The sequence below is a fragment of the Pseudomonas sp. NFACC05-1 genome (genome assembly GCF_900100135.1).
Taxonomy (GTDB): Bacteria; Pseudomonadota; Gammaproteobacteria; order Pseudomonadales; family Pseudomonadaceae; genus Aquipseudomonas; species Aquipseudomonas fluorescens_Q.
Map to the genome: position 1 here is coordinate 1 of NZ_FMTR01000005.1, position 57,671 is coordinate 57,671.

The 57,671-nt window shown below is 57.4% G+C and carries 52 protein-coding genes (1 of these 52 running past the window's edge); 39 read left to right on the plus strand and 13 right to left on the minus strand.

The features are described from left to right. The coding region (locus BLO97_RS09965; protein ID WP_305882549.1) for a group II intron maturase-specific domain-containing protein at positions 1-273 on the plus strand (273 nt) is incomplete at its 5' end. 91 nt (positions 274-364) lie between these two features. Here the strand turns inward: BLO97_RS09965 and BLO97_RS09970 are convergent. After that, positions 365-517 carry a DUF3309 family protein gene (locus BLO97_RS09970; RefSeq protein WP_018606531.1) on the minus strand — a complete coding sequence of 51 codons (153 nt, stop codon included), beginning with the start codon at positions 515-517 and terminating at the stop codon, positions 365-367. Between the two features lie 232 nt (positions 518-749). On the opposite strand from BLO97_RS09970, the gene BLO97_RS09975 reads away from it, so the two are divergent. The 3 genes from BLO97_RS09975 to csrA all read left to right on the plus strand — a co-directional run bounded on the left by BLO97_RS09975 (position 750) and on the right by csrA (position 2,307). Next, on the plus strand, positions 750-1,565 hold the full coding sequence (locus BLO97_RS09975) for an SDR family oxidoreductase (protein ID WP_003199173.1): 816 nt from the start codon (positions 750-752) through the stop codon (positions 1,563-1,565). 57 nt (positions 1,566-1,622) lie between these two features. Further along, positions 1,623-1,955, plus strand: coding sequence for a YnfA family protein (locus BLO97_RS09980; RefSeq protein ID WP_063325143.1), 333 nt, complete (start codon positions 1,623-1,625; stop codon positions 1,953-1,955). Between the two features lie 151 nt (positions 1,956-2,106). Further along, positions 2,107-2,307 carry a carbon storage regulator CsrA gene (gene csrA, locus BLO97_RS09985; RefSeq protein WP_092144941.1) on the plus strand — a complete coding sequence of 67 codons (201 nt, stop codon included), beginning with the start codon at positions 2,107-2,109 and terminating at the stop codon, positions 2,305-2,307. Here csrA and BLO97_RS09990 read toward each other — a convergent pair. The 5 genes from BLO97_RS09990 to mnmC all read right to left on the minus strand — a co-directional run bounded on the left by BLO97_RS09990 (position 2,296) and on the right by mnmC (position 9,851). Continuing rightward, entirely contained in the window at positions 2,296-2,523 is a 228-nt protein-coding gene (locus BLO97_RS09990; RefSeq protein ID WP_003199186.1) for a YheU family protein, read from the minus strand. The genes csrA and BLO97_RS09990 overlap by 12 nt on opposite strands. A 177-nt stretch (positions 2,524-2,700) precedes the next feature. Next, positions 2,701-3,891, minus strand: coding sequence for an osmoprotectant NAGGN system M42 family peptidase (locus BLO97_RS09995; RefSeq protein ID WP_063322377.1), 1,191 nt, complete (start codon positions 3,889-3,891; stop codon positions 2,701-2,703). Between the two features lie 178 nt (positions 3,892-4,069). Next, entirely contained in the window at positions 4,070-5,815 is a 1,746-nt protein-coding gene (gene ngg, locus BLO97_RS10000) for an N-acetylglutaminylglutamine synthetase (protein WP_092345733.1), read from the minus strand. Positions 5,816-5,818: 3 nt separating this feature from the next. Further along, positions 5,819-7,591 (minus strand): N-acetylglutaminylglutamine amidotransferase, encoded by a 1,773-nt coding sequence (locus tag BLO97_RS10005; protein ID WP_092345735.1) that lies wholly within the window; start codon positions 7,589-7,591, stop codon positions 5,819-5,821. Between the two features lie 277 nt (positions 7,592-7,868). Then, positions 7,869-9,851 carry a bifunctional tRNA (5-methylaminomethyl-2-thiouridine)(34)-methyltransferase MnmC2/FAD-dependent 5-carboxymethylaminomethyl-2-thiouridine(34) oxidoreductase MnmC1 gene (gene mnmC, locus BLO97_RS10010; protein ID WP_092345737.1) on the minus strand — a complete coding sequence of 661 codons (1,983 nt, stop codon included), beginning with the start codon at positions 9,849-9,851 and terminating at the stop codon, positions 7,869-7,871. A 151-nt stretch (positions 9,852-10,002) separates the two neighbouring features. Here mnmC and pap point away from each other — a divergent pair, with 151 nt between their 5' ends. Further along, positions 10,003-11,520, plus strand: a complete 1,518-nt coding sequence (gene pap, locus BLO97_RS10015) for a polyphosphate:AMP phosphotransferase (RefSeq protein WP_063322373.1) — start codon at positions 10,003-10,005, stop codon at positions 11,518-11,520. Between the two features lie 103 nt (positions 11,521-11,623). After that, positions 11,624-12,808: a thiolase family protein gene (locus tag BLO97_RS10020; protein WP_092222882.1), complete on the plus strand. Its 1,185-nt coding sequence runs from the start codon at positions 11,624-11,626 to the stop codon at positions 12,806-12,808. Positions 12,809-12,958: 150 nt separating this feature from the next. On the opposite strand, the gene BLO97_RS10025 is transcribed toward BLO97_RS10020, so the two are convergent. After that, positions 12,959-13,156, minus strand: coding sequence for a DUF6316 family protein (locus BLO97_RS10025; RefSeq protein ID WP_063322371.1), 198 nt, complete (start codon positions 13,154-13,156; stop codon positions 12,959-12,961). 190 nt (positions 13,157-13,346) lie between these two features. Between BLO97_RS10025 and BLO97_RS10030 the strand changes: the two genes are divergently transcribed. After that, complete coding sequence (locus BLO97_RS10030) at positions 13,347-14,309, plus strand: DMT family transporter (protein ID WP_092345739.1); 963 nt, start codon at positions 13,347-13,349, stop codon at positions 14,307-14,309. 133 nt (positions 14,310-14,442) lie between these two features. On the opposite strand, the gene BLO97_RS10035 is transcribed toward BLO97_RS10030, so the two are convergent. After that, entirely contained in the window at positions 14,443-15,837 is a 1,395-nt protein-coding gene (locus BLO97_RS10035) for a class II fumarate hydratase (protein ID WP_092345741.1), read from the minus strand. 202 nt (positions 15,838-16,039) lie between these two features. Between BLO97_RS10035 and BLO97_RS10040 the strand changes: the two genes are divergently transcribed. From BLO97_RS10040 to BLO97_RS10070, 7 genes are all read left to right on the plus strand, one after another. Further along, positions 16,040-16,558, plus strand: coding sequence for a DUF2059 domain-containing protein (locus BLO97_RS10040; protein ID WP_018602923.1), 519 nt, complete (start codon positions 16,040-16,042; stop codon positions 16,556-16,558). A 12-nt stretch (positions 16,559-16,570) separates the two neighbouring features. Next, the gene (locus BLO97_RS10045; RefSeq protein ID WP_014337210.1) at positions 16,571-16,870 is read left to right on the plus strand and encodes a BolA family protein; all 300 of its coding nucleotides are present in this window, start codon (positions 16,571-16,573) and stop codon (positions 16,868-16,870) included. 280 nt (positions 16,871-17,150) lie between these two features. Further along, a complete protein-coding gene (locus BLO97_RS10050; RefSeq protein ID WP_063322368.1) occupies positions 17,151-18,092 on the plus strand; it encodes an oxygen-dependent tRNA uridine(34) hydroxylase TrhO in 942 nt (313 codons plus the stop codon). Positions 18,093-18,128: 36 nt separating this feature from the next. Further along, positions 18,129-18,731, plus strand: a complete 603-nt coding sequence (locus BLO97_RS10055) for a DsbA family protein (protein WP_170845901.1) — start codon at positions 18,129-18,131, stop codon at positions 18,729-18,731. Beyond that, entirely contained in the window at positions 18,724-20,550 is a 1,827-nt protein-coding gene (locus BLO97_RS10060) for an ABC transporter ATP-binding protein (protein ID WP_092144926.1), read from the plus strand. The genes BLO97_RS10055 and BLO97_RS10060 overlap by 8 nt, the downstream gene beginning before the upstream one ends. 190 nt (positions 20,551-20,740) lie before the next feature. Next, positions 20,741-23,200, plus strand: a complete 2,460-nt coding sequence (locus BLO97_RS10065) for an EAL domain-containing protein (RefSeq protein ID WP_092345743.1) — start codon at positions 20,741-20,743, stop codon at positions 23,198-23,200. A gap of 77 nt (positions 23,201-23,277) precedes the next feature. After that, the gene (locus tag BLO97_RS10070) at positions 23,278-24,048 is read left to right on the plus strand and encodes an iron-containing redox enzyme family protein (RefSeq protein WP_219737843.1); all 771 of its coding nucleotides are present in this window, start codon (positions 23,278-23,280) and stop codon (positions 24,046-24,048) included. Positions 24,049-24,188: 140 nt separating this feature from the next. Here BLO97_RS10070 and BLO97_RS10075 read toward each other — a convergent pair whose 3' ends face one another. The 5 genes from BLO97_RS10075 to BLO97_RS10095 all read right to left on the minus strand — a co-directional run bounded on the left by BLO97_RS10075 (position 24,189) and on the right by BLO97_RS10095 (position 29,144). Next, the gene (locus BLO97_RS10075; protein ID WP_063322363.1) at positions 24,189-25,115 is read right to left on the minus strand and encodes a GGDEF domain-containing protein; all 927 of its coding nucleotides are present in this window, start codon (positions 25,113-25,115) and stop codon (positions 24,189-24,191) included. A 353-nt stretch (positions 25,116-25,468) separates the two neighbouring features. After that, complete coding sequence (locus tag BLO97_RS10080) at positions 25,469-26,209, minus strand: YciK family oxidoreductase (RefSeq protein WP_018602937.1); 741 nt, start codon at positions 26,207-26,209, stop codon at positions 25,469-25,471. A gap of 167 nt (positions 26,210-26,376) precedes the next feature. Next, entirely contained in the window at positions 26,377-27,048 is a 672-nt protein-coding gene (gene mupP / locus BLO97_RS10085; RefSeq protein WP_063322362.1) for an N-acetylmuramic acid 6-phosphate phosphatase MupP, read from the minus strand. Positions 27,049-27,052: 4 nt separating this feature from the next. Then, the gene (ubiG, locus tag BLO97_RS10090) at positions 27,053-27,751 is read right to left on the minus strand and encodes a bifunctional 2-polyprenyl-6-hydroxyphenol methylase/3-demethylubiquinol 3-O-methyltransferase UbiG (RefSeq protein WP_063322361.1); all 699 of its coding nucleotides are present in this window, start codon (positions 27,749-27,751) and stop codon (positions 27,053-27,055) included. A 61-nt stretch (positions 27,752-27,812) separates the two neighbouring features. After that, positions 27,813-29,144, minus strand: coding sequence for a TRZ/ATZ family hydrolase (locus BLO97_RS10095; protein ID WP_092345745.1), 1,332 nt, complete (start codon positions 29,142-29,144; stop codon positions 27,813-27,815). Positions 29,145-29,250: 106 nt separating this feature from the next. On the opposite strand from BLO97_RS10095, the gene mtnA reads away from it, so the two are divergent. The 25 genes from mtnA to BLO97_RS10225 form a co-directional block, all read left to right on the plus strand. Further along, the gene (mtnA, locus tag BLO97_RS10100; protein ID WP_092345747.1) at positions 29,251-30,327 is read left to right on the plus strand and encodes an S-methyl-5-thioribose-1-phosphate isomerase; all 1,077 of its coding nucleotides are present in this window, start codon (positions 29,251-29,253) and stop codon (positions 30,325-30,327) included. A 442-nt stretch (positions 30,328-30,769) separates the two neighbouring features. Further along, positions 30,770-33,433 carry a DNA gyrase subunit A gene (gene gyrA / locus BLO97_RS10105; RefSeq protein WP_063322358.1) on the plus strand — a complete coding sequence of 888 codons (2,664 nt, stop codon included), beginning with the start codon at positions 30,770-30,772 and terminating at the stop codon, positions 33,431-33,433. Between the two features lie 304 nt (positions 33,434-33,737). After that, positions 33,738-34,823 (plus strand): 3-phosphoserine/phosphohydroxythreonine transaminase, encoded by a 1,086-nt coding sequence (gene serC / locus BLO97_RS10110; protein WP_003199231.1) that lies wholly within the window; start codon positions 33,738-33,740, stop codon positions 34,821-34,823. Continuing rightward, positions 34,823-35,917 carry a prephenate dehydratase gene (pheA, locus tag BLO97_RS10115; RefSeq protein WP_003199233.1) on the plus strand — a complete coding sequence of 365 codons (1,095 nt, stop codon included), beginning with the start codon at positions 34,823-34,825 and terminating at the stop codon, positions 35,915-35,917. Before serC ends, pheA begins: the two co-directional genes overlap by 1 nt. A 13-nt stretch (positions 35,918-35,930) precedes the next feature. Next, a complete protein-coding gene (hisC, locus tag BLO97_RS10120; protein WP_092345749.1) occupies positions 35,931-37,043 on the plus strand; it encodes a histidinol-phosphate transaminase in 1,113 nt (370 codons plus the stop codon). A 28-nt stretch (positions 37,044-37,071) separates the two neighbouring features. Then, the gene (locus BLO97_RS10125; RefSeq protein ID WP_256571811.1) at positions 37,072-39,279 is read left to right on the plus strand and encodes a bifunctional prephenate dehydrogenase/3-phosphoshikimate 1-carboxyvinyltransferase; all 2,208 of its coding nucleotides are present in this window, start codon (positions 37,072-37,074) and stop codon (positions 39,277-39,279) included. Further along, a complete protein-coding gene (gene cmk / locus BLO97_RS10130; RefSeq protein WP_092345753.1) occupies positions 39,276-39,965 on the plus strand; it encodes a (d)CMP kinase in 690 nt (229 codons plus the stop codon). Before BLO97_RS10125 ends, cmk begins: the two co-directional genes overlap by 4 nt. A 119-nt stretch (positions 39,966-40,084) precedes the next feature. Further along, positions 40,085-41,779, plus strand: a complete 1,695-nt coding sequence (gene rpsA / locus BLO97_RS10135) for a 30S ribosomal protein S1 (protein ID WP_014337228.1) — start codon at positions 40,085-40,087, stop codon at positions 41,777-41,779. 227 nt (positions 41,780-42,006) lie between these two features. Beyond that, positions 42,007-42,285 carry a hypothetical protein gene (locus BLO97_RS10140; RefSeq protein ID WP_013692555.1) on the plus strand — a complete coding sequence of 93 codons (279 nt, stop codon included), beginning with the start codon at positions 42,007-42,009 and terminating at the stop codon, positions 42,283-42,285. Between the two features lie 136 nt (positions 42,286-42,421). Then, positions 42,422-42,718 (plus strand): integration host factor subunit beta, encoded by a 297-nt coding sequence (gene ihfB, locus BLO97_RS10145; protein ID WP_003199243.1) that lies wholly within the window; start codon positions 42,422-42,424, stop codon positions 42,716-42,718. Between the two features lie 26 nt (positions 42,719-42,744). Next, on the plus strand, positions 42,745-42,969 hold the full coding sequence (locus tag BLO97_RS10150; RefSeq protein WP_092222894.1) for a lipopolysaccharide assembly protein LapA domain-containing protein: 225 nt from the start codon (positions 42,745-42,747) through the stop codon (positions 42,967-42,969). Positions 42,970-43,148: 179 nt separating this feature from the next. Then, on the plus strand, positions 43,149-44,192 hold the full coding sequence (locus BLO97_RS10155) for an LPS O-antigen chain length determinant protein WzzB (protein WP_092345755.1): 1,044 nt from the start codon (positions 43,149-43,151) through the stop codon (positions 44,190-44,192). Positions 44,193-45,092: 900 nt separating this feature from the next. Beyond that, positions 45,093-46,349, plus strand: coding sequence for a lipopolysaccharide biosynthesis protein (locus BLO97_RS10165; RefSeq protein WP_092345759.1), 1,257 nt, complete (start codon positions 45,093-45,095; stop codon positions 46,347-46,349). 32 nt (positions 46,350-46,381) lie between these two features. After that, positions 46,382-47,380 (plus strand): UDP-N-acetylglucosamine 4,6-dehydratase (inverting), encoded by a 999-nt coding sequence (gene pseB, locus BLO97_RS10170; RefSeq protein WP_092345761.1) that lies wholly within the window; start codon positions 46,382-46,384, stop codon positions 47,378-47,380. Between the two features lie 3 nt (positions 47,381-47,383). After that, positions 47,384-48,544, plus strand: coding sequence for a UDP-4-amino-4,6-dideoxy-N-acetyl-beta-L-altrosamine transaminase (gene pseC, locus BLO97_RS10175; RefSeq protein ID WP_092345763.1), 1,161 nt, complete (start codon positions 47,384-47,386; stop codon positions 48,542-48,544). Beyond that, positions 48,541-49,242, plus strand: a complete 702-nt coding sequence (pseF, locus tag BLO97_RS10180) for a pseudaminic acid cytidylyltransferase (protein ID WP_092345765.1) — start codon at positions 48,541-48,543, stop codon at positions 49,240-49,242. The genes pseC and pseF overlap by 4 nt, the downstream gene beginning before the upstream one ends. Positions 49,243-49,247: 5 nt before the next feature. Then, the gene (gene pseG, locus BLO97_RS10185; RefSeq protein ID WP_092345767.1) at positions 49,248-50,357 is read left to right on the plus strand and encodes a UDP-2,4-diacetamido-2,4,6-trideoxy-beta-L-altropyranose hydrolase; all 1,110 of its coding nucleotides are present in this window, start codon (positions 49,248-49,250) and stop codon (positions 50,355-50,357) included. Between the two features lie 8 nt (positions 50,358-50,365). Then, positions 50,366-50,920 (plus strand): UDP-4-amino-4,6-dideoxy-N-acetyl-beta-L-altrosamine N-acetyltransferase, encoded by a 555-nt coding sequence (gene pseH / locus BLO97_RS10190; protein WP_170862068.1) that lies wholly within the window; start codon positions 50,366-50,368, stop codon positions 50,918-50,920. A 3-nt stretch (positions 50,921-50,923) separates the two neighbouring features. Then, complete coding sequence (gene pseI / locus BLO97_RS10195) at positions 50,924-51,976, plus strand: pseudaminic acid synthase (RefSeq protein WP_092345769.1); 1,053 nt, start codon at positions 50,924-50,926, stop codon at positions 51,974-51,976. 124 nt (positions 51,977-52,100) lie between these two features. Further along, positions 52,101-53,015 (plus strand): polysialyltransferase family glycosyltransferase, encoded by a 915-nt coding sequence (locus BLO97_RS30810; protein ID WP_139197670.1) that lies wholly within the window; start codon positions 52,101-52,103, stop codon positions 53,013-53,015. Further along, the gene (locus tag BLO97_RS30815) at positions 53,005-54,198 is read left to right on the plus strand and encodes a hypothetical protein (RefSeq protein WP_139197671.1); all 1,194 of its coding nucleotides are present in this window, start codon (positions 53,005-53,007) and stop codon (positions 54,196-54,198) included. Before BLO97_RS30810 ends, BLO97_RS30815 begins: the two co-directional genes overlap by 11 nt. Then, a complete protein-coding gene (gene galE, locus BLO97_RS10210) occupies positions 54,195-55,211 on the plus strand; it encodes a UDP-glucose 4-epimerase GalE (RefSeq protein ID WP_092345775.1) in 1,017 nt (338 codons plus the stop codon). Before BLO97_RS30815 ends, galE begins: the two co-directional genes overlap by 4 nt. 7 nt (positions 55,212-55,218) lie before the next feature. Continuing rightward, the gene (locus BLO97_RS10215; RefSeq protein ID WP_092345777.1) at positions 55,219-56,316 is read left to right on the plus strand and encodes a glycosyltransferase family 4 protein; all 1,098 of its coding nucleotides are present in this window, start codon (positions 55,219-55,221) and stop codon (positions 56,314-56,316) included. Next, positions 56,313-57,275, plus strand: a complete 963-nt coding sequence (locus tag BLO97_RS10220; RefSeq protein ID WP_092345779.1) for an NAD-dependent epimerase/dehydratase family protein — start codon at positions 56,313-56,315, stop codon at positions 57,273-57,275. The genes BLO97_RS10215 and BLO97_RS10220 overlap by 4 nt, the downstream gene beginning before the upstream one ends. A 27-nt stretch (positions 57,276-57,302) precedes the next feature. Next, a protein-coding gene (locus BLO97_RS10225; protein WP_092345781.1) for an MraY family glycosyltransferase crosses the window boundary here: on the plus strand, positions 57,303-57,671 show its 5' portion. It continues 648 nt past the right edge of the window; the window shows 369 of its 1,017 coding nt (coding positions 1-369); it begins with the start codon at positions 57,303-57,305; its stop codon lies beyond the right edge, outside the window.

Consider the following 57,671-nt stretch of genomic DNA (forward strand, 5'->3'; position numbering starts at 1 on the left):
CAGAGCAAGAAGCCACTTGAGGAGTTGGACGGATGGGTACGACGTAAGCTTCGGTGTGCCATCTGGCGCCAATGGAAGCAGCCCTCGACGAGGGCGCGCAACTTAATGCGCTTGGGGCTTGGCGAAGCTCGTGCCTGCAAGTCAACGTCGAATGGCCGCGGCCCATGGTGGAACTCGGGGGCGTCGCATATGAATCAGGCGCTGCCGAAGAAACTGTGGAACCAACTCGGACTGGTCTCGATACTGGACACGATCAACGGCTTATCTGCATAACCTGAACCGCCGTATACGGAACCGTACGTACGGTGGTGTGAGAGGACGGCGGATGCAAATCCGCCTCCTACTCGATCGCTTACTGAGTGGTTTATATCTTGCCCAGTAGTAGCAGGATCAACAGCACTACCAACACCACACCGATGATACCGGACGGGCCATAACCCCAACTTCTTGAGTGCGGGAAGACGGGGAGGCCACCGATCAGCAGGAGGATCAGGATAATGATAAGTATTGTGCCCATTGTAGATTTCCTTATTGGTCAGTTCTGGAGTGATACAACTTCCAACTACCAGCGCGCATGCGTTAAATCCGGGCGGCTTAATAAGTCCGACCGTTGCGCCTTGTAGAAAATTCAAAGTTTTTGTAGCGCCTACGGTTTGCCCTCGCCATTCAGCACTCTGATGGAGCGTGGGTCCGTTGAACGCCTTCGCTACACTCGGCCTATCTCTCCCGGAACAACAAGGCTGTCTGCTATGCAAAATCGCATGATGATCACTGGTGCCGGCTCTGGCCTGGGTCGCGAAATCGCGCTGCGCTGGGCCCGCGAAGGATGGCGCCTGGCCTTATCGGATGTCAGCGAACCGGGCCTCGTGGAAACCCTCAAGCTAGTGCGTGGTGCCGGTGGCGACGGCTTCATCCAGCGCTGCGATGTGCGCGACTACAGCCAATTGACTGCGTTCGCCCAGGCCTGCGAAGAGAAATTCGGCGGTATCGATATCATCGTCAACAATGCCGGCGTGGCCTCGGGCGGCTTCTTCAGCGAGCTTTCCCTGGAGGATTGGGACTGGCAGATCGCGATCAACCTCATGGGTGTGGTCAAGGGCTGCAAGGCGTTCTTGCCGCTGCTGGAAAAAAGCCGTGGCAAGATCATCAACATCGCCTCCATGGCAGCCCTGATGCAGGGCCCGGCCATGAGCAACTACAACGTGGCCAAGGCGGGTGTCGTGGCGCTGTCGGAAAGCCTGCTGGTGGAGCTGGCGCAGCAGGAAGTGGGTGTACACGTAGTGTGTCCGTCGTTCTTCCAGACCAATCTGTTGGACTCCTTCCGTGGCCCGACCCCGGCCATGAAAGCCCAGGTCGGCAAGTTGCTGGAAAGCTCACCGATCAGCGCCACGGATATTGCCGACTACATCTATCAGCAGGTCGCCCAGGGCCAGTTCATGATCCTGCCCCACGAACAGGGACGCATGGCTTGGGCCCTCAAGCAGAAGAACCCACAGTTGCTGTACGACGAAATGACCGTCATGGCTGACAAGATGCGCGCCAAGGCCCGGCAAAACCTCAATTGACCTGGGTGCCCGATGTCCTCAGGATGGCGCCATTCGGCCTTCCTGATGGACATCTGCATGCTCAATTACCTGTGGTTTTTTCTCGCCGCCCTGTTTGAGATCGCAGGCTGCTACGCCTTCTGGATGTGGTTGCGCCAGGGCAAGAGTGCCTGGTGGATCGCCCCGGCGTTGCTCAGTCTCACGTTGTTCGCCCTGTTGTTGACCCGCGTCGAAGCGACGTACGCCGGGCGCGCCTACGCCGCTTATGGCGGCCTCTATATCATTGCATCGATCGGCTGGCTGGCGGTGGTTGAGCGGGTGCGGCCACTGGGGTCCGACTGGATTGGCGTGGCACTCTGCGTCTTGGGGGCGAGTGTGATTCTATTCGGCCCGCGGTTCTCGGCCCCCTGAAATAACCGGCGGTCCGACAGGGTTTTGCAGGAAGTTTCCGTCAGTCACAAGAACTTTGCTTGTAGGGCCTTACTGAATTCTCGCGGGTGTCTTGAGAACGGGGAACAGGCCGGGCATGGTCAGGGTCCAGACATTCTTAAGGACAAGAACCATGCTTGTATTAAGCCGCGCTGTAGGTGAGTTGATTTCCATTGGTGACGATATTTCCGTCCGTGTGCTGTCGGTCAGCGGCGGCACGGTGCGTTTCGGCGTGGAAGCGCCACGGCACGTCGATGTCCATCGCTCCGAAATCTACGACAAGATCCAGAAGAAAAAGGCCCAGGCCACTCGCAAGGCCTGTTCAGTCGAATAGGTGTTTTGGCACGTCGTGCTTGAGCATCAGTTGACACTGTTCACTTTCGGGGTCGAAGACGATCAACGCCTGGCCTTTGGTCAGGGCTTGCCTGACCCGCAGAACCCGCGTTTCCAGGGGGGTGTCGTCACCATTGTCGGTGCCGTCGCGGGTCACGAAATCCTCGATCAGGCGGGTGAGCGTGTCGACTTCGAGTTGGTCGTGGGGGATGAGCATGGGGTACCTCGGCTAGACAATGGGACGATGCTACGGCCAATGGGCTTTTGCGGCTAGCCTTGGGTTTGTGGGGCCGTTCTGGCCTCATCGTGAGCAAGCTCGCTACCACAGGAATGCATTTCAAGTGTGGGAGCGAGCTTGTTCGCGATGGTAATAGCCCAGACAGTGAATGTTGGATCAGCTATCGGAGCGCTGCCCCACCAGGCTATCCACCGATGGCACCCGGGTATCGCTTTCCATCTGGGTATCGTGTTCGATCTGATGACTGAAGCGGTCCAGTGAGCCTTGGGCTGGTTGCGCGTCGCTGGCGAACACCGGCGGGCTGAGGATGTAGGCGCCGAGCAGGCGACTGAGGGCGGCCAGGCTGTCGATGTGGGTGCGTTCGTAGCCATGGGTGGCGTCGCAGCCGAAGGCGAGCAGGGCGGTACGGATGTCGTGGCCGGCGGTGATGGCCGAATGAGCGTCGCTGAAGTAGTAGCGGAACAGGTCGCGGCGTGCCGGTACCTCGTTCTCCTTGGCCAGTTTCAGCAAGTGCCGCGACAGATGATAGTCGTAGGGGCCTCCGGAGTCCTGCATCGCCACGCTGACCGAATGTTCGCTCGAGTGCTGGCCAGGGGCGACGGGCGCGATGTCGATGCCGACAAATTCGCTGACATCCCAGGGCAATGCTGCCGCTGCACCGCTGCCGGTTTCCTCGGTGATGGTGAACAGTGGGTGACAATCGATCAGCAGTTCTTCGCCGCTGTCGACAATCGCCTTGAGCGCCGCCAACAGGGCTGCGACCCCGGCTTTGTCGTCCAGGTGCCGGGCACTGATGTGGCCGCTTTCGGTAAATTCCGGCAGGGGATCGAAGGCGACGTAATCACCGATGCCCACCCCCAGGGTTTCGCAATCGGCACGCGTGGCGCAGTAGGCGTCCAGGCGCAGCTCGATGTGGTCCCAACTGATGGGCAGTTCGTCCACGGCGGTATTGAACGCGTGCCCGGACGCCATCAACGGCAGCACGCTGCCACGGATCACGCCGGTGTCGGTAAACAGGCTGACCCGGCTGCCTTCGGCAAATCGGCTGGACCAGCAACCCACCGGGGCCAGGGTCAGGCGGCCGTTGTCCTTGATGGCCCGCACTGAGGCACCGATGGTATCCAAGTGCGCCGACACGGCCCGGTCGGGGCTGCTCTTGCGCCCCTTGAGCGTGGCGCGGATTGTGCCACGGCGGGTCATTTCAAAAGCGATCCCCAGCTCTTCGAGCCGCTCGGCGACATAACGCACGATGGTGTCGGTAAAGCCGGTAGGGCTGGGAATGGCGAGCATTTCCAGCAGGACTTTCTGCAGGTATTCGAGATCCGGTTCTGGAATTTTGCTGATCATGGAAACTCCTCACGGAACATTAAGTTGAATAGGGGAACCTTGTGGCGAGGGAGCTTGCTCCCGCTGGACCGCGAGCGGTCCCCTTTGAGCTCCAGGTCAATGCACAGACCCGGAGGGCAACGGAGAAGGACCGCTTCGCAGCCCCGCGGGAGCAAGCTCCCTAGCCACAGAAGAAGGGCTAGGCCACCGCCTGGCTATGAGGAAACAACAGATCCACAAAGCGCTCGGCGGTGGGTTGTGGTTCGTGGTTGGCCAAGCCTGCGCGTTCGTTGGCTTCGATGAACACATACTCGGGTTGATCGGCCGCCGGTACCAGCAGGTCGAGGCCGACCATGGGGATGTCCAGCGCCCGTGCGGCGCGCACCGCCGCATCGACCAGGGTCGGATGCAGGATCCCGGTGACATCCTCCAGCACGCCGCCGGTATGCAGGTTCGCCGTACGCCGTACGAACAGGTGCTCCCCAGCGGGCAGCACGCTGTCGTAGTCGAACCCCGCCGCGTTGAGTGTGCGCAAGGTCTCGCCATCCATCGGGATTTTACTTTCGCCGCCCGTGGCCGCTTGGCGTCGGCGGCTCTGGGCTTCGATCAACGCGCCGATGGTGTGCCGGCCATCGCCGATCACCTCCGCCGGGCGCCGGATCGCCGCCGCCACCACTTCAAAACCGATCACCAGGATGCGCAGGTCCAGACCCTCGTGGAAACTTTCCAGCAAGACCTGGCTATCGAATTGCCGGGCCGCTTCGATGGCGCTCTGCACCTCCTCGATGGTGCGCAAATCCACCGCCACGCCTTGGCCCTGTTCGCCGTCCAGCGGCTTGACCACCACCCGTTCGTGCTCGTCGAGAAACGCCAGGTTGTCATCGGCATTGCCCGCCAACTGTTGGGCCGGCAGGTTCAGGCCGGCGCTTTTCAGCACTTTGTGGGTCAGGCTTTTGTTCTGGCACAGCGTCATGCTGATGGCGCTGGTCAGGTCGCTCAAGGATTCGCGGCATCGGACCCGGCGGCTGCCATGGACCAGGGTGAACAAGCCGGCCTCGGCATCGTCTACCTGTACGTCGATGCCTCGGCGGTGAGCTTCTTCGACAATGATGCGCGCATAAGGATTGAACTGCGCTTCGGGGCCTGGCCCCAGGAACAACGGCTGGTTGATGCCGTTCTTGCGTTTAATGGCGAAGGTCGAGAGATTGCGAAAACCGAGTTTGGCGTAGAGGTTTTTCGCCAGGCGATTGTCGTGCAACACCGACAGGTCGAGGTAACTCAAGCCACGGCTCATGAAATGCTCGATGAGGTGACGCACCAGCACTTCGCCAACACCGGGCCGCGGACATTGCGGGTCCACGGCCAGGCACCAGAGGCTGCTGCCGTTTTCCGGGTCGTTGAAGGCCTTCTGGTGATTCAGGCCCATGACGCTGCCGATCACCGCACCGGTGTCGTCATCTTCGGCCAGCCAGTAGACCGGGCCACCCTCATGGCGCGGGGTCAGGCGCAGTGGGTCGATGGGCAACATGCCCCGGGCTTGGTAGAGCTGGTTGATGGCCTGCCAGTCGGTCTCGCCTTGGGCCCGGCGAATCCGAAAGCCGCGAAACACCCGCGTGGCCTGGCGATAGTCGCTGAACCACAGGCGCAAGGTGTCGGACGGATCGAGGAACAGTTGGGCCGGTTCCAGCCCCAGCACTTGCTGGGGCGCGGCCACGTATAAGGCAATGTCCCTTTCGCCGGGTTGTTCGTTGAGCAGTTCCCGGGCCAGGCTTGCCGGGTCCGGGAAGGTGTGGCCGATCAAAAGTCGGCCCCAGCCGCAATGCACCGCGATCGGGTCGGCGCCCAATTCGCTGCCGTCTTCGGCCAGGCGTGCCTGCAGGCGTTCATAGGAGGGCGCCTGGCCGCGCAAGAGGCGTTGGCTGTGAACCGTTGCATGAGGTTTCATCGATCAGATTCCTTGCTCGCTGAGCCACAGGTTCAGCGCCGCCAGTTGCCACAGTCGTGAGCCGCGCAATGGCGTGAGCTGGCCGTTGGGGTCGGTCAGCAGGCGGTCGAGCATGGCCGGGTTGAACAGGCCGCGGTCCTGGCTCGGATCCAGCAGCAGTTCTCGAACCCAGGCCAGGGTGTTGCCTTCCAGGTGCTTGAGGCCTGGTACCGGGAAATAGCCTTTTTTGCGGTCGATTACCTCGCCGGGGATCACCCGCCGGGCGGCTTCCTTGAGTACCTGTTTGCCGCCATCGGGTAGCTTGAACTTCGCGGGGACCCTGGCCGAGAGTTCCACCAGGCGGTAGTCCAGGAAGGGCGTGCGCGCTTCCAGGCCCCAGGCCATGGTCATGTTGTCGACGCGCTTGACCGGGTCGTCCACCAGCATCACGGTGCTGTCCAGGCGCAGGGCCTTGTCTACCGCGGCATCGGCCCCGGGCTGGGCGAAATGTTCCTTGACGAAGTCGCCGGCGGCGTCGTTGGCCGTCAGCCATTTGGGCTGCACGGTGGCGGCATATTCTTCATGGCTGCGGTCGAAGAACGCGGCGCGATAGGCCGCGTACGGATCGCTGGCACCATCGACCTGCGGGTACCAATGGTAACCGGCGAACAGCTCGTCGGCGCCCTGGCCGCTTTGCACCACTTTGCAGTGCTTGGCCACTTCCCGCGACAGTAGATAGAAGGCGATGCAGTCGTGGCTGACCATCGGTTCGCTCATGGCACGGAACGCTGCCGGCAGTTGCTCGATGATCTCTTTTTCGTCGATACGCAGTTGGTGGTGGCGGGTGCCGTAGTGCTTGGCGATCAGGTCCGAATACTGGAACTCGTCACCGCGCTCGCCACCGGCATCCTGGAAACCGATAGAGAAGGTCGACAGGTCCTCTACGCCGACTTCCCGCAGCAGGCCCACGAGCATGCTTGAATCCACGCCACCGGAAAGCAGTACGCCGACATCCACGGCGGCGCGTTGGCGAGTGGCGACCGCTTCACGGGTGCTGTCGAGCACGCGCTCGATCCAGTCTTCCAGGTTCAGGTGCAGTTCGTCGGCCCGTGGTCCGTAGGGCAGGGTCCACCAGGTTTTCTGCTCGGTGCTGCCGTCGGCTTCGATGCGCATCCAGGTCGCGGGCGGCAGTTTTTCAACACCCGCCAGCAAGGTGCGGGGCGCCGGGACCACCGCGTGGAAATTCAGGTAATGGTTGAGGGCCACCGGGTCGAGCATCGGGTTGATATCGCCGCCCTTGAGCAGCGCCGGCAATGCCGAGGCGAAACGTAGCCGTTGGCCGGTGCGCGACAGGTACAGCGGCTTCACGCCGAGGCGGTCGCGGGCGATGAACAGGCGCTTGGCATCGCGTTCCCAGATGGCGAAGGCGAACATGCCGTTGAGCTTGGGCAGCAGCGCTTCGCCCCAGGCGTGATAGCCCTTGAGCAGCACTTCGGTGTCGCCACCGGAATAGAAGCTGTAGCCCAGGCCTTCGAGTTCGCTGCGCAGCTCCGGGTAGTTGTAGATCGCGCCGTTGAAGGCCAGGGACAGGCCCAGCTGATTGTCGATCATCGGCTGGGCCGAGCCGTCCGACAGGTCCATGATTTTCAGGCGCCGATGCCCAAGGGCAATCGGTCCCTGGCTATGAAAACCCCAGGCGTCGGGGCCGCGAGGGGCCAGGTGATGGGTGATTCGCTCTACGGCCGCAAGGTCCGCAGGTTGTTGATCGAAACGTAACTCTCCAGCTAATCCGCACATAAGTCCTTACCGGTTTTTCCGTTGGGGAGGGGTCAAGCCGCACCCACCAAAAGGGCGGGTACCCTGAAACTGACCGGAGGGATTGCTGTGAGTTTTAGATCGATGCGTTATAAGCCGGCGGGTAGGGGGTGCCCCATGCCTCACGGGATAAGAGGAGCCTGTGGGAGCGAGCTTGCTCACGATAGCAGTGGGGCAGTCAACTCAGATGCCAACTGATCCACCGCCATCGCGAGCAAGCTCGTTCCCACAAGGGATTGGGGCACACCATTAAAGGGTGTCAGGCCTTGCCCCGAATCAATGCCCGCAACGCAAATCGGTTCGGATGGCAGGCCTCGGCCACGCTGCGGGGCAGCGGCAAAGGCTCGTTGTCCAGCCAGGCGGCGATCAGTTCGCCCGACAGCGGTGCAGTGATCAGGCCACGGGAGCCATGGCCGCTGTTGATGTACAAACCCTCGGACCACGGGCAGGGGGTGTCTGGCACTTGGCGGGCGTCTTTGCCCAGGGCCGAATAGGCCTCGCTGAACGCCTGCCTATCCGCCAACGGTCCGACAATCGGCAAGTAATCCGGGCTGGTGCAACGGAATGCCGCACGGCCTTCGAGGCGTTCCGGGTCCAGGCTGCCGGCGTTCAGGCGATCCACCAGGTCTTGGGAGATTTCTTCGAGCATCTGCAGGTTGCCGGCGTGCTCGGCGGCGGTGGGCGTCAGGTCGTCGCTGTTGAAATCGAAACTGGCGCCCAGGGTGTGCTCGCCCAGCCGCGGCGGGGCCACATAGCCTTCGGCGCAAACCACGGTCGCCAGGCTCTGGCTGCGGGTGGTTTGCGGCAACCGGGTGATTTGCCCGCGAATACGCTTGAGCGGCAAGTCGGCGGCCGGTTCGAAACGTTTGATTTCGGCGGCGCTGGCGAGGATCGCCACGGGTGCGCTGGCCAGGCATCGTTCGCCGTCCCATGCCTGCCACTGGCCTTCCACGCGGCGCAATTGCAGCACTTCATGATGGGGCTGCACGTCGATCGCCGTGCCTGAGGCTTGCCAGCGACACAAGGCCGGTGGATGCACCCAGCCGCCCTCGGGATAAAACAGACCACCACAGGCCAGGCCGATGCCGGACCGCACTTGCGCCGCGGATTGATCGAGGGGGTGCAGCAAATCCCTTGGGAACGCCTCGGCCAGTTGTGCCTGACGCTCGGCTTCCTTGCTGTTGAAGGCCAGTTGCAAGACTCCGCAGGCGTCCCAGTCAATGCCGCGTTGCAGTTGCTCCAACACGCGCCGGGTGTAGCCGAAACCGCTGAGGATCATCTGCGACAACGCCGTGCCGTGGGCCGATAGCTTGAGATACAGCACGCCCTGGGGGTTGCCGGAGGCTTCCTCGGCCAAGCCGGCATGACGCTCCAGCAGCGTCACCTGCCAGCCACGCGCGGCGAGGCTGGCGGCGCTGGCACAACCGGCCAGGCCGCCGCCGATCACCAGGGCCCGGCGCTCGCCGATGGGCGGCAAGGGGCGGGCATACCAGGGTTTTGCCGAGGCCGGCGCCGGTGTCTGCTCCGGCCAGCCAAGAAACACACCGCGCAGGATTTCCCACTTATGGCCGATGCCCGGCGTGCGCTTCATCTTGAAGCCCGCCGCGTTCAGCAATCGCCTGACCCAACCGGTGCTGGTGAAGGTGCTGAGGGTGGCGTCGGGTGCGGACAGCCGGGCCAGTTCGGCGAACAGCTCGGCGGTCCACATCTCGGGATTCCTGGCCGGCGCGAAGCCGTCGAGGAACCAGGCGTCGATCTGTCCGTCCAGCTGCGGCAACTGCTCCAGGGCATCGCCAATCAACAGGGTCAGCGTCACCCGTCCGCCCGCCAGGACCAGGCGCTGGAAACCCTGGTGGATGGCCACGTACTGCTCAAGCAATTGCTCCGCCTGAAGGCTCAGTTGCGGCCACAAGGCCAGGGCCCGGCGCAGGTCCTCGGGGCTCAGGGGGTACTTCTCGACACTGACAAAATGCAGTCGGGCGCCTGCCGGTGCGCACTGCTCGAACAGTTGCCAGGCGCAAAGGAAATTCAAACCGGTGCCAAATCCGGTTTCACCGATCACCAGTCGCCCGTCATCGGCCAGGGCCGCGAAACGCTCGGCCAGGTTGTTCTGCTCAAGGAACACATAACGGGTTTCTTCCAGCCCCGACTGGTCGGAAAAATATACATCGTCGAACACCCGCGAACGCGGGCGACCCTGGTCGTCCCAGTCGAGTTGGGCGTGTTGCTGGATGGGCGTCATGGCTGGCTCGGTCGAAACTGAGCGGCCATTCTAGCCGATCGGTATCGGCTTGCTTGACCCATCGCAACACAGCGTTGTTCTTGATGGAATCTGCTGCACAGGGCCGCATCCAATCCGCTAGTCTTGCCCCAATCCCTGGAAGGAGCTGTCCATGTTCGAATCCGCTGAAATCGGTCACGTCATCGATAAAGAAACCTTTGAAGCCGAGGTGCCGGCCCTGCGGGAAGCACTGCTGGAAGCGCAGTTCGAGTTGCAGCAGCAGGGTCGGTTTCCGGTCATCGTGTTGATCAACGGCATCGAAGGCGCGGGCAAGGGCGAGACGGTGAAGTTGCTCAACGAATGGATGGATCCGCGGCTGATCGAAGTGCGCACCTTTGACCAACAGACCGACGAGGAACTGGCGCGGCCTCCGGCGTGGCGCTATTGGCGAATGCTGCCGGCCAAGGGGCGCATGGGAATTTTCTTCGGCAACTGGTACAGCCAGATGCTGCAGGGCCGGGTCCATGGCGAGTTCAAGGACCCACGGCTCGACCAGGCGATTGCCGGTGCCGAGCGCCTGGAAAAAATGCTCTGCGACGAAGGCGCGCTGATCTTCAAGTTCTGGTTCCACCTGTCCAAGAAGCAGATGAAGGCCCGGCTCAAGGGGCTCAAGGATGACCCGCTGCACAGCTGGCGCATCAGCCCGCTGGACTGGCAGCAATCCCAGACCTATGACAAGTTCGTCAAATACGGCGAGCGTGTGCTGCGCCGCACCAGTCGCGATTACGCGCCGTGGCATGTGATCGAAGGCATGGACAGCTGTTATCGCAGCCTCACCGTCGGGCGGATCTTGCTCGACGGTTTGCGCCAGGCCCTGGACCGGCCGAAGATCAGGCCGCAAAAGGTCAGCGTGGCGCCGCTGCCCGAGTTGGATGGCCAGATCACGTTGCTCGACAGCCTGGACATGACCCGGCGCCTGGACAAAGCCGACTACGAAGAACAATTGATCACCGAGCAGGCGCGCTTCTCTGGCCTGCTGCGGGACAAGCGCATGCGCCAGCATGCCCTGGTAGCGGTGTTCGAAGGCAATGACGCGGCGGGCAAGGGCGGGGCTATCCGGCGGGTCACGGCGGCCCTGGACCCGCGCCAATACAGCATCGTGCCCATTGCCGCGCCCACGGAAGAAGAGCGCGCCCACCCCTACATGTGGCGCTTCTGGCGGCATATTCCCGCACGCGGCAAGTTCACCATGTTCGACCGCTCCTGGTACGGTCGGGTGCTGGTGGAGCGGGTCGAAGGGTTTTGCAGCCAGGCCGACTGGCTGCGGGCCTACGGGGAAATCAACGATTTCGAGGAACAGCTCGCCGACGCCGGCGTGGTGGTGGTCAAGTTCTGGCTGGCCATCGACAAGCAAACCCAGCTGGAGCGTTTCCAGGAGCGCGAGGATATTCCGTTCAAGCGCTTCAAGATCACCGAGGATGACTGGCGCAACCGCGACAAGTGGGACGCTTACCGGGCCGCGGTGTGCGACATGGTCGACCGCACCAGCACCGAGATTTCCCCCTGGACCTTGGTGGAAGCCAACGACAAGCGCTGGGCGCGGGTCAAGGTGTTGCGCACCCTCAACCAGGCGCTGGAAGCGGCTTTCGAGCGGAGTGCAAAGCAGGCTCGCAAGAAAAAGAAGGGCTAGGGCGATGGAGGCGCATACGCGAGGTGAATGATTGTCGCAGTCGGTTATGCAGTGGATTTATGCTCGATTCACTCTCAACCGACTACAACAATGAGGTACAGCCATGCGTGAAGTGGTGATCGTCGACAGCGTACGGACCGGCCTGGCCAAGTCCTTTCGCGGCAAGTTCAACATGACCCGTCCAGACGACATGGCGGCCCATTGTGTCGATGCCTTGCTGGCGCGCAACGACATCAACCCCGCCAGTGTCGAGGACTGCATCGTCGGGGCCGGGTCCAATGAAGGCGCCCAGGGCTACAACATCGGGCGTAACGTGGCGGTGCTCTCGCGATTGGGCACCGGCACCGCCGGCATGACCCTCAACCGCTTCTGTTCCTCGGGCCTGCAAGCCATTGCCATCGCCGCCAACCAGATCGCTTCCGGTTGCAGCGACATCATCGTGGCGGGCGGCGTGGAGTCCATCAGCCTGACGATGAAAAGCGTCAACACCGACCACCTGATCAACCCGCTGCTCAAGGAGCAGGTGCCCGGGATCTATTTCCCCATGGGCCAGACGGCCGAGATCGTTGCCCGTCGTTACCAGGTCAGCCGCGAGGAACAGGACCGCTACGCCTTGCAGAGCCAGCAGCGCACCGCCAAGGCCCAGGCGGCCGGGTTGTTCGATGACGAAATCATCCCGATGGCGGTCAAGTACCGGGTCGAGGACAAGAACACTGGCGCTGTGCAGGTCCTCGACGGTGTGGTCGATCGCGACGATTGCAATCGCCCGGACACCACCTACGAAAGCCTGGCAGGCCTGAAACCGGTGTTCGCCGAAGACGGTTCGGTGACGGCGGGCAACTCGTCGCAGTTGTCCGACGGGGCTTCGATGACCTTGGTGATGAGCCTGGAAAAAGCCCTGGCGCTGGGGCTCAAGCCCAAGGCGTTTTTTCGCGGCTTCGCCGTGGCCGGTTGCGAGCCGGACGAGATGGGCATCGGCCCGGTGTTTTCAGTGCCCAAGCTGCTCAAGGCCAAGGGCTTGCAGATCGCCGATATCGACCTGTGGGAACTCAACGAAGCCTTTGCTTCCCAGTGCCTGTACAGCCGCAACCGACTGGAAATCGATCCCGGGAAATACAACGTCAACGGCGGCTCGATCTCCATCGGCCATCCATTCGGCATGACCGGCTCGCGGCAAGTGGGGCACCTGGTGCGCGAGCTGCAGCGACGCAACCTGCGCTACGGCGTCGTGACCATGTGCGTGGGCGGTGGGATGGGGGCTACGGGGTTGTTTGAGGTGGTTCGTTAACCGTTTGCCGAAGAGGTTGGGGGGCAATCTGTGGCGAGGGAGCTTGCTCCCGCTCGGCTGCGAAGCAGTCGCCGGCTTATCAGTACCGTGCTGATTGAACAGGGGCCGCTTCGCGGCCCAGCGGGAGCAAGCTCCCTCGCCACATCCTGCCTAGCTGGCAACCTGCGTCAGTTGTAGCATCCGGCCGATATACGCCTCTATCTCCCGCTCCGCCGCCTCGCGGGTGGCGAACGGACCCTCCTGGGTGCCCTCACGTGTATTGAAATAAAACTCGCCGTTGACCCGGCAGATCCGGTCACTGCGAAAAATAGTCGTAGGGGCGGGATCCAAGGCGCGTTTTCCAAGCATGTCGGGTCTCCAGAGTGCAGCAAGGTCTGTTTCAAATGAGCATATGTGTTGTCCCTGATTCCCGCCTGCCCAGCCGATCGACGGCTACGACCCATACAATCCCGTGGGCGGCCTCTGCCCAACTGTCCCTGTGTCGTGACGCAATAGACGCCTAGAATGGACGTCCTTTGTCTTGGGCTTCGAGGGTTGCATGCACATATCGTCCGGTCGCTGGGTCTACGGCCTGTTCCTCGCCCTGCTGACTGCCCTGCTCTGGGGAATCCTGCCGATCAAGCTCAAGCAAGTGCTGCAAGTGATGGACCCGGTCACCGTGACCTGGTTTCGCTTGCTGGTGTCCGGCGGTTTGCTGTTCATCTATTTGGCGGCCACCCGGCGCCTGCCCAGTCACAAGGTCCTTGGCCCGCGCGGAGGCTGGCTGGTGGCGATGGCGGTGCTCGGGCTGGTGGGCAACTACGTGTTGTACCTGATGGGCCTGAATCGCTTGAGCCCCGGCACCGCGCAACTGGTGGTGCAGATGGGGCCGATCATGTTGCTGGTCGCCAGCCTGTTCGTGTTCAAGGAGCGCTTCAGTGTGGGGCAGGGCATCGGCCTGCTGGTGTTGCTGATCGGTTTTACGCTGTTTTTCAACCAGCGCCTGGGTGAGTTGCTGACGTCCCTGAGCGACTACACCGCCGGGGTGCTGATGGTGTTGCTGGCGTCGACGGTCTGGACCTTCTATGCCTTGGGCCAGAAGCAACTGTTGACGGTGTGGAATTCGTTGCAGGTGATGATGGTGATCTACCTGTTCTGCGCGTTGCTGCTCACCCCCTGGGTGCACCCGTTGGAGGCGCTGCAATTGAGTTCGTTGCAAGGCTGGTTGTTGCTCGCTTGCTGCCTCAACACGCTGATTGCCTATGGCGCGTTTGCCGAAGCCTTGGCCCATTGGGAGGCGTCGCGGGTCAGTGCGACCCTGGCGATCACGCCGCTGGTGACGTTCGCCGCGGTGGCGATGGCGGCCTGGTGGTGGCCTGATTATGTCCATGCCGAGCAGATCAATCTGCTGGGGTATGGCGGGGCGGTGCTGGTGGTGCTGGGTTCGGCGTTGGTCGCCCTGGGGCCCTCGCTGATCGCCGGGCTCAAGGCCCGGCGGCAGCGGATGGTTGTAGAGCGATAGACCGCGTTATCGTTCTTCGCGAGCAAGCCCGCTCCCACATTCGATCTCATCGGACACAGGTTGTGTATCCGACCCCAATCCATTGTGGGAGCAGGCTTGTTCGCGAAGACAGGTTATCGGTCACCGCAAATCTTCAGCCCTGGCTACCGGCCTCCAGCATATTCTCCGGTCGCACCCAGGCATCGAACTCTTTATCGGTCAGGTACCCCAGTTGCAGTGCCGCTTCACGCAAGGTCAGCCCTTCGCCGTAGGCTTTCTTGGCGATTTCCGCGGATTTGTCGTAGCCGATGTGCGGGTTCAGCGCGGTCACCAGCATCAACCCGCGTTCCAGGTGCGCGGCCATCTGCTCGGCATCCGGCTCGAGCCCGGCGATGCAGTGCTGCTGAAAGTTGCTGCAGCCATCGGCCAGCAGCCGGATCGATTGCAGCAGGTTGTGGATGATCACCGGTTTGAACACGTTCAACTGCAAATGCCCCTGACTGGCGGCAAAGCCGATGGTCACGTCGTTGCCCATGACCTGGCAGGCCAGCATCGACAAGGCTTCGCACTGGGTCGGGTTGACCTTGCCGGGCATGATGGAACTGCCCGGTTCGTTGGCCGGCAATTTCACTTCGGCAAACCCCGCCCGCGGCCCGGAACCCAGCAGGCGCAGGTCGTTGGCGATTTTCATCAGGGTCACGGCGAGGGTTTTCAGGGCGCCGGACAAGGCGGTCAAGGGTTCATGGCCGGCCAGCGCGGCAAACTTGTTCGGCGCGGTGACGAACGGCAGGCCCGACAGCGCCGCCAGTTCAGCGGCAATCGCTTCGCCGAAACCATGGGGCGAATTGAGCCCGGTGCCGACCGCCGTGCCGCCTTGGGCCAGTTCGCAGACCGCCGGTAGCGCGGCGCGGATCGCTCGTTCGGCGTAATCGAGTTGAGCAATGAACGCCGACAGTTCCTGGCCAAAGGTGATTGGCGTGGCATCCATCATGTGGGTACGGCCAGTCTTGACCAGTTTCATGTGGCGCGCCGCCAGTTCCGCCAGGCCGCCGGACAGCTCACTGATGGCCGGGAACAATTGCTGGTGGACGGCCTGGGCAGCGGCAATGTGCATCGCGGTGGGGAAGCAGTCGTTGGAGCTCTGCGAGCGGTTGACGTGATCGTTGGGGTGCACGGGGCTCTTGCCACCGCGGGGGTTGCCGGCCAGTTCGTTGGCGCGCCCGGCGATCACCTCGTTGACGTTCATGTTGCTCTGGGTGCCGCTGCCGGTCTGCCAGACCACCAGCGGGAACTGGTCGTCATGCTGGCCGGCCAGCACTTCGTCGGCGGCCTGTTCGATCAGGCGGGCGATGTCGGCGGGGAGGTCGCCATTGCGATCATTGACCCGTGCGGCGGCTTTCTTGATCAGTGCCAAGGCGTGCAACACCGACAGTGGCATGCGTTCGTTGCCAATGGCGAAGTTGATCATGGAACGCTGCGTCTGGGCGCCCCAGTAGGCGTCGTCCGGGACTTCAACCTGGCCAAGGCTGTCGGTTTCGATACGGCTCATCGGGTCAAACTCCTTAAGGGCTGAATGCGCAGTTTAGGCCCAGATGGGCGGCACCGGTTCCCTCAATCATCCTTCAATCCAGGAGCGGTGGGTTCGGCCCGTCAATCGGACCCGGCAAGCATCGGGGTTGAGGCCCAGCGTTTTTTAGGCGCAGAATGGTCGCCCTTGGGGTTCTACCTCGCCTGTAATGAAAGGAAACTCGATGACCCGTCTTCGTGCCATCTGTACCGCAGTTGCTCTGGTGTGTGCCAGCGGCCCTGTTTTCGCCGATACCGCCAGCCACAACGCCAGCGCCGAAGCGTTCCTGACCCTGGCGCACGCTGACAAACTGGGCACTCCGGTATACATGCAAGTGCAGCAGATGTTTGCCCAGCGCTTTGAACAGACCAAGGCCCCTGAGTCGAAAAAAGCCACCCTGGAAACCTACCAGGCCAAGGCCAATGCCGCGTTGGACCAAGCTATCGGCTGGAACAAGCTCAAGCCGGACATGGTCAAGCTCTACACCAGCAACTTCAGCGAATCGGAGCTCAAGGACCTGGTCGCTTTCTATCAATCGCCACTGGGCAAGAAAGTCCTGGAAAAAATGCCGCAACTGACCCAGCAATCAGCCCAACTGACCCAGGCCAAGCTTGAAAGCGCGGTGCCGGTGGTCAACAAGCTGCTGGCGGACATGACGGCCGAGCTCGAGCCCAAAGCCGCCCCTGCCAAGAAAAAGCCGTAAGCGGAGCCTGGTATGAGCATGCAACAACGCATCGAATCGACACTCGGGCTCTTGCAGCCCGAGCACTTGCAAGTGCTGGATGAAAGCCACATGCACAGCCGTGGCCTGCAGACCCACTTCAAGGCCGTGGTGGTCAGCCAGCAGTTCGAAGGGCTCAATCGTGTCAAGCGTCACCAGAAGGTCTACGGCACGCTGGGCGAGCTGATGGGCGAATTCCATGCGTTGGCGCTGCACACCTACACCCCTGAAGAATGGGCCCAGATCGACGCGGCCCCGGCTTCGCCAACCTGTGCCGGCGGCAGCAAGCACTGATTCTTGAGGTGGAGAGCTTCTGTGGCGAGGGGATTTATCCCCGCTGGGACGCGAAGCGTCCCCCTGTGTTCAATCTGATACACCGGGGTTGCAAGGTTTATCGGGGCCGCTTCGCAGCCCAACGGGGATAAATCCCCTCGCCACAAGACATGGGCAAGCCATGGAATTGCAGTCCTGTAATCCAAATGTTTTTGTTAGAATCCGCAACGCGCCTTCCCGGGCGCGTTTTTTTTCGCATCCGGTTCACCCTTTACGAGGGTAGCCACCTGGAGAAACACCCATGGCACAACCCATTGTCGTGGCGGCACTGTATAAGTTCGTCACCCTTGAAGATTACGTCGAGCTGCGTGAGCCCTTGCTCAAGGCCATGCTCGACAACGGCATCAAAGGCACGTTGCTGATCGCCGAAGAAGGCATCAACGGCACGGTTTCCGGCACTCGCGAAGGCATCGATGGCCTGCTGGCCTGGCTCAAGAATGATCCGCGCATGATCGACATCGACCATAAAGAGTCGTACTGCGATGAACAGCCGTTCTACCGCACCAAGGTCAAGCTCAAAAAAGAAATCGTCACCCTCGGCGTCGAAGGCGTGGATCCTAACAAGCAGGTCGGCACCTATGTCGAACCACAGGACTGGAACGCGCTGATCAGCGATCCGGAAGTGTTGTTGATCGACACCCGTAACGATTACGAAGTGTCCATTGGCACCTTCGAGGGCGCCATCGACCCCAAGACCACCAGCTTTCGCGAATTCCCTGAATACATCAAGGCCAACTTCGACCCGGCCAGGCACAAGAAAGTCGCGATGTTCTGCACCGGCGGCATTCGTTGTGAAAAAGCCTCCAGCTACATGCTTGGCCAGGGTTTCGACGAGGTCTATCACCTCAAGGGTGGCATCCTGAAATACCTCGAAGAGGTCCCCCAGGAAGAAACCAAGTGGCGCGGCGACTGCTTCGTGTTCGACAACCGCGTAACCGTCCGCCACGACCTCAGCGAAGGGGACTACGATCAATGTCACGCTTGTCGTACTCCGGTAAGCGTAGAAGACCGCGCCTCAGAGCACTACGTGCCTGGCATCAGTTGCCCGCACTGCTGGGACAAACTGAGCGAGAAGACCCGTCGCAGCGCCATCGACCGGCAGAAGCAGATCGAGTTGGCCAAGGCTCGCAACATGCCGCACCCGATCGGCTACAACTACAAGCAATCATCTTCCGAGGCTTGAACCATGGCGTCACGCCTGCTCTATGTGATGGACCCGATGTGTTCCTGGTGCTGGGGTTTTGCGCCGGTGGCCGAGGCGCTGGTAGAGCAGGCGCAGGCCGCGGGGGTGGAGTTGCACCTGGTGGTGGGTGGTTTGCGCACCGGCAGCGGTTCGGCGCTGGAGCCGACCACCCGGCGCTACATTCTTGAACACTGGCAGGCCGTTACCCAGGCCACCGGCCAGCCCTTCAAGCTTGAAGGCGCGTTGCCGGATGGTTTCGTCTACGACACCGAGCCTGCCTGCCGGGCACTGGTCACGGCCCGCAGCCTGGCTCCGGACCTGGCCTGGAAGTTGGTGAAGCTGATCCAGCAGGCTTTTTATGTGCAAGGCCGCGACGTGACCCACGCCAGCGTGCTGGTGGAGCTGGCCGAACAGGCCGGGCTGCCACGCATCGAATTCGCCGCGGCCTTCGATCGCGCCGATCAACATGCGGCCACGGCTGCGGATTTCACCTGGGTACAGGACCTGGGCATTGCCGGGTTCCCCACACTGTTGGCCGAGCGCGATGGCCAGTTGGCCTTGCTGACCAACGGTTACCAGCCCCTCAGCCAACTGTCGCCTTTGCTTGGCCGCTGGCTGGAGCGCGCGACCTGTGCCTGACCGGCCACCAGATACATCGGCCTCGCAGCGCATCGACCGGTTGAGTTGGGCGGAAATCCGTCGCCTGGCCCTCAAGCATAAAAAAGCCCTGTGGATCGCCAACGGCGTGGCCGTGCTGGCGACGCTGTGCAGCGTACCGATCCCGTTGCTATTGCCGTTGCTGGTGGATGAAGTCCTGCTGGGGCATGGCGATACGGCCCTGAAAGTCATGAACCAGGCGTTGCCCATGGGCTGGCAGCGCGCGGCCGGCTACATTGGACTGATGTTGCTGGTAACCCTGGCCCTGCGCTGTGGCGCATTGTTGTTCAACGTGCTGCAGGCGCGCTTGTTCGCCCGCTTGGCCAAGGACATCGTCTATCGCATTCGCATCCGCTTGATCGAACGTCTCAAGCGAATTTCCCTGGGCGAATACGAAAGCCTGGGCAGCGGTACCGTGGCGGCCCATCTGGTCACCGACCTGGACACCCTGGACAAATTCATCGGCGAAACCCTCAGTCGTTTCCTGGTGGCGATGCTGACCCTGGTGGGCACCGCCGGGATCCTGGTGTGGATGCACTGGGAGCTGGCGCTGCTGATCCTGCTGTTCAATCCGTTGGTGATCTACGCCACGGTGCAGTTGGGCAAGCGGGTCAAGCACCTCAAGAAGCTGGAGAACGACAGCACCTCGCGCTTCACCCAGGCCTTGACCGAAACCCTGGATGCCATCCAGGAAGTGCGCGCCGGTAACCGCCAGGGGTATTTTCTTGGCCGCTTGGGGATGCGCGCCAAGGAGGTCCGCGATTACGCCGTGAGTTCGCAGTGGAAAACCGATGCCTCGAACCGCGCCAGTGGTTTGCTGTTCCAGTTCGGCATCGATATTTTTCGCGCGGCGGCCATGCTCACCGTGGTGTTTTCCGACCTGTCCATCGGCCAGATGCTGGCGGTGTTCAGCTATCTCTGGTTCATGATCGGTCCGGTCGAGCAACTGTTGAACCTGCAGTACGCCTATTACGCCGCCGGCGGTGCCTTGAACCGGATCAATGAACTGCTGGCCCGGGCCGACGAGCCCCAGTACACGGGCGTCGTCGATCCGTTCAAGGGCCGTGACACGGTGGGCATCGAGATCCAGGGGTTGAGTTTCGGCTACGGCGAGGAACTGGTGCTCAACCAGTTGAACCTGTCCATCTCGCCGGGCGAGAAAGTCGCCATCGTCGGGGCCAGCGGCGGTGGCAAGAGCACCCTGGTGCAGTTGTTACTGGGGCTGTACACGCCACAATCAGGCAGCATTCGTTTCGGCGGCGCCACGCAACAGGAGATCGGCCTGGAGACCATCCGGGAGAATGTTGCAGTGGTGTTGCAACATCCGGCGCTGTTCAACGATACGGTGCGGGCCAACCTCGCCATGGGCCGTGAGTGCAGTGACGACGACTGCTGGCGTGCTCTGGAAATCGCCCAGCTCGATGCCACCGTACGGGCGCTGCCCCAGGGCCTGGAGAGCGTCGTTGGGCGTTCCGGGGTGCGGCTGTCGGGCGGACAGCGTCAACGGCTGGCCATCGCTCGCATGGTATTGGCCGACCCACGGGTGGTGATTCTCGACGAAGCCACCTCGGCACTGGACGCGGCGACCGAGTACAACCTTCATCAGGCACTGGCGCGTTTTTTGAGCGCACGCACCACGCTGATCATCGCCCACCGGCTCTCGGCGGTGAAGCAGGCCGATCGGGTATTGGTGTTCGACGGTGGGCAAATCGCCGAAGACGGCGACCATTTGCAGCTGATTGCCGAAGGTGGCCTGTACGCGCGACTCTATGGTCATTTGCAACAGATTCAGCAGCCTTGAGTTTCTAGCGCTTTTCTGCGCTTAGTATCGGAAAAAAAGCAGGCAAACACGCCGATTTTTCTGAATTCCACGCAAAGTCTGTCGATCTGTTCATCCATTCATTCGAAAGGTTGAAAACTAGCCTAGGCTATTGAGTCAGGAGCGGAATTCTGGCGGGTGTTCGTCTGGCAATACCTGTGCAAGGGACCTCATGAAGCAAAAGCAGACTCTCGGAACACCACGGCTGCTAGGCATCGTCTGGCCCTTTATTGCCGTCGTGCTATTTCAGGCATTGCTTGGCGGCGTCAGCCTTTACGTGCTGTCTGCCGTTCGCGGCTATGTGGCGGGGGAGAGTCTCTGGTCCAAGGGCCAGAAAGACGCCATCTATTATCTCAACCTCTACGCCGACAGCCGCGACGAGGCGATTTTCCGCAAATACCAGCAAGCCATCGCCGTCCCCGAGGGCGGCCATGAACTGCGCGTGGCGCTGGATCGCGAACCGCCGGATCTCGAAGCTGCACGGGCCGGGATTCTCCAAGGTGGCAATCATCCGGATGACGTTTCCAGCTTGATCTGGTTGTACCTCAATTTTCGCCACTTCAGTTACCTGGAAGAAGCCATCGATCTCTGGACGGTGGGCGACGGCTACTTGATCGAGTTGGATAACGTCGCCCGGCAGATGCACAACAGCATTACCGCAGGCCAGGCGTCGGAGGTGGATATCCGCGGCTGGAAGGCCCAGATCTTTGCGATCAACGATTCCGTTACCCCGGCTGCCAAGGCCTTCAGCGACGCATTGGGCGAGGGCTCGCGTTTCATCCTGCAGCTTTTGTTGGTGACCAATTTCGCCACCGCCCTGGGACTGATCGTCCTGGCGTTGTTGCGGACCCATAAATTGCTCGCCCAGCGGCAGGTGTTCGCCAACGCGCTGCAGATGGAGAAAGAGCGGGCGCAGATCACCCTGCAATCCATTGGCGACGGGGTCATCACCACCGACGTCGAAGGTGCCATCGCCTACATGAACCCCGCTGCCGAAGCGATGACCCATTGGAAGGCTGAACATGCGACGGGCTTGCCCTTGGCCGCGTTGTTCAATTTGCTCGATGACAATGCCCAGACCGAGGGGCTGACCCTGATCGAGCACATCCTCAGCGGTCGGCTCAGCGGTGCCAGCGAACATTCCAAGCTGATCCAGCGCCTGGATGGCAGTACCGTGTCGGTCACCCTGGTGGGCGCGCCAATCCGTCATGCGGGCAAGGTCAGCGGCGCCGTGCTGGTGTTGCATGACATGACCCAGGAGCGCCAATACATCGCCAACCTGTCGTGGCAGGCTACTCATGATGCCCTGACTGGCCTGGCGAACCGCCGGGAATTCGAGTATCGCCTCGAGCAGGCCTTGCACAACCTCACTCGCCAGGTCGGGCGTCATGCCTTGATGTTTCTCGACCTGGATCAGTTCAAGCTGGTCAACGACACCTGCGGCCATGCAGCGGGTGACGAATTGTTGCGCCATATCTGCGCCTTGCTGCAATCGGGGCTACGGGAAAACGACACCCTGGCCCGGCTGGGCGGGGATGAGTTCGGGATCTTGCTGGAGAACTGTTCGCCGGAAGCGGCGGAAAAAATTGCCGAAGGGCTGCGCCAGACCGTGCAGAACCTGCACTTTGTCTGGAAGGGCCGGCCGTTCGTGACCACCGTGAGCATCGGCCTGGTGCATATCGCCCAGACACCGACGACCCTCGAGGCGTCCCTGCGGGCTGCCGACATGGCCTGCTACATGGCCAAGGAAAAGGGCCGCAACCGGGTCCAGGTCTACCATGCCGACGACTCGGAGCTGTCCCTGCGTTTTGGCGAAATGGCCTGGGTCCAGCGCTTGCACATGGCCCTGGAGGAAAATCGCTTCTGCCTCTACGCCCAGGAAATCGCCGCGTTGGGCCCGGGTGACCATGGCGGCGGGCATATTGAGATCCTGTTGCGCCTGCATGACGAAGCCGGGCGGATGATCCTGCCGGACAGCTTCATTCCCGCGGCGGAACGCTACGGCCTGATGACCTCCCTGGACCGTTGGGTGGTGGAGAATGTCTTCAAGATCATCCGCCAGTGCCTGAATGATTCGCGACAGGGGCCTGTGGCGATGTGTGCGATCAATCTGTCAGGCACAACGATTGGAGACCAGGCGTTCCTCGATTTCCTGCGTAAACAGTTCGTGGCCTACTCGATTCCGCCGGAAATGATTTGTTTTGAAATTACAGAAACCAGCGCTATTTCGAATTTGGGCAGTGCGATCCGCTTTATCAATGAACTCAAGAGCTTGGGATGTTACTTCTCGCTGGATGACTTTTGCGCCGGAATGTCTTCATTCGCCTACCTGAAACATTTACCTGTAGACTTCCTGAAGATCGACGGGAGTTTCGTAAAGGATATGCTGGACGACCCGATTAACCGAGCAATGGTCGAAGTGATCAATCACATCGGCCACGTCATGGGTAAGCGCACGATTGCCGAGTTTGTTGAGACCGCCCAGATCGAGCAGGCATTGCTGGAGATAGGGGTGGATTACGCTCAGGGGTATGTGATCGAACGCCCGCAATTGTTTACCTGTGACACGTTGCAATGTCGGCCGGCCCGGCCGCAGCCGTTGTTATTCAAGGCCCCCGGCACGTTCCGCTGAAACTCTTGCTGATCTGGAAAATCACAATCAAAAGGAGCCCGACAGTGATCGACACATTCAACCGAACAGGCCCGCTCATGGACGCCACGAGCTATCCGAAATGGGCACAGCAGCTCATTACCGATTGCAGCGAGAGCAAGCGCCGGGTTGTCGAACACGAACTGTACCAGCGCATGCGCGACAACAAGCTCAGCGCCAGGACCATGCGCCACTACCTCATTGGTGGTTGGCCGGTCGTCGAACAGTTCGCTTTATACATGGCACAGAACCTCACCAAGACCCGCTTTGCCCGCCACCCCGGTGAGGACATGGCGCGTCGCTGGCTGATGCGCAACATTCGTGTCGAACTCAACCATGCCGACTACTGGGTCAACTGGAGCGCCGCCCACGGCGTGACCCTGGAAGACCTGCAAGCCCAGCATGTGCCGCCTGAGCTGCATGCCTTGAGCCACTGGTGCTGGCACACCAGTTCCTCGGATTCGCTGATCGTGGCCATCGCCGCGACCAACTATGCCATTGAGGGGGCCACGGGTGAGTGGTCGGCGCTCGTGTGTTCCAGCGGTGTCTACGCGGCCGCTTTCGCCGAGGAAGACCGCAAGCGGGCGATGAAATGGCTGAAGATGCATGCCCAGTACGACGATGCCCATCCTTGGGAAGCCCTGGAAATCATCTGTACGCTGGCGGGGATGAACCCAAGCAAAGCCCTGCAAACGGAACTGCGCCAGGCCGTCTGCAAGAGCTATGACTACATGTACCTGTTCCTGGAGCGTTGCATGCAACTGGAGCAGTCGGAGACGGTGAGCAAGTCCTCATCCACCCGTGAGCGCCTGGCACTGGCCGGGAGCTGATTACTACCGCTACAGATAGCCACAACCTGTGGGAGCGAGCCTGCTCGCGAAGAGGTCTGGACAGTCGACGGGGAGGTTGACTGCAAGACCGCTATCGCGAGCAGGCTCGCTCCCACACAATCTCGCTTGCACAGAGGTTTTCAGCCAGCCATCGCCAGTCGATTACGGCCTTCGCGCTTGGCCACGTACAGTGCGCTGTCAGCCCTGCGCAGCAGGCTTTCCGATGATTCCCCCGGTAGCAGGGTGGCGCAACCCAGGCTGACCGTCAGCTCGATCCTTGTGCTCGCGGCGAAATAATCCTGGGCCTGGGCGGCGTAGCGCAGTCGTTCCCCGACCATGGCCGCAGCATCCCGGCTGGTATTGGCCAGCAGGATCAGAAACTCTTCACCGCCGAACCTGAACACCATGTCCACGTTGCGCAGTTGGCCCTTGATCGACTCGGCCACGGCCTTGAGCACTTCGTCGCCAACGCCGTGACCATGGCTATCGTTGATGCGCTTGAAATGGTCGATGTCGAGCATCAGCACCGACAAGGGTTGCGAATGACGCTTGGCCATGTCGATTTCACGCATCAGCGTCTGGTCCATGGCAATGCGGTTGCCGGTACCTGTCAGCGGATCGCGCAGGGCGCTCTGGGTGGCGGCCCGATAGAGCAATGCGTTGCGCAGTGGATACAGCAGCGTCGACATGCTGGATTCAAGGTCGCTTTGTTCGGCTTCGGTGAAGCGCTGGTTGCGACGGAACACCAGTTCGCCCAGGTGTTCGCCTTCATGGCTGAGGTTATAGCTGAGGGTGTGATGCCCGCGTTGCCCGAACTCCAGGCGCAAATCACTGGCTTTGTGCTGGTAAGCCAGCGCATCCAGGGGCACCAGCCGCTGGATTTCCCGGAAAAACAGGCCGAGGATTCGCTGTGGCTCCAGGCTGGTCTGCAGCTGTTGGCTCAGTTGCTGGCGCAATTGCGCAAGACTGACGGAGCGTGCCGCGAGCGGCGATGGCTGGCCAAGACCCAGACGCTGCAATTTGGCGCTGTCGAAGTCAATCGCGTTGATCTGGGTGGGCGTTTTCATATGGCGTTAGCCCCTAAGCTAAATCTGTCCTGGCAGGTTGGGTGTGGCGGCTTTGGGCTGCGCGTCGTACTGGTCCTTCAGTCCCGTAGGACACTGATTTGAGTTTAGTCTGCTTTCCCTGGCAGGCATAAGTCTCGTCTCAACGTCCACTACTTGCCGAACATGGCATGTTTGAGGAAGTTTAGAGCGAAAGTCGTGCCATTCGGTTCACTTCAATAAAAACCGCTTAGGAATCAATTTATTGGCGGCGAATAGCGATATTTCCAGCGACGTGGGTTTGGCGGTTCGCTTGGTTGGGCATCGAATGGAGCCTGCATCGCGACGGTAAGTCGTCGCGATGCAGGCCGTGGCCATTATTGGGCGTTGAACGCCTGGCCATTGACGCCGGTGCTGTCCGGGCCCATGAGGTACAGGTAGACCGGCATGATCTCCTCGGGCGTCGGATTGTTGAGCGGGTTCTCCCCCGGGTAGGCCTGGGCTCGCATGCTGGTGCGGGTGGCACCGGGGTTGATGCTGTTGGCGCGCACGGCGGCAACGGTGTCGACTTCGTCGGCCAGGGTCTGCATCAGCCCCTCGGTGGCGAACTTGGACACGCCATAGGCGCCCCAGTACGCCCGGCCCTTGCGCCCGACGCTGCTGGAGGTGAACACCACGGACGCATCCTGGGACAGCTTGAGCAGGGGCAGCAAGGTGCTGGTAAGCATGAACATCGCGTTGACGTTAACGTGCATCACCCGCATGAAATTCTCACCGGACAACTGTTCCAGCGGTGTACGCGGGCCGATGATCGAGGCGTTGTGCAGCAGGCCGTCCAGATGACCGAACTCGGTTTCGATCATGGCCGCCAGTTCATCGTACTGATGAGGCAGTGCGGTTTCGAGGTTGAACGGGATCACCGCTGGCTGCGGATGACCGGCCGCCTCGATTTCATCGTAGACCTGGGTCAGGTTGGCTTCGGTCTTGCCCAGCAGCAGCACGGTGGCGCCATGGGCGGCATAGGCTTTCGCCGCTGCGGCACCGATACCGCGACCGGCGCCGGTGACCAGAATCACCCGGCCATTGAGCAGGTCGGGGCGGGCGGAATAATCAAACATAAAAAACCTCAACAATTAGAGCAGCACAGTACCGGTGACGAGGAAGCTTTTGTGGCAAAGAGGCTTTTGTGGCGAGGGAGCTTGCTCCCGCTCGGCGGCGCAGCCGTCGTCAAGGGGACCGCTTCGCGCTCCAGCGGGAGCAAGCTCCCTCGCCACAAGGGCTCAGTTCAGCAACTGCACAACGCGTTATCCAGCACTTCACGCAGCGCCGAAGGGTGGTCGATCACGACGTCCGCACCCCAGTGCTTCGGGTTGTCGTCCGGGTGGATGTAGCCGTAGGTCACCGCGCAGGTCTTGGTACCGGCGCTGCGTCCGGACTCGATGTCCCGCAGGTCATCGCCCACGAACAGCACGCTGGCCGGATCCAGGTCGAGCATCTTGCAGGCCAGGGTCAGCGGTTCCGGGTCTGGCTTGCTGTTCTTCACGTGATCAGGGCAGATCAGCACTTTCGAGCGCTCGGCCAGGCCCAGTTGCTGCATGATCGGCTCGGCGAAACGCACCGGCTTGTTGGTGACGACGCCCCAGATCAGGTTGGCCGCTTCGATATCGGCCAGCACCTCGGCCATGCCGTCGAACAAATGACTGTGGACCGCGCATCCCTTGAGGTAGCGGTCGAGGAACTCCTGGCGCAGTTCCTCGAACCCTGGTGATTCCGGGTCCATGGAAAAGGTCACCGCGACCATCGCCCGGGCACCGCCGGAAATCTCGTCGCGAATGTGCTGCGTGTTCATCGGTGGCAAGCCACGGTCGGCGCGCATGGCCTGGCAGATGGCGATGAAGTCCGGCGCGGTGTCGAGCAGCGTGCCGTCCATGTCGAAGAGAACCGCTTTGAGACGCATCGACTTACTCCTCGCGCAGGGTCTGGATCATGTAGTTGACGTCAACGTCGGCGGCCAGCTTGTAGTGCTTGGTCAGCGGATTGTAGGTCAGGCCGATGATGTCCTTGACGGTCAGCCCGGCCGCGCGGCTCCAGGCGCCCAGTTCGGAAGGGCGGATGAATTTCTTGAAGTCGTGAGTGCCGCGCGGCAGCAGCTTCATGATGTATTCGGCGCCGATGATGGCGAACAGGTAGGCCTTCGGGTTGCGGTTGATGGTGGAGAAGAACACCTGGCCGCCGGGCTTGACCATACGGAAGCAGGCGCGGATGACCGACGACGGATCCGGCACGTGCTCGAGCATTTCCAGGCAGGTGACCACGTCGAATTGGCCGGGCATTTCTTCGGCCAGGGCTTCGGCGGTGATCTGCCGGTATTCCACGCTGACGCCCGACTCCAATTGATGCAGTTGCGCCACGGCCAGTGGCGCTTCGCCCATGTCGATGCCCATCACCGTCGCCCCGCGCTGGGCCATGGCTTCGCTGAGGATGCCGCCGCCACAACCGACGTCGAGCACCTTCTTGCCAGCCAGGTTGACCCGTTCGTCAATCCAGTTGACCCGCAGCGGGTTGATGTCGTGCAGCGGTTTGAATTCGCTTTCACGGTCCCACCAGCGATGGGCCAGGGCTTCGAACTTGGCGATTTCGGCGTGGTCGACGTTGCTCATGTGCAGATCCTCGAAAAGCTTGAAAAATCAGGTGCCCCGAGCCGTGGCTCAAGGGGCGTGGTTATTCGTTGTGGCCGCTGATGCGCCGACCCCAGGCCTGGGCCGTGGCGATCAGTCTTGATTCGTCCATGCGGGTCAGTCGGCCATCGTCCAATAACGGCTTGCCGCCCACCCACAGGTGTTTTACGCAATCGCGACCGGTGGCATAGATCAACTGCGACACCGGGTCGTAGATCGGCTGCTGGGCCAGGCCCGACAGATCGAAGGCCACCAGGTCGGCGGCCTTGCCCACTTCCAGCGAGCCGACAATCGCCTCGATGCCCAGCGCCCGGGCGCCATTGAGCGTGGCCATGCGCAGCGCCCGGTGGGCATCCAGGGCCGTGGCCGAGCCGGCGACGGCCTTGGCCAGCAGGGCCGCGGTGCGGGTTTCGCCCAGCAGATCCAGGTCGTTGTTGCTCGCCGCACCGTCGGTGCCGAGCGCCACATTGACGCCGGCCTGCCACAGGCGCTCCACTGGGCAGAAACCGCTGGCCAGCTTCAGGTTCGATTCCGGGCAGTGGATCACGCTGCAATTGCTTTCTACCAGCAAGGCCTGGTCTTCGTCGCTGATTTGAGTCATGTGCACGGCCTGAAAGCGTGGCCCCAGCAGGCCAAGTCGTCCCAGGCGCGCCAGCGGTCGCTCCGCGGTGTTATCCACAGCCTGCTGCACTTCGAAGGCGGTTTCGTGAACGTGCATATGAATGGCCGCGTCCAGTTCCTCGGCGATCACGCGGATTTTCTCCAGGTTCTCGTCGCCCACGGTGTAGGGGGCGTGCGGGCCGAATGCGACTTTGATCCGTGGGTGGTGCTTGAGGTCGCCAAACAATTCGATGCCCTGACGAATGGCTTCGTCGGCGCTGGCGGCACCGGGAATCGGGAAATCGAGGATTGGAATCGCGATTTGCGCACGAATACCGCTGTCGTGGACACACTCGCTGGCGATCTTGGGGTAGAAATACATGTCGGAGAAGCAGGTGATGCCGCCCTTGATCTGCTCGGCGATGGCCAGGTCGGTGCCGTCGCGTACGAAATGCTCATCGACCCATTTGGCTTCCGCCGGCCAGATGTGCTGTTCGAGCCAGGTCATCAAGGGCAGGTCGTCGGCCAGGCCGCGGAACAGGGTCATGGCTGCGTGGCCATGGGCATTGATCAGGCCGGGGCTGAGCAGCATGCCGGGCAGCTCACGGACTTGGGCGGCGTCACACCGGAGGGCTTCTGCCCGTGGACCGATGAACGCGATGCAGCCGTCGCGAATGCCCAGGCCATGATCCTTGAGCACTACACCGGCGGGTTCGACAGGCACCAACCAGGTCGGCAGCAATAATAAGTCGAGCGCAACGGCAGGCTTGGGCATCGTGGAACGGTTCCATGGGGTATAAAGGATGGCGAAGTATACCCGAGCGTCTTCGCGGAGGGATCGCTATAATCGGCGGCTTTTGTTCATGAGTACGGGGTGAAGGATGCGCGATCGACTATTGGCTGCGGAGAAGGTGAAGGCCATCGATTGGCGTGATGGCGTCCTGTACCTGTTGGACCTGCGTGTCTTGCCGTTCGAGGAAAACTGGATCGCCTGCACCTGTGCCGCCGATGTGGCCGAGGCCATTGGCTCGCTGGTGGTGCGCGGCGCGCAGGCCATCGGCATCAGCGCGGCTTATGGTGTCGTGCTGGCGGCGCGGACCAGGGTGGCCGAGGGCGGTGACTGGCAATCGGCCCTGGAGGCTGATTTTGCCTTGCTGGCCGAGGCCCGGCCGACAGCGGCGAACCTCTTCTGGGCGCTGGATCGGATGCGCGACCGGTTGGGGCGCTTGAAAGAGCACGCCGAGCCGCTGGCGGTACTTGAGGCTGAAGCCATCGCGATCCACGAAAGTGACCGCGAAGCCAACCTGACCATGACCCAGCTCGGTGTCGACCTGATCCGCAAGCACCAGGGCAACGCCCAGGCCATCCTCACCCACGGCAACACCGGCGCCCTGGCGAGCGGTGGCTTCGGCACGGCCTTGGGTGTCATCCGTGGCGCGTATATCGAAGGCATGGTGGAGCGCGTCTATGCCGACGAAACCCGTCCATCGCTGCAAGGCTCGCGCCTGACGGCGTGGGAGCTGGCCCGTGAGAGCATCCCGGTGACCCTCAACGCCGATTCCGCCGCCGCCCACATCATGAAGACGAAAGGTGTGACCTGGGTGATTGTCGGTGCCGACTGCATCACCGCCAATGGCGATGTGGCGAACAAGATCGGTACCTATCAACTGGCGGTCTGTGCCATGCACCATGGCGTGCGTTTCATGGTGGTGGCGCCGAGTTCGACCATCGATATGAGCCTGGCCTGCGGTGATGACGTTCCGGTCGAGGAGCGCGATGGACGTGAACTGCTGGAAATCGGCGGCAAGAGGCTCGGTGCGGAGGTGGACGCCTTCAACCCGACGTTCGATATCACCCCGGCGGATTTGATCGACGTCATCGTCACGGAGAAGGGCATCATCGAGCGTCCGGACACCGCCAAGTTGGCGCAGTTGATGTGCCGCAAGCGGTTGCACTGAAGATTTCCAGAGGGTGATCTGCCGCCATCGCGGGCAAGCTCGCTCCCACAGTGGATAGGGCATGTCTGAAATTTCTGACATAAGAGTCCTTGTGGGAGCGAGCTTGCTCGCGATGAGGTCCTCAAAGGCAACAAATGCCTTGCATTTTCGCCCTGATTCTCCATCCGCAGCGCTTCTAAGCCCCTCTGGTCCCATATCAGCCTGTCACCGGTCAACTAACTACGCACCATGCGCATCTGGGGGATAGGTGCGTGGCGGCTCTTGTGATAACATCCGGCGGTTTCCAAGGCTGCCTCGCGAGGTGGCCTTTACTGCGCAGATCCATGGCATAACTCGTTGATTTGTCGTAAGTCGCTGCACGGCACTTGTTCTGCAGCGGCGAGCTTCGTTCGTCCCATCTGGATGTGACGAGGTTTCACCAGAAAAAGGAATCAGGCTTCTCATGGGCGAACTGGCCAAAGAAATCCTCCCGGTCAATATCGAAGACGAGCTGAAACAGTCCTACCTCGACTACGCAATGAGCGTAATCGTCGGGCGGGCGCTGCCGGATGCGCGCGATGGCTTGAAGCCCGTGCACCGGCGCGTGCTGTTCGCGATGAGCGAACTGGGCAACGACTTCAACAAGCCGTACAAGAAATCTGCCCGTGTCGTCGGCGACGTGATCGGTAAGTATCACCCCCACGGCGACACTGCCGTGTACGACACCATCGTTCGTATGGCGCAGCCATTCTCCTTGCGCTACCTGCTGGTAGACGGCCAGGGCAACTTCGGTTCCGTGGACGGCGACAACGCCGCGGCCATGCGATACACCGAAGTGCGCATGACCAAGCTGGCCCACGAACTGCTGGCCGACCTGCACAAGGAAACCGTGGACTGGGTGCCGAACTACGACGGCACCGAAATGATCCCGGCGGTCATGCCGACCCGTATCCCGAACCTGCTCGTCAACGGCTCCAGCGGTATCGCCGTGGGCATGGCGACCAACATCCCGCCGCACAACCTCGGTGAAGTCATCGACGGTTGCCTGGCCCTCATCGACAATCCCGAGCTGACTGTCGATGAGCTGATGCAATACATCCCGGGTCCGGACTTCCCGACCGCCGCGATCATCAACGGTCGCGCCGGCATCATCGAAGCCTACCGCACCGGCCGTGGCCGTATTTACATGCGCGCCCGTTCCACCGTCGAAGACATCGACAAGGTTGGCGGCCGCCAGCAGATCGTCATCACCGAGCTGCCGTACCAACTGAACAAGGCTCGCCTGATCGAGAAGATCGCCGAGCTGGTGAAAGAGAAGAAGCTCGAAGGCATCACCGAGCTGCGTGACGAGTCCGACAAGGACGGCATGCGCGTCGTGATCGAGTTGCGTCGTGGTGAAGTGCCTGAGGTGATCCTCAATAACCTCTACGCTCAGACCCAACTGCAAAGTGTGTTCGGCATCAACATCGTTGCGCTGATCGACGGCCGTCCGCGGATCCTGAACCTCAAGGACCTGCTGGAAGCTTTCGTACGTCACCGTCGCGAAGTGGTTACCCGCCGCACCGTGTTTGAACTGCGCAAGGCTCGCGAGCGTGGCCACATTCTTGAAGGCCAGGCCGTTGCCCTGTCGAACATCGACCCGGTGATCGCCCTGATCAAGGCCTCGCCAACGCCGTCGGAAGCCAAGGAAGCGCTGATCAGCACGCCTTGGGAGTCCAGCGCGGTGGTGGCGATGGTGGAGCGTGCCGGTGCCGATTCGTGCCGTCCGGAGAACCTCGACCCGCAATACGGCCTGCGCGAAGGCAAGTACTTCCTGTCCCCGGAACAGGCGCAAGCCATCCTGGAACTGCGCCTGCACCGCCTGACCGGCCTGGAACACGAGAAGCTGCTGGCCGAGTACCAGGAGATCCTCAACCAGATCGGCGAACTGATCCGCATCCTCAACAGCGCCACGCGCCTGATGGAAGTGATCCGCGAAGAGCTGGAAGTGATCCGCGCCGAGTACGGCGACGTGCGTCGCACCGAGATTCTCGATGCGCGCCTCGACCTGACCCTGGGCGACATGATCCCGGAAGAAGAGCGCGTGGTGACCATTTCCCACGGCGGCTACGCCAAGACCCAGCCGTTGGCCGCCTACCAGGCCCAGCGTCGCGGCGGCAAAGGCAAGTCGGCGACCGGCGTCAAGGACGAGGACTACATCGCTCACCTGCTGGTCGCCAACAGCCACACCACGCTGTTGCTGTTCTCCAGCAAGGGCAAGGTGTACTGGCTCAAGACCTACGAAATCCCCGAAGCGTCCCGCGCAGCCCGTGGTCGTCCGCTGGTCAATCTGCTGCCGCTGGACGACGGTGAATACATCACCACCATGCTGCCGGTGGAGGAATACACCGAAGGTCACTACATCTTCATGGCGACCGCCAACGGCACCGTGAAGAAGACCCCGCTGGAATCCTTCAGTCGCCAGCGTAGCGTCGGCCTGATTGCCCTGGAGCTGGACGAAGGCGACGTGCTGATTTCCGCCGCCATCACCGACGGCGAGCGTGAAGTCATGCTGTTCTCCGACGGCGGCAAGGTCACTCGCTTCAAGGAATCCGACGTTCGCGCCATGGGCCGTACCGCCCGCGGTGTGCGCGGCATGCGCCTGCCGGAAGGCCAGAAGCTGATTTCCATGCTGATCCCAGAAGAGGGCAGCCAGATCCTCACCGCTTCGGCGCGTGGTTATGGCAAGCGCACGGCCATCAGCGAGTTCCCTGAGTACAAGCGTGGCGGCCAGGGCGTGATCGCCATGGTCAGCAACGAGCGTAACGGCCGTCTGGTTGGCGCTGTCCAGGTGCTCGATGGCGAGGAGATCATGTTGATCTCCGACCAGGGTACCCTGGTGCGTACGCGGGTCGCCGAAGTCTCGAGCCTGGGTCGTAACACCCAGGGCGTGACGCTGATCAAGCTGGCCAGCGACGAAACGCTGGTAGGGCTTGAGCGGGTGCAGGAGCCATCGGAAGTCGAAGGCGAGGAGCTGGAAGGCGAGGAAGGCGTGGCGTTCGACGGCACCCTGGGTGCCGATGTCGACGACATGACCGGTGACCAACCGCTCGACGCTGCCGCAGACGAAGAAGAACCGCAGGACTAAGCGGACACGCGGGGGGCGGATGAAGATTCGCCCCCTTGTTGTTTGTCCCGTTTGAAAATTTGCGACACTGCACATTCTCCTGTGGGGCTGATGCTGCTCACTTAAGGTTTGTTTGATTCATTGTGGCGAGGGAGCTTGCTCCCGCTTGGGTGCGAAGCGCCCATAGAATGGGTCTGCTGCGCAGCCCAGCGGGAGCAAGCTCCCTCGCCACAGGTTCAGGGCAATCCTTACATGAGCGGTAGCTACCATCGGGTGATGGGTGAATGAAGATTTAAGTGACCACCAGATCAGAGCGAGATTGGATGTGAGCAAGAGAGCCTATAACTTCTGTGCCGGCCCGGCGGCGTTGCCTGAAGCGGTCCTGAAGCGTGCCCAGGGTGAACTTCTCGACTGGCACGGCAAGGGCCTGTCGGTCATGGAAATGAGCCATCGCAGCGATGAGTTCGTGTCCATTGCCACCAAGGCCGAGCAGGACCTGCGTGATCTGCTGAACATCCCGTCCAACTACAAGGTGCTGTTCCTGCAGGGCGGCGCCAGCCAGCAGTTCGCCCAGATCCCGTTGAACCTGCTGCCGGAAAGTGGCAAGGCCGACTACATCGACACCGGTATCTGGTCGCAGAAAGCCATCGAAGAAGCTTCGCGCTACGGTCACGTCAACGTGGCTGCCACCGCCAAGCCCTACGACTATTTCGCGATTCCCGGCCAGAACGAATGGAACCTGTCCAAGGACGCGGCCTACGTTCACTACGCGCCGAACGAAACCATCGGTGGCCTGGAATTCAACTGGATCCCGGAAACTGGCGACGTGCCATTGGTGGCCGACATGTCCTCGGACATTCTCTCGCGCCCTGTGGATATCTCCCGTTTCGGCATGATCTACGCCGGCGCCCAGAAAAACATCGGCCCTAGCGGCATCCTGGTCAGCATCATTCGTGAAGACCTGCTGGGGCGTGCCCGCTCCCTGTGCCCGACCATGCTCAACTACAAGGTCGCGGCCGACAACGGCTCGATGTACAACACCCCGCCGACCCTGGCCTGGTACCTCTCTGGCCTGGTATTCGAATGGCTGAAGGAGCAGGGCGGTGTCGAGGCCATCGGCAAGCTCAACGAAGTCAAGCAGCGCACGCTGTATGACTTCATCGACGCCAGCGGCCTCTACAGCAACCCGATCAACAAGACCGATCGTTCGTGGATGAACGTGCCGTTCCGCCTGGCCGACGACCGTCTGGACAAGCCGTTCCTGGCCGGTGCCGACGAGCGTGGACTGCTGAACCTCAAGGGCCACCGTTCGGTCGGTGGCATGCGTGCCTCCATCTACAACGCCGTCGACATCAACGCCGTCAATGCGTTGATCGCCTACATGGCAGAGTTCGAGAAGGAACATGGCTGATGTCTGAGCAAGAACTCAAGGCGCTGCGCCTGCGCATCGATGCCCTGGACGAAAAGGTCCTGGAGCTGATCAGCGAGCGTGCGCGCTGCGCCCAGGAAGTCGCCCGGGTGAAGATGGCCTCCCTGGCCGAAGGCGAAGTGCCGGTGTTCTATCGTCCTGAGCGTGAAGCCCAGGTGCTCAAGCGTGTCATGGAGCGCAACAAGGGGCCGCTGGGCAACGAAGAGATGGCGCGGTTGTTCCGTGAAATCATGTCCTCGTGCCTGGCGCTTGAGCAGCCGCTGAAAGTCGCCTACCTGGGGCCGGAAGGGACCTTCACCCAGGCCGCCGCCATGAAGCACTTTGGTCACGCCGTGATCAGCAAGCCAATGGCGGCCATCGACGAAGTCTTCCGCGAAGTGGCGGCCGGCGCGGTGAATTTTGGCGTGGTGCCGGTGGAAAACTCCACCGAGGGCGCGGTCAACCACACGCTGGACAGCTTCCTCGAGCATGACATGGTGATCTGCGGTGAAGTCGAGCTGCGTATCCACCATCACCTGTTGGTCGGCGAGAACACCAAGACCGACAGCATCAGCCGGATCTATTCCCACGCCCAATCGTTGGCCCAGTGCCGCAAGTGGCTGGACGCCCATTACCCGAACGTCGAGCGCGTAGCGGTATCGAGCAACGCCGAAGCGGCCAAGCGGGTCAAGGGTGAGTGGAACTCGGCGGCGATCGCTGGTGATATGGCGGCCGGCCTCTACGGGCTGACGCGCCTGGCCGAGAAAATCGAGGATCGCCCGGACAACTCCACGCGGTTCCTGATGATCGGCAGCCAGGAAGTACCGCCGACCGGCGACGACAAGACCTCGATCATCGTCTCCATGAGCAACAAGCCCGGTGCGCTCCATGAACTGCTGGTGCCGTTCCACGACAACGGTATCGACCTGACGCGGATCGAGACCCGTCCGTCGCGCAGTGGTAAATGGACCTACGTGTTCTTCATCGATTTCGTCGGCCACCACCGCGATCCGCTGGTAAAAGGTGTGCTGGAGAAAATCAGTCAGGAAGCAGTGGCACTCAAGGTGCTGGGTTCCTACCCCAAGGCAGTTCTTTAAGGGCGGATAGCAAATGAGTGGCAACTTCCTCGCTCTGGCTCAGCCAGGCGTGCAACAACTCTCGCCTTACGTTCCGGGCAAGCCCGTCGACGAACTGGCCCGCGAGCTGGACCTGGATCCGGCCAGCATCGTCAAGTTGGCGAGCAACGAAAATCCGTTGGGCGCGAGCCCCAAGGCACTGGCGGCGATCCGCGACGAACTGGCCGAGCTGACCCGTTACCCCGATGGCAATGGGTTTGCGTTGAAAAGCCTGCTGGCCGAGCGCTGTGACGTCGAGCTGAACCAGGTGACGCTGGGCAATGGCTCCAACGACATTCTTGAGTTGGTCGCCCGTGCGTACCTGGCACCGGGTCTCAACGCTGTGTTCAGCGAGCACGCGTTTGCGGTCTACCCGATCGCGACCCAGGCCGTGGGCGCGGATGCCCATGTGGTTCCGGCCAAGGACTGGGGGCACGATCTGCCGGCCATGCTGGCCGCCATCGATGCCAACACGCGGGTGGTCTTCATTGCCAACCCGAACAACCCGACCGGCACCTGGTTCGACGCCCAGGCCTTGGACGACTTCCTGCAAGACGTGCCCGCGCACGTGCTCGTGGTGTTGGACGAGGCCTACATCGAATACGCCGAAGGCAGCGATTTGCCCGATGGCCTGGATTTCCTCGCGGCCTACCCGAACCTGCTGGTTTCGCGCACGTTCTCGAAAGCCTACGGCCTGGCCTCGCTGCGGGTTGGCTACGGCTTGTCCACCGCCGTGGTGGCCGACGTGCTGAACCGCGTGCGCCAGCCATTCAACGTCAACAGCTTCGCCCTGGCAGCAGCCTGTGCCGCCTTGCAGGATGAGGCCTACCTGGCCGAAAGCCGTCGCCTGAACGCGGCCGGTATGCAGCAGTTGGAAGCGGGGTTCCGTGAGCTGGGCTTGAGCTGGATTCCATCCAAAGGCAACTTCATCTGCGTCGACCTGGGGCGTGTCGCTGCGCCGGTGTACCAGGGGCTGCTGCGCGAAGGCGTGATCGTGCGTCCGGTGGCTAACTACGGCATGCCGAACCACCTGCGCGTCACCATCGGCCTACCGGCGGAAAACAACCGTTTCCTTGAGGCGTTGAGCAAGGTTCTGGCTCGTGGTTGATGTCACTTCGCTGCAACCTGCTGCCCCTATGATCGGTCGCCTGGTGGTGGTCGGCCTGGGGTTGATTGGCGGTTCGTTTGCCAAGGGCTTGCGTGAAAGCGGTCTGTGCCGCGAGGTGGTCGGTGTCGACCTGGATCCGCAGTCGCGCAAGCTGGCCGTGGAGCTGGGGGTGGTCGATCGCTGCGAGGATGACCTGGCGATCGCTTGTCAGGGCGCGGACGTGATCCAATTGGCGGTGCCGATCCTGGCCATGGAAAAACTGCTGGCGCGTCTGGCGACCATGAGCCTGGGGCAAGCGATCCTGACCGACGTCGGCAGCGCCAAGGGCAACGTCGTGCGTGCGGCCACCGAGGCCTTCGGCGGGATGCCGGCGCGCTTCGTGCCCGGCCATCCGATTGCCGGTTCCGAGCAGAGCGGGGTGGAAGCCTCCAACGCCGAACTGTTTCGTCGCCACAAAGTGATCCTCACGCCGCTGGACCAGACGGATCCAGCCGCGCTGGCGGTGGTGGACCGTTTGTGGCGCGAACTGGGCGCCGATGTCGAGCACATGCAGGTCGAGCGTCACGATGAAGTGTTGGCGGCCACCAGCCATTTGCCGCACCTGTTGGCGTTCGGCCTGGTGGATTCGTTGGCCAAACGCAATGAAAATCTTGAGATCTTCCGTTACGCTGCCGGCGGTTTCCGCGATTTCACGAGAATCGCTGGAAGCGACCCGGTCATGTGGCACGACATCTTCCTCGCCAACCGCGAAGCTGTCTTGCGCACACTCGATACATTTCGCAGCGACCTCGACGCCTTGCGCGACGCGGTCGATGCAGGGGACGGGCACCAATTGCTGGGCGTTTTCACACGCGCCAGGGTGGCCCGCGAGCATTTCAGTAAAATCCTGGCCCGTCGGGCCTATGTGGACGCTATGAACTCCAACGATCTGATTTTCCTGGCACAACCTGGTGGCTCCCTGAGCGGGCGTATTCGTGTACCGGGCGATAAATCGATTTCCCACCGTTCGATCATGCTCGGCTCCCTGGCCGAAGGCGTGACCGAGGTGGAAGGCTTCCTCGAGGGTGAAGACGCCCTGGCAACGCTGCAAGCGTTTCGCGACATGGGGGTGGTCATCGAAGGTCCGCACCACGGTCGCGTGACCATCCATGGTGTCGGCCTGCACGGCCTCAAACCTGCTCCGGGGCCCATCTACCTGGGTAACTCCGGGACCTCTATGCGCCTGTTGTCCGGCCTGCTGGCCGCGCAAGACTTCGACAGCACCCTGACCGGTGACGCCTCGCTGTCCAAGCGCCCGATGAATCGCGTCGCCAATCCGTTGCGGGAAATGGGCGCGGTCATCGAGACGGCCGCCGACGGTCGTCCGCCGATGATCATTCGTGGTGGCAACAAGCTCAAGGGCCTGACCTACACCATGCCGATGGCCAGCGCGCAGGTAAAATCCTGCCTGCTGCTGGCGGGTCTCTACGCCGAAGGCAAGACCACCGTCACCGAACCGGCCCCGACCCGCGACCATACCGAGCGCATGCTGCGCGGCTTCGGCTACCCGGTCACGGTCGATGGCGCCACGGCGTCCGTCGAGTCTGGCAGCAAGCTGACCGCTACCCACATCGAAGTGCCGGGTGACATCTCCTCGTCGGCATTCTTCCTGGTGGCCGCTTCGATTGCCGAAGGTTCCGACCTGGTGCTCGAGCATGTCGGCATCAACCCGACCCGCACCGGCGTGATCGACATCCTGCGCCTGATGGGCGCTGACATCACCCTGGAAAACCAGCGTGAAGTCGGCGGCGAGCCGGTGGCGGACCTGCGCGTACGAGCAGCTAAACTCAAGGGTATCGAGATTCCGGAGGCGCTGGTTCCGCTGGCCATCGACGAGTTCCCGGTGCTGTTCGTGGCGGCTGCCTGTGCCGAAGGGCGCACCGTATTGACGGGTGCCGAAGAGCTGCGGGTCAAGGAGTCGGATCGCATCCAGGTGATGGCTGATGGCTTGCTCGCCCTGGGCGTCAAGTGCCAGCCAACGCCGGACGGCATCATCATCGACGGCGGCCAGATCGGCGGCGGCGAAGTCCATGGTCACGGTGACCATCGTATCGCCATGGCCTTCAGTGTTGCGTCTTTGCGCGCCAGCGCGCCGATTCGCATCCATGATTGCGCCAACGTCGCGACGTCGTTCCCGAACTTCCTGGCGCTGTGCGCGCAGGTCGGTATCCGAGTAGCACAAGAGGCGCAGTCGTGAACATCAAGGCACCGGTCATCACCATCGATGGCCCAAGCGGTTCGGGCAAGGGCACCGTCGCCGGGATCCTGGCCAGGCAGTTGGGCTGGAACCTGCTCGATTCGGGTGCCCTGTATCGTCTATTGGCGTTCGCTGCCGCGAACCATGGCGTCGACCTGACCAACGAAGAGTTGCTCAAGGCGCTGGCGGCTCATCTGGACGTGCAATTCATTGCCGCGACCGACGGTCAGCTCCAGCGCATCATTCTGGAAGGTGACGAAGTCAGCGACGTCATTCGTACCGAAAGCGTGGGGGCCGGGGCCTCCCAGGTCGCCGCGCTGCCGGTGGTACGCGAAGCCTTGCTGCAACGCCAGCGTGCCTTCCAGGAGCCGCCGGGGCTGGTGGCCGATGGTCGTGACATGGGCACGGTGGTCTTTCCTGACGCGCCGCTGAAGATTTTCCTCACCGCCAGTGCAGAGGAGAGGGCGCGTCGCCGATATTTGCAGTTGAAGGGCAAAGGCGAGGATGTTAGTCTGTCGAGTCTGCTAGATGAGATCCGTGCACGCGATGAGCGTGACACCCAGCGCGCAGTAGCCCCGCTCAAGCCGGCGGCCGACGCGATACAGCTGGATTCCACGGAGTTGTCCATCGATCAGGTGCTGCAACGCATCATGAGCGAGATCGCCATTCGCGATATCGCCGGGTGACAGGAAGCTCCGCAGGGGACCAGTCATAGTCCTGCGGCGCTTCTTTTATATGAAACTAACCCACATCGTCTGGGGTGTGGAGATGGGCGTTTACTTCGCCCTAATCAACAGGAATTAAAATGAGCGAAAGCTTTGCGGAACTCTTTGAAGAAAGCTTGAAAACCCTGAACCTTCAGGCAGGCTCCATCATCACCGGCGTTATCGTTGATATCGATTACCAAGCTCGCTGGGTAACCGTTCACGCTGGTCTGAAGTCTGAAGCGCTGATCCCGCTTGAGCAGTTCTACAACGACGCTGGCGAACTGAACATCAACGTCGGTGACGAAGTTCACGTTGCGCTGGACTCGGTTGAAGATGGTTTCGGTGAAACCAAGCTGTCCCGTGAAAAAGCCAAGCGCGCTGAATGCTGGATCGTTCTGGAAGCGGCCTTCGCAGCTGAGGAAGTGGTCAAGGGCGTTATCAACGGTAAGGTTAAAGGCGGCTTCACTGTCGACGTTAACGGCATCCGTGCGTTCCTGCCAGGTTCCCTGGTTGACGTCCGTCCAGTGCGCGATACCACGCACCTGGAAGGCAAAGAGCTGGAATTCAAGGTCATCAAGCTGGACCAGAAGCGCAACAACGTTGTCGTTTCCCGTCGCAGTGTCCTGGAAGCCGAGAACTCCGCCGAGCGTGAAGCTCTGCTGGAATCGCTGCAGGAAGGCCAGCAGGTCAAGGGTATTGTCAAGAACCTCACCGATTACGGCGCATTCGTCGATCTGGGTGGCGTCGATGGCCTGCTGCACATCACCGACATGGCCTGGAAGCGTATCAAGCATCCTTCGGAAATCGTCAACGTTGGCGACGAGATCGATGTCAAGGTTCTGAAGTACGATCGCGAGCGCAATCGTGTTTCCCTGGGCCTCAAGCAACTGGGTGAAGATCCATGGGTCGCTATCAAAGCCCGTTACCCAGAAAGCACCCGCGTCACCGCTCGTGTTACCAACCTGACCGACTACGGCTGCTTCGCTGAGCTGGAAGAAGGCGTTGAAGGCCTGGTACACGTTTCCGAAATGGACTGGACCAACAAGAACATCCACCCTTCGAAAGTCGTACAAGTCGGCGACGAAGTGGAAGTCATGGTTCTGGACATCGACGAAGAGCGTCGTCGTATCTCCCTCGGCATCAAGCAGTGCAAGTCCAACCCATGGGAAGACTTCTCTGGCCAGTTCAACAAGGGCGATAAAATCTCCGGCACCATCAAGTCGATCACCGATTTCGGTATCTTCATTGGTCTGGACGGCGGCATCGACGGCCTGGTTCACCTGTCCGACATCTCCTGGAACGAAGTGGGCGAAGAAGCCGTGCGTCGTTTCAAGAAGGGCGACGAGCTGGACACCGTTATCCTGTCGGTTGACCCAGAGCGCGAGCGTATCTCCCTGGGTATCAAGCAACTGGAAAGCGATCCGTTCTCCGAGTACGTTCAAGAGAACGACAAAGGCGCAATCGTTAAGGGCATCGTGAAAGAAGTTGACGCCAAAGGCGCCATCATCACTTTGGCCGACGATATCGAAGCGACTCTGAAAGCCTCCGAAATCAGCCGTGACCGCGTTGAAGACGCGCGCAACGTTCTGAAAGAAGGCGAAGAAGTAGAAGCCAAGATCATCAGCGTTGACCGCAAGAGCCGCGTAATCCAGCTCTCCATCAAGTCGAAAGACGATGCTGAAGAGAAAGAAGCAATCCAGAGCCTGCGCGACAAGCCAGCTACCTCTGACATTGCTGCTGGTCCTACCACTCTGGGCGACCTGTTGCGTGCACAAATGGAAAAACAGAACTGAGTTCTGTCAGACCATAGAAAAAGGGCGACTTCGGTCGCCCTTTTTTGTGCCTGCGAAATTTCAAGATTCTCTGCCCGAGCCCTGCCGATAATGGCGTTCATTCGGGGCGCTGCGAAACCAACTCATTAACCCAGCTGTCTCTTTTATGAAGCGGATCAATAATCTATTCAGGGCGTGGCTCCGACTTGTATAAATGATCGATCCGGACCTCTGTCTAAAGGAACTGAATGAACAAGCTCTTTCTGGTGTTGAGTGTCTTGGTGCTGGCCGCTTGCTCTACAAGCGCCAAGACCCACGCAGTGCGTGGTGTCAGTGGTATCGAGGTCGACTGCTCGGGGTTGGGTTCCGGTTGGGAGAAGTGCCACAAGAGGGCCGCAAGAGAGTGTAAGGGGGCTGGCTACAAGGTGATTACCCGATCCGACGACGCGAAGGATGAAGATCAGTACCCCTTTGGTTTTAATCCGGCTGGCTATCTGACTCGTACGATGCTGGTCATCTGTCGATAGCATCTCCCTGCTTGCGCACAAAGAGGCGGTAGGGGAGTCAAGAAGAATGTCAATACTTGGGCTGTTCAAATCCCTCCGGTCATGCTAAAACCTTTTCAAGCGATTTTCCTAGCTGCTTGAAAAAGAAGGGAAAAATATGACGAAGTCGGAGTTGATCGAACGAATTGTCACCCATCAAGGGCTACTCTCATCCAAGGATGTGGAGCTAGCCATCAAGACCATGCTTGAACAAATGTCCCAGTGCCTGGCTACGGGGGATCGCATCGAGATCCGCGGTTTCGGCAGCTTCTCCCTGCACTACCGCGCTCCGCGGGTTGGGCGCAACCCCAAAACGGGCCAGTCCGTCAGCCTTGATGGAAAATTCGTTCCTCATTTCAAACCAGGCAAAGAGCTTAGGGATCGTGTGAATGAGGAGGAGGGGGATGAGCTCTGACGGAGCCCTAAAACAGAGGAGTTCATATGCGGAACTTTAAACGCTTGACCCTTGTCGTACTTGCGCTGCTCGTGGCCTCAGCTATCGTCCTGTTCGTGCTTGAAAACAACCAGCCAGTGGCATTGCTGTTTCTGGGTTGGTCAGCTCCGCAGCTTCCTGTCTCGGTTTTCGTGATCCTGGCGCTTCTCGCTGGTATGATAGTCGGGCCGTCGCTTGCGTGGTTTTTAGGGGTGCGTAGGCGCTTTAAATAAATGGATGTGTGGCCCGGAAGTCTTGGTAAGGATCACTATCTGCAATTTTTCTGACTTTGGGTGCGTTTTGTTCGTATTTAATCTAGCTCAGTTTGCCGCTATATCCGACACGGCCTTGCCCGTCTTGCCTTTGAATACGTTCGATGTGTCTACGGGCTTGATGCAAAGCGAGGCTTCTTATGCGAAATGATCGCATTGATGCGCGTGACGCAGAGGAGATTGATCTGGTTGAGCTTGCTCAGGGGCTTTGGGCTCAAAAATGGCTGATCCTAAGTGTCACTCTTTTGGTTACTGTTGGTGCAGGCCTCTATGCGTTTCTTAGTAAGCCTGTTTACGAATCCAAACTTTTTATCGTGCCACCTACTCAGAATGATATTGCTGAGCTGAATTATGGTCGTGGAAAAAGTACGGAGCTGGATATTTATTCCATTAATTATGTTTACGATGTATTTGCTCGGAATCTTCAGGGTGAATATCTTCGCCAGAAATTTTTTAATGAGGTCTATCTTCCTTCACTTAGTGAGGTTGAGCGAAAGGGTGCGCTTGATCGTTTATATGAGCGTTTTTCCCGAGAGTTGGTGATAAAGGGGCTTGGTAAAGGTACGCCTGATCGCTTTTCTATTACCGTTCAAGGTATAGATCCTATACAGGTCACGAAATGGGCAAAAGATTATGTCCAGCGTGCTAGCGAAGCTGCTGAGTCGGAGTTGATCAAGAACGTCACGACTGAAGCTTCGGTTAGGGCTCGCAATTTGGAGCAGAAAATTGTCAGCTTGCGCGAGAACGCACAGCGCGTACGCGAGGATCGGATTCAGCAGCTACGGGAAGCATTGAAGATTGCTGAGTCCATTGGTTTAAACTCACCGGCTATCAACTCTACCGCTGCAGTAGATATCACTGTAGAAACTGGTAATAAAATGGATTACCAGCGGGGGAGCAAGGCGTTGGCTGCGGAGATCAAAGCGTTGGAGTCTAGGTCTTCTGATGATGCTTTTATTAAAGATTTACGGTCGTTGCAAATGAGGTACAGTTTTTATCATAAGTTGAACATCGATCCTGAGAGTATTGCAGTGTACCGGCAGGATGGTAGTGTTGAGGTGCCGGAGAGTTCGATAAAGCCTAAGAAGGGCTTGATCCTAATAGTGGGGTTCGTGGCTGGGTTGTTATTGGGCGGGTTCATCGCCTTGGCCCGTGTTGTGTTGAGTCGCAATTCGGAAGATTAGCGAGGTGGCTAAACCAGTCATGGCTGAATGCCATCTATCCGGCATGAGTTATATTTGATAGTCGTAATTCATGAAGAGTAAATGATCTCTGTTTGGCTTTATAAGCCTGTCTGCGTTAGGTGTTTTTCCGGGGCAGGCAGGCTTTTTGATGTAAGAAAAACGCTACGCGCTAGAGTCAGCGCTTGATGGCTTTATGCTACTAGGTGATAGCTTTGTACGTCACGCACTGCTCACTTGATGTCTTCTGATGGGATTCGAGTTCGGTGTGTGTGGTCGCTTCGGTGGCTAAAAAGATAGACTGCCCGGCGAAAGCGGGCTCCGGATATTCTGCCTATTGCCTGGTTGGACACTGACGCACGTACGTGGGTGGTCCTTAAAGCCATTTTGCTCGAGAGCAGGCATAATACTCGCAGGCTGATCGTGCCTCCTCAGACTGATTACTGGCTTAAGGACCAATTCGGTCATCGCATCGAGTAGGGTGGCAACCTGACGATTGTCCACTGGGCAAAAATTAGAGCCTGCGCCTTGGCGTCGCTCGAAAAGTCGCGTTTGGTGGGCAGCCAGTTCACGTCGCTGATGAGCTGGTTTTTCAATTGTTACAAAGATCGAAATTCGATGTGGAAACACCCTTTCGTTTGGAGAAAGCATCCGCGTCCTTCACTGCGATCATGCGGAGATAGACGCTGTGCTTCTGGCCTTGGAGGGGTATGAACGAGTCCTGTTGCTGGTCAAAATATGCTCAATCGCCAACAGCAAATCAGCGAGCGTTGGCATAGATGATTACGATCTCAGGAAGACGAAGGTGAGATTTTGGAGCGATAGCGTGTCAAGGATCAAACACAAGGTTAAAAGTGCTTTTATGCAGGTGCTATCAGGTACGAACGTGAATAGACCAATTTAATGCTTGCTCGAAATTTTTTACAGCTTTCCAATATTGCAATTCGTGGTTTGACGCTTGTCAGCAAATTTTTGCTGATTTTTTTTCTTGCCCGTTTTCTTGATCCGGCCGAGCTAGGCGTCTATGGCCTGTTGGCCGCGACAGTGGGCTATTCGCTGTATTTTCTTGGGTTCGATTTTTATACCTATAGCACTCGTGAATTGCTTAAACGCGAGCGTCACGAGTGGGGTGGATTACTCAAGGCGCAAGGGGCTTTAACCCTGTTGCTCTACGTCATTTTTTTACCATTGCTTAGCCTGATTTTTATCAAAGGCTTGCTTCCAATGAAGGTCATTGGTTGGTTCTTCGTTTTACTGATACTTGAGCATCTGACTCAGGAGTTGGGGCGCTTGCTGATTGCGATTTCGGATCAACTCTTCGCGAGCTTGGTACTGTTTTTTCGTTCGGGGGTCTGGGCCGTCTTGATCACGGGGCTGATGTTCGTTGAACCTGATATGCGAAATCTAGACATGGTGTTTGGAGCTTGGACGCTGGGATCGGCGATAGCGCTTTTTCTGGGTGTATACCGCGTCAAGCGCATGGGGCTATCTGGTTGGCGACAAAATGTTGACTGGACCTGGATCATCAAGGGATTAAGGGTAGCCTCCGCATTGCTGATTGCGACCTTGGCCATTCGGGGGGTTTTCACCTTGGACCGTTATTGGTTCCAGGATTTGGCGGGATTGGACGTACTAGGTGCCTATGTCTTGTTCATGGGCGTCAGTATGGCGTTGATGTCATTTCTGGATGCGGGGGTATTTGCATTTATTTATCCAGGGCTGATCAGCGCCTACCAGCGGCGCGATCCAGTCGGTTTTCATCAAGGCATACGTAATTTATTGCTGCAGACCGTTGGTCTTTGCAGCGCTTTTTCGGTAGTCGCGCTGGTTATGATAGGCCCATTGCTGGCTTGGCTAGGCAAGCCGCTTTACAGTGAGCAGCAGGGACTTTTCGTCTGGATCCTTTTGGCTACGGTGCTCTACGCTCTGGGAATGATTCCCCACTATGGATTATATGCCCAAGGTCGTGATCGACCGATCATTCGTAGTCACGTAGCCGGTTTGATTATTTTTATTCTGGCGACCTGGAGTTTTGCGCAAACCTGTCCTCACCTAGCGGTACCGTTAGGGCTGTGCGCCAGTTTCTTTGTCGTTTTGTGTTGGAAATCGTGGAGTTTCTATCGCCTCACGCCAGCACCTTACCGTTTATTTCAATCCTGACATCGTGCAGGAAGCAACCAAGGGACGCGTCAATGTTCACCAATAAAACCATTCTCATCACCGGTGGTACCGGCTCTTTTGGTAACACGTTTGTGCCAATGACCCTGGCCAAATACAACCCGAAAAAGATCATCATCTTTTCCCGAGATGAAATGAAGCAATGGGACATGGCGAAAAAATTCGAGGGTGATTCTCGCGTTCGATTCTTCATCGGCGACGTCCGCGACAAGGAGCGCTTGTACCGGGCATTGGACGGTGTTGATTATGTGGTTCACGCAGCGGCGACCAAAATCGTGCCAACCGCGGAATACAACCCCTTCGAGTGCATCAAGACCAACATCAACGGCGCGATGAACCTGATCGATGCCTGCATCGACAAAGGCATCAAGCGCGTTGTCGCATTGTCCACCGACAAGGCCAGCAGCCCGATCAACCTGTACGGTGCCACCAAGTTGGCGTCCGATAAGCTGTTTGTTGCCGGTAACTCCTACGCCGGCGGTCACGAAACCCGCATGGCAGTAGTACGTTATGGCAACGTGATGGGGTCGCGCGGTTCAGTCATCCCCTTCTTCATGTCGATCAAGGACAAAGGTGAATTACCGATCACCGATGAACGCATGACTCGTTTCATGATCTCCCTGGAAGAGGGCGTCGAACTGGTCTGGCATGCCTTCGAAGATATGGAAGGCGGTGAGATCTATGTGAAGAAAATTCCGTCGATGAAAGTGACAGACCTTGCTCGCGTTGTTGCACCAGAGGCCACTCAAAAGATCGTCGGCATTCGTCCTGGCGAAAAATTGCATGAGCAGATGATCAGCGCCGAAGATTCCTACTACACGTACGAATACCCTGAGCACTTTAAAATTCTGCCGGTTATCAACGAATGGGCAACCTGCCCAAAACGCATTAAAGACGGCAAGAAGGTTCCTGAAGGCTTCGTTTACGCTAGTGACAACAACACTGAGTGGATGAGCGACGAAGATCTGAAAAGCTGGATTACCCTCAACGAAGCCAAGATCGGGAGTATCTGATACATGATCCCCTACGGTCGCCAGGACATAACCCAAGCTGACATTGATGCGGTGATTGGGGTGTTGCAATCCGACTTCCTCACCCAGGGCCCTATGGTGCCCCGCTTCGAACAGCAAGTTGCTCAGCATGTGGGTGCCAGCCATGCGCTGGCGGTGAACAGCGCAACGTCTGCGCTGCATATCGCTTGTCTTGCACTGGGTCTCGGCCCAGGTGACCGTTTGTGGACAAGCCCCATTACCTTTGTGGCTTCTGCCAACTGCGGATTGTACTGCGGAGCGCAGGTTGATTTCGTGGATATAGATCCACGTACCTACAATCTTTGCCCCCTGGCGCTGGAGCGCAAGTTGGAGCAGGCCGAACGAGCAAATGCGTTGCCCAAAGTGGTCGTGGTGGTCCATCTCTGCGGTCAGCCCTGCGACATGCAAGCGATCCACGGGTTAGCCCAGCGCTACGGGTTCAAAGTCATAGAGGATGCCTCCCACGCCATCGGCGGCAAATACCAAGGCGAATTTATCGGGAACGGAAAGTACAGTGACATTACGGTACTCAGTTTCCACCCGGTAAAGATCATTACCACCGCTGAAGGCGGCATGGCTTTGACCAACGACGTCGAGCTAGCCAATAAAATGGCTCTGCTGCGTAGCCACGGCATTACCCGGGATGCGCAACAGATGACTCATGAGTCGGATGGTCCCTGGTATTACCAGCAGATTGATCTGGGCTTCAACTACCGAATGACTGAACTGCAAGCTGCCTTGGGCGTTAGTCAGATGGAGCGTCTGGATCAATACGTCGCTCGCCGTCATCAGTTGGCTGCGCGTTACAACGACCTATTGGCGACTTTACCTGTCACTGTCCCTTGGCAACACGCCGACAGCTACTCAGGCTTACATCTTTATGTGATTCGTTTGCAACTGGATAAAATCAGCAAGACTCATCGCCAGGTGTTTGAATCGCTACGTGAGCAAGGGATTGGCGTGAACCTGCATTACATTCCGGTTCACACCCAGCCTTACTACGCGCAGATGGGCTTCAAGCCTGAGGATTTTCCGATGTCGCAAGCTTACTACCGCGAGGCAATTAGCATCCCGATGTTCCAGACGATGAGCAATGAACAGCAGGACCAAGTAGTTAGCGCCATCACCAAGGCTCTGCAACGATGAAACTGGCCGTCATTCCTGCCCGGGGAGGCAGCAAGCGAATACCGCGAAAAAACATCAAGGCGTTTTGCGGTAAGCCGATGATTGCTTGGTCAATCGAAGCTGCGTTGCAAAGTGGATGCTTTGATCAAGTCATTGTCTCTACCGACGATCAGGAAATTGCTGAAGTAGCCCGCGAATACGGGGCCAGTGTTCCGTTCATGCGTCCTGCGGAATTGTCTGATGATTACACCGGGACCATACCGGTGATTCAGCAGGCCATCGAATGGTGTAGGGCTGATGGGTTTGATGTCCGCCAAGTATGCTGTTTGTATGCAACCGCACCGTTCGTTAGCCCGGAAGATTTGTGTCGTGGCTTGGATATCCTTGAAAAAACCGGTAGCCAGTACGCCTTTTCGGTGACCAGCTACGCATTTCCGATACAACGGGCGATTCGCCTGACGGAAGCGGGGCACGTTGAAATGTTCAACCCTGAACATTTCAACGCCCGTTCTCAAGACCTTGAAGAAAGCTATCATGACGCTGGCCAATTCTACTGGGGACAGGCAAGCGCCTGGCTGGAAGGGAGAATGATCTTCAGCCATGAGTCCAGTGCGGTTTTATTACCGCGTCACCGTGTGCAAGATATCGATACACCCGAAGACTGGATTCGCGCCGAATGGTTATACAGAGCATTTCAAGCTGAGTCAGGTCAGAAGTGAAAGACATGAAGGTTGTATTCCGGGTCGACGCTTCTCTGCAAATTGGCAGTGGGCACGTCATGCGTTGTCTGACGTTGGCGGAGGCGCTGAGGAAGAAAGGGGCTGAGTGCCACTTTATTTGTCGAGAGCATCCGGGAAACCTTCTAGAAGTCATACGCGCCAAAGGTTTCAACGTTCATGTATTGGCTTCAGATAAAGAACTCGACTCTTCACTAAACTCGCAGAGTGATAATCCTCGGCATTTTGCTTGGCTCGGGGTTTCCCAAGAGCTAGATGCCGAGCAAAGTGGAAGGATACTTGAGCTGTTGCAGCCCAACTGGTTAGTCGTTGACCACTATGCATTGGATATAACGTGGGAGCTAAAGCTCAAAAAAAATGACCTTAAGCTCTTGGTCATAGACGATTTGGCTGATCGGAATCATGTTAGTGATATCTTGCTGGACCAAACCTTTGGGCGTGAGGCCATCGATTACTGTTTACGAGTACCTTCTAATTGCATTGTCTTGTGCGGTTCCAAGTACGCATTGCTTCGTCCTGAGTTCTCAATATTACGACCGTATAGTTTGAAACGAAGAAATTTCTACAAGCTCGAATCGGTATTGGTTACCTTGGGAGGGGTTGATAAAGACAATGTGACGCGGTCAGTGTTGGAAGGATTGAAAGTATCTGGTCTGCCCAAAAGCTGCCGCATCACTGTAGTGATGGGCGCAGTTGCTCCTTGGTTGAATGATATTCAGCATTTAGCGAGTACGATGCCATGGCATACTGAAGTTAAGGTGAACGTCGGTGATATGGCACAGTTAATGGCTGAAAGCGATCTTTCCATTGGCGCGGCAGGAGCGACATCATGGGAACGTTGTTGTCTTGGGATTCCTACTATTATGGTAGTGCTAGCAGAAAATCAAAGATTTGCAGCTAGTTTGTTAGCGAGCGCTAAAGCAGTCTTAATGATATCGTCAGGTACCAGAATCGTTTCACAACTTGCTCGAGCGGTTGATTGTGTAGTAAAGGATTCGCAGTTCTTGAGGTCATTAAGTGAGTCTTCGAGGCTAATCACCGATGGGGCCGGTTGCGAGCACCTATTAAATACTATAGCTGAATTTAAATACCATTGATGGGTGTGATGATGGAAATATTCGGTCAACTTCGTAAAATCAATACCGATGAGCTCGAGTTGATGCTTGCTTGGCGGAATGCACCCAATGTTCGAGCTAATATGTATACAAGGCATGAGATAGCCCTCAAGGAGCATTTGGCTTGGTGGGAACGAGTCCAGCACTGCGACGATCAGCTGTATTTTATGTATGAAATCAATGGAAGACCAACGGGGATCGTAGCTTTCAATAATATCGATGTTATTAGCTCTATCTCATCTTGGGCGTTCTATGCTGCTCCTGATGCCCCAAAAGGAACGGGAAGCAAAATGGAGTTTCTTGCTTTGGACTATGCATTTCACAATATGGGCTTACATAAGCTGGCATGTGAGGTTTTAGAATTTAATTCGGCTGTAATAAAGCTTCATCAGAAATTTAATTTTAAAATTGAAGGTGTGCTTCGCGAGCATCATTTGGTTGATGGTGAATATGTTGATATATATAAACTTGGTATTCTCTCTGAGGAGTGGGAGGCCCATAGGTCATTTATGTATGAAAAACTGATTAAATTGTCTAGAGGTTGAAAAATGAATCCGGAAATTTCTATTGCTGGACGAAAAATAGGCGTCGCGCATTCACCTTATGTTATCGCAGAGCTTTCCGCAAATCATAATGGGAAACTAGATACTGCATTAAATTTAATCGAGGTCGCTAAAAAAGCTGGCGCTGATGCGGTTAAGTTGCAAACTTACACGGCAGATACAATTACTCTTGATTCCGATGCGCCAGAGTTTCAGATAAAGGGCGGATTGTGGGACGGTAGGTCTTTGTACGAGCTTTATTTGGAAGCACAAATGCCCTGGGAATGGCATGCTCCATTGTTTGAATACGCAAAAAAACTGGGGATTACTATTTTTAGTTCTCCGTTTGATACTACTGCTGTAGACCTTCTGGAAAGTTTAGGCACTCCAGCTTATAAAATCGCATCTTTTGAAGCGGTTGACTTGCCACTGATCAAATATGTTGCAAGCACCGGGAAGCCGATGATTATCTCCACCGGCATGGCCGATAGTCAGGAGATAACCGAGGCTATTGAAGCCGCTCGAGACGGCGGTTGTAAAGAACTGGCAATCCTCCACTGCGTTAGTGGTTATCCCGCCCCTGCGCATGATTATAATCTACGAACTATACCCGATATGATTCAGCGTCATGGTTTGGTAACAGGCTTATCCGATCATACATTAGATAACACTACTGCTATAACCAGCGTTGCGTTGGGCGCATCAATCATTGAAAAACACTTCACTCTTGATCGAAGCGGTGGCGGGCCTGATGACAGTTTTTCACTGGAGCCAACAGAGCTTGCTGCTTTGTGCCAAGACAGTAAAACAGCATGGGCTGCATTGGGAAAGGTTGATTATGGGAGGAAGTCCAGCGAGCAGGGAAATGTACAGTTTAGGCGTTCTTTATATTTTGTAAAAACATTGAAGGCGGGTGAGGTTATAACCCCAGAGTCTATTCGAAGCGTAAGACCGGGATTTGGTTTGGCTCCGAAACACTATCTGGAAGTATGTGGCAAAGTTCTATTGTGCGATGTACAAAAAAATACTCCGGTTTTGGCGGCACAGATAGGCAAATAAAGAATTTAGAATGAGTAGTTATCATGCTGGCTCGAATAGCTGTAAGTTGTATAGGAGGTACCTGCTCCCTCGTTCGCTTACTTTTCGACAGCCGGGATAGCGTTTAAGGGAGCAACGGGAGTATATGAAATATATTGTGTGTGTGACTAATTTTCACCTTCTTCTTGCTGAGGCGTTTAGTAAAAACTGGCCCCCTGAGCTTTACAGCATTATTGATTTGAGGCGGCGCGGCGATACTAAAGACTGGCGAGTGTGGCTGAAAGGGCGTTGCAGTGGGCTGATTATGCTCGCTCGCTGTTTGATTGATCGTAAGTCACACGTTGTCGTTTCGCACCCATACAATTTATGGTTTTCGCTGTTTATCTATATTGGTAGAAAAGTCTCATTATATGATGATGGCATCGCTTACTATAATAACTCAATGGCTCCGAGTGGATTGATCGCGACATTTTACTCGACGTTGTCAAAAAAAATAAGTGTTCTGTTGAGGGCCGGGGTTGGATACAGAGATGTATTGATTTCAGCAGATATTGAGCAATACTATTGTTTATACCCAAAGCTATTTGCTGAGTGTGAAGATGATTTTAAAGTTAAAATAACTAACATTGCGCTGCCTGAAAATGAATTCGACTCTATAGATGGTTCACATGAGTCCGTAGTTGTGTTTCTTGATAGTACGCCAGCGATATTGAGTTATTATGATGCTATTAAGATTTTTGAGTACTTTAAACTTAAGTGTTTAGGGTCGCAATTAAAGTTCTACTATAAGCCACATCCATCTAGGGAAACGTCATTGTCAGCGATGCTTGGAGAGGCTGACTGGGCGTGCTGTATTGATGATAGTTTTGAGTGCTTTGTTGCGCGTAAAAATATTACAGAAATGTATTCTTTTTATTCTTCGGCATCAATAGTGGTTAGAGCATACTCAAAAAAAGCAAAGATATATTGCTTGGGTAATGCCCAAGCTAGCCTGCTGTTTTCAGGGGTGGCACCACTAATGGAGTTGATAGGGGCAGAGGTGTTGTGTGTTGAAAATTGATAAGAGCTTGGTTAAAGCGATTCTATGTTCTTGGTTTGTTTTTTTTTCTGCCATGTTTTCGCCGTTAATTGAGCCGAACTATGAGAGTGTTGGCATTGGATATTGTTTGTATTTTTTTTGCTCGTATCTGGTTTTTTATATCTCAATGGTTGTTGTTGATATGCCTGCTGATAATAAGCGGCGTGATGCTGGGGTTTCGATTTTTTTTCAGTTATTTATATTTTTTTTGTTGCTTACGTTTCTGTTTCGAGTTGTGGACCGATTTTATTTTCGACCAGTAGATAATTACTTTTCTATTGAAAGTTACAGGGAGGCTCGGAAGGCTGGGACTAATATTTTTTCCTTTCTTGGTTCCTTCTTGCTGCCTTTCTTTTTTGTTAGCATGGATGCATATTTGCAACGAGCCAAATCATTAGCAGGGATGAAAATTAAGATTGTTCCCATGATTATGGTGGCTCTCATATTTTTTGATCTTCTTGCTTCAGGGTCGCGTGGTGTAGTGCTGGTTGCATTGGTTATGTTATTAGGGCGTTATTTCAGTTTTAAGAAATTTATTTTTGTATTGCCAGTTTTGGTTTTGTTGTCTGGTCTGCTATTTGTTTTTAGATTTATCTCCCTTGCGGGTAGAGAAGTAGATATGCAGTCAATGCTTGTTTCGGTTAGCTCTCTGGGCTATGCTTTTTTTGTTCCATACTCAGGTTGGATTGATACGTTAGCGGGCGAAGGAAATGCTCTATTGGTTATATTTCCTTTTCTTCAGGCTAATCAATATCTAGCGCACGGTTTTTTTGAGTTTTCTTATATGTTTGGTAGTTTTGATGGCTGGTTTTCTGATGTTGTTATAGTGCTTCCTCATTTTGCTAAATTTCTTGATCAAACTCAGGAAGTTATTAGGCCTGGTATGTACTATACTATGGCGGGAACTGCTTATAATGCCTTTGGATATTTTTCGATAGCGTTTATGATGTTCTTGGGGATGGTTTATGGAGTGGTGTTGAGGTCAGCGAGATTTTTGGGGGTCGGATCAATGTTGGTTGTTCTCCTTTCTATCTTTCTGCTTCCGTTTGTCAATAGCTTTGGTGGTTTTGATTTTTATCTTTATTTTGTGGCGATACTAGTTCTTCGGGCTGTTGCAGGGCTTTGCTCTCATGGCGCTAGAACTTCAAGGCAGGAGGGATTATGAGAGTGCTAGTGACCGGCGGAACGGGTTATATAGGGTCGCACTTCGTCCTTGAACTCCTGCTTTCCGGGTATGATGTTGTGGTGCTGGATAATTTATCAAATAGCGTTCAAGCAGTTATTGAAAGAGTTTGCTTGTTGTCTGGGAAAGAGCCGATTTTTATAGAGGGCGATGTTCGAGATGCTCAACTGCTGGACCAGATTTTTTCAGAGTATGCTATAGATAAAGTCGCACATTTTGCGGGTCTTAAAGCTGTAGGGCAAAGTGTCTGTGATCCGATTCTTTACTATGATAATAATGTGTATGGCAGCATAGTGCTATTTAAGGCAATGGCAAAAGCTAATGTTTTTTGCCTTGTATTCAGTTCCTCGGCGACTGTCTATGGTGACCCCAAAGAAAATCCAATTATAGAGTCTTCATTTGCTAACAGTCCAAGTAATCCATACGGTCGCTCAAAGCTATTTGTTGAAAATATACTAGCTGATGTTGCTGTTTCGGATCCTCGATGGTCAATTGCTATCCTTAGATATTTTAATCCAATCGGTGCTCATGAAAGTGGTCTTATAGGGGAGGCTCCTAATGGTACACCTAATAATTTGCTTCCTTATCTAAGCCAAGTTGCTGTTGGTAAATTATCTGAGTTGTCTGTGTATGGTGATGATTATCTGACACCTGACGGCACCGGTGTTCGGGATTATATTCATGTTGTTGACCTTGTGAGAGGACATCTTGCAGCTCTGGTATATCTGGATGGTCATGTAGGAAAGCATGTTTGGAATCTTGGCACTGGTGTTGGTTACTCCGTGATGCAAGTTGTTAGGGCTTTTGAGAAAGTATGTGGAAAAACGATACCCATCAAGATCATGCCGCGTCGTTTGGGTGATATAGCAGCTTGCTGGGCGGATACTACAAAAGCCGAAGTTGAGCTCTCTTGGCGCGCTGAGTATGGATTAGAAAAAATGGTAGAAGATACTTGGCGATGGCAGCTTAATAGCCCTGACGGATACGAAGGATGAACTGTAAGTGAAAATCGTCTATGTAATCACACGCTCAGATACCATGGGCGGAGCGAGTGTTCACGTACTTGATCTGGCTAGTGGTGCGCAGAAGGCTGGGCACGAAGTTATCATTTTGGTGGGCGGGAAGGGTGTCCTTGTGGCGCGTGCCAACAAAAAAAACATTCCTGTTATCTCTTTAAAGTTTTTGATTCGAAATATAAATCTGTTTAAAGATGTTTTTGCTTTTTTTGAATTGCGAAAATATATAAAGGATATCGAGCCTGATCTCATTCATCTTCATTCTTCTAAAGTGGGTATTTTAGGACGGTTAGTAGCTAAATCTCTAGGTATACCTGTTATTTTTACAGCGCACGGTTGGGCGTTTACTGAGGGGGTATCGGCCGGGCGGCGTAAGTTTTATAAGGCGGTCGAACGTGTTATGGCTTTTTTGGCAAGCCGAATTATTACTGTCTCCAACTATGATCGGAAAATTGCGCTAAGTTCAGGGGTGGGGGATGAAGGCCTTATTTGTACGGTGCACAATGGAATGCCGGCGCTAGAGTTAGATAGCACCATTTTTCAAGATACTGCTTCCCCCAAGATGATTATGGTTGCTCGATTTGATGAGCAAAAAGACCAAGTTGGTCTGGTGAGAGCTTTGGCACTGTTGCAGGATATTTCATGGACGTTAGAATTTGTAGGTGATGGCCCTTCTATTTGTAATATTAAGCAACTTGTGAAGCAATTTGGGCTGGAGGGGCGCGTATTGTTTTCGGGCGCTTGTGACGATATTCCTGAGAGATTAAATAACTCTCAAATTTTTCTGTTGATCACAAACTGGGAAGGATTTCCTCTAACCATTCTTGAGGCTATGCGAGCGGGCCTACCGGTAATAGCCTCTGACGTAGGGGGGGTTAGCGAAGCAGTCCAAGACGGGTGTACGGGTATACTTGTGTCAAGAAACGATATTAATAACTTGGCTGAAGCTATAAGGTCTATGCTTGGCTCTTCCGAAATGAGGCGTGCAATGGGGGCAGCAGGAAAGGAACGATTCGAAAAGGCGTTTTTGTTTGATGGGATGTTAGATAAGACGCTTTCTATTTATCGAGATGTTTTGAAATGAAGGTTCTAATTACCGGGGCTAACGGCTTCTTAGGTCGGAATTTAGTGTCCACTCTGTTAGGCACAACAGATTTTTATTTGGTCGGTGCTGTAAGAGGAGAGGGCGCTGTTATTTCCTCGAGAGAATCTTACATCTCAGTTGGTGATATTTCCTTTGATACTGATTGGCATGCAGCGTTATCTGGTGTGGATGTGGTTATTCACCTGGCTGCACGTGCTCATGTTTTAAGTGAATCATTCCGTAATCCTTTATACGAGTTTCGACGGGTAAACGTGGGAGGGGCAGTCTCGCTTGCGAAACAAGCTTTGGAGCATCGAGTTAAACGTTTCATTTTCATAAGCTCAATCGGTGTAAATGGGGGGGTGACTACAAATGTTTCCATTAATGAAAAAACCCCTTGTTTGCCTCATGCCGACTATGCTGTGTCAAAAATGGAGGCTGAAGAGGAACTTAGGACGATTACGCGAAACAGCTCAATGGAACTGGTGATTATTCGGCCACCTCTAGTATATTCCTCCGATGCTCCTGGAAATTTTTCTCGATTATTAAAAGCGGTTGATATGGGGTTACCTTTGCCGTTAGGTTCCGTTCGCAATGCTAGAAGCATCATCGCGTTAGAGAATCTCACGGACTTCATTAGGGTCTGTGTGGATAATAGAGCAGCAGGTAACGAGCTTTTTCTGGTTTCGGATGGTAAAAGTTTTTCAACTCCTGATATTATTCGAATGATCGGTCGGGGCATGGGGAAACGTTCAATTCTTTTGCCGGTGCCGGACGTGTTTCTTCGATCGATGGCCGCAATATTTTGCAGGACGCCCGTATACACGCAGCTGTGTAAGTCTCTCGTTATTGACTCAAGTAAAGCTAGGAGCTTATTGGGTTGGACGCCGCCTATTGATCCGGTAGATGCTTTGGTTCAAGCTGGCACAGCTTATAAGTTCCGTAAGAATTCGCTTTAGCGGGTTTCCATATATGGCCGATATAAAATGAATTTATTTTTTCTATTGCTATCAGTTGTCGGATCCTCATTGATCTTAACTTATAGTTTGCGCTGTTATGCATTGGCCCGAAGCATTATTGACATCCCCAATGCCCGTAGCTCACATACAGTCCCCACCCCTCGTGGTGGCGGCGTGGCGATCGTCCTCAGCTTCCTGTTGGCCTTACCCATATTGACAGCTACCGGCTTCCAGTCTTGGCCAACCATGTGGGCAATGCTGGGAGCTGGATCTGGGATCGCTGTGCTGGGATTCTTGGACGATCACGGTCACATCGCTGCCCGCTGGCGGTTGCTCGGTCATTTCACAGCATCAATTTGGGCGTTGTATTGGTTGGGCGGTTTGCCGGCAATCAGC

Bases quoted from the DNA above. Each gene is read 5' to 3' on its own strand.
- BLO97_RS09970 (WP_018606531.1), bottom strand. From the start codon at position 517: ATGGGCACAATACTTATCATTATCCTGATCCTCCTGCTGATCGGTGGC.
- BLO97_RS09975 (WP_003199173.1), top strand. From the start codon at position 750: ATGCAAAATCGCATGATGATCACTGGTGCCGGCTCTGGCCTGGGTCGC.
- BLO97_RS09980 (WP_063325143.1), top strand. From the start codon at position 1,623: ATGCTCAATTACCTGTGGTTTTTTCTCGCCGCCCTGTTTGAGATCGCA.
- csrA (WP_092144941.1), top strand. From the start codon at position 2,107: ATGCTTGTATTAAGCCGCGCTGTAGGTGAGTTGATTTCCATTGGTGAC.
- BLO97_RS09990 (WP_003199186.1), bottom strand. From the start codon at position 2,523: ATGCTCATCCCCCACGACCAACTCGAAGTCGACACGCTCACCCGCCTG.
- BLO97_RS09995 (WP_063322377.1), bottom strand. From the start codon at position 3,891: ATGATCAGCAAAATTCCAGAACCGGATCTCGAATACCTGCAGAAAGTC.
- ngg (WP_092345733.1), bottom strand. From the start codon at position 5,815: ATGAAACCTCATGCAACGGTTCACAGCCAACGCCTCTTGCGCGGCCAG.
- BLO97_RS10005 (WP_092345735.1), bottom strand. From the start codon at position 7,591: ATGTGCGGATTAGCTGGAGAGTTACGTTTCGATCAACAACCTGCGGAC.
- mnmC (WP_092345737.1), bottom strand. From the start codon at position 9,851: ATGACGCCCATCCAGCAACACGCCCAACTCGACTGGGACGACCAGGGT.
- pap (WP_063322373.1), top strand. From the start codon at position 10,003: ATGTTCGAATCCGCTGAAATCGGTCACGTCATCGATAAAGAAACCTTT.
- BLO97_RS10020 (WP_092222882.1), top strand. From the start codon at position 11,624: ATGCGTGAAGTGGTGATCGTCGACAGCGTACGGACCGGCCTGGCCAAG.
- BLO97_RS10025 (WP_063322371.1), bottom strand. From the start codon at position 13,156: ATGCTTGGAAAACGCGCCTTGGATCCCGCCCCTACGACTATTTTTCGC.
- BLO97_RS10030 (WP_092345739.1), top strand. From the start codon at position 13,347: ATGCACATATCGTCCGGTCGCTGGGTCTACGGCCTGTTCCTCGCCCTG.
- BLO97_RS10035 (WP_092345741.1), bottom strand. From the start codon at position 15,837: ATGAGCCGTATCGAAACCGACAGCCTTGGCCAGGTTGAAGTCCCGGAC.
- BLO97_RS10040 (WP_018602923.1), top strand. From the start codon at position 16,040: ATGACCCGTCTTCGTGCCATCTGTACCGCAGTTGCTCTGGTGTGTGCC.
- BLO97_RS10045 (WP_014337210.1), top strand. From the start codon at position 16,571: ATGAGCATGCAACAACGCATCGAATCGACACTCGGGCTCTTGCAGCCC.
- BLO97_RS10050 (WP_063322368.1), top strand. From the start codon at position 17,151: ATGGCACAACCCATTGTCGTGGCGGCACTGTATAAGTTCGTCACCCTT.
- BLO97_RS10055 (WP_170845901.1), top strand. From the start codon at position 18,129: ATGTGTTCCTGGTGCTGGGGTTTTGCGCCGGTGGCCGAGGCGCTGGTA.
- BLO97_RS10065 (WP_092345743.1), top strand. From the start codon at position 20,741: ATGAAGCAAAAGCAGACTCTCGGAACACCACGGCTGCTAGGCATCGTC.
- BLO97_RS10070 (WP_219737843.1), top strand. From the start codon at position 23,278: ATGGACGCCACGAGCTATCCGAAATGGGCACAGCAGCTCATTACCGAT.
- BLO97_RS10075 (WP_063322363.1), bottom strand. From the start codon at position 25,115: ATGAAAACGCCCACCCAGATCAACGCGATTGACTTCGACAGCGCCAAA.
- BLO97_RS10080 (WP_018602937.1), bottom strand. From the start codon at position 26,209: ATGTTTGATTATTCCGCCCGCCCCGACCTGCTCAATGGCCGGGTGATT.
- mupP (WP_063322362.1), bottom strand. From the start codon at position 27,048: ATGCGTCTCAAAGCGGTTCTCTTCGACATGGACGGCACGCTGCTCGAC.
- ubiG (WP_063322361.1), bottom strand. From the start codon at position 27,751: ATGAGCAACGTCGACCACGCCGAAATCGCCAAGTTCGAAGCCCTGGCC.
- BLO97_RS10095 (WP_092345745.1), bottom strand. From the start codon at position 29,144: ATGCCCAAGCCTGCCGTTGCGCTCGACTTATTATTGCTGCCGACCTGG.
- mtnA (WP_092345747.1), top strand. From the start codon at position 29,251: ATGCGCGATCGACTATTGGCTGCGGAGAAGGTGAAGGCCATCGATTGG.
- gyrA (WP_063322358.1), top strand. From the start codon at position 30,770: ATGGGCGAACTGGCCAAAGAAATCCTCCCGGTCAATATCGAAGACGAG.
- pheA (WP_003199233.1), top strand. From the start codon at position 34,823: ATGTCTGAGCAAGAACTCAAGGCGCTGCGCCTGCGCATCGATGCCCTG.
- hisC (WP_092345749.1), top strand. From the start codon at position 35,931: ATGAGTGGCAACTTCCTCGCTCTGGCTCAGCCAGGCGTGCAACAACTC.
- BLO97_RS10125 (WP_256571811.1), top strand. From the start codon at position 37,072: ATGATCGGTCGCCTGGTGGTGGTCGGCCTGGGGTTGATTGGCGGTTCG.
- rpsA (WP_014337228.1), top strand. From the start codon at position 40,085: ATGAGCGAAAGCTTTGCGGAACTCTTTGAAGAAAGCTTGAAAACCCTG.
- BLO97_RS10140 (WP_013692555.1), top strand. From the start codon at position 42,007: ATGAACAAGCTCTTTCTGGTGTTGAGTGTCTTGGTGCTGGCCGCTTGC.
- ihfB (WP_003199243.1), top strand. From the start codon at position 42,422: ATGACGAAGTCGGAGTTGATCGAACGAATTGTCACCCATCAAGGGCTA.
- BLO97_RS10150 (WP_092222894.1), top strand. From the start codon at position 42,745: ATGCGGAACTTTAAACGCTTGACCCTTGTCGTACTTGCGCTGCTCGTG.
- BLO97_RS10155 (WP_092345755.1), top strand. From the start codon at position 43,149: ATGCGAAATGATCGCATTGATGCGCGTGACGCAGAGGAGATTGATCTG.
- BLO97_RS10165 (WP_092345759.1), top strand. From the start codon at position 45,093: ATGCTTGCTCGAAATTTTTTACAGCTTTCCAATATTGCAATTCGTGGT.
- pseB (WP_092345761.1), top strand. From the start codon at position 46,382: ATGTTCACCAATAAAACCATTCTCATCACCGGTGGTACCGGCTCTTTT.
- pseC (WP_092345763.1), top strand. From the start codon at position 47,384: ATGATCCCCTACGGTCGCCAGGACATAACCCAAGCTGACATTGATGCG.
- pseF (WP_092345765.1), top strand. From the start codon at position 48,541: ATGAAACTGGCCGTCATTCCTGCCCGGGGAGGCAGCAAGCGAATACCG.
- pseG (WP_092345767.1), top strand. From the start codon at position 49,248: ATGAAGGTTGTATTCCGGGTCGACGCTTCTCTGCAAATTGGCAGTGGG.
- pseH (WP_170862068.1), top strand. From the start codon at position 50,366: ATGATGGAAATATTCGGTCAACTTCGTAAAATCAATACCGATGAGCTC.
- pseI (WP_092345769.1), top strand. From the start codon at position 50,924: ATGAATCCGGAAATTTCTATTGCTGGACGAAAAATAGGCGTCGCGCAT.
- BLO97_RS30810 (WP_139197670.1), top strand. From the start codon at position 52,101: ATGAAATATATTGTGTGTGTGACTAATTTTCACCTTCTTCTTGCTGAG.
- galE (WP_092345775.1), top strand. From the start codon at position 54,195: ATGAGAGTGCTAGTGACCGGCGGAACGGGTTATATAGGGTCGCACTTC.
- BLO97_RS10220 (WP_092345779.1), top strand. From the start codon at position 56,313: ATGAAGGTTCTAATTACCGGGGCTAACGGCTTCTTAGGTCGGAATTTA.